This is a genomic window from Streptomyces sp. NPDC048479 (assembly GCF_040651435.1).
In the GTDB taxonomy this organism is placed as follows: domain Bacteria; phylum Actinomycetota; class Actinomycetes; order Streptomycetales; family Streptomycetaceae; genus Streptomyces.
The window spans coordinates 1-56,293 of sequence record NZ_JBEZKA010000033.1; the positions used below are offsets into that span (position 1 = coordinate 1).

Genomic DNA, 56,293 nt, shown 5'->3' on the forward strand with positions numbered 1-56,293 from the left:
CTCCGTGCGGTGAAGAATTCGACACCTCCACCACACACGGAGGCCTTCGCCATGATCAAGACCCGTGCGTGTCAACAACGCTCGTGATCAATACACTTAGGGCGTGCTCTAGGCGTCGGGGGCCGCGACGAGCTTGCCGCCCGCCACCTTGACCGGGACCTCGGGGAGCGGCACGGTCGCCGGGCCGCGGACCGCCTTTCCGGTAGTGACGTCGAAGCGGCTGCCGTGGCAGGGGCAGTTACCCTCGGTGCCCTCGAGCTTTTCGAGGACGCAGCCCGCGTGCGTGCACTGTGCGCTGAAGGCCTTGTACTGGCCCTTGGCCGGGCAGCTGACGACGAGGCGCTGCTCGCGGTAGAGCTTGGCGCCGCCGACCGGGACGGCGTCGGCCGAGCCGAGGTCGACGGGCGCGGTCGGCGTGGGGTTCTCGGCGTGACCGAGCTTCGATTCGGTGGAGCAGGCGGCGACTCCCAGCCCGGCGGCCCCGGCGAGGGCGGCGCCTTTCAGCACGGTGCGGCGGGCGGTGGGCTGGCCGGACATGGAATCTCCACTGATCAGGGCATTGGACGGACGGGGACGTCGCGATCGGGGTGTCGCGGACGCGTGTCGGTGACAGACCCGACGATACCGGCGGAGAACGGCGGCCCTTCGTGCGGGCCACCTGTTACGTCCTGGGGCGATGGGTTACGTTCTGGGCCGTGATCGTCGTCGCCGGAGAGTCCTTGATCGACCTGGTCCCGCAGGGGGGCGGCGAGCCGTTGCCGATGCTGCTGCCGCGGCTCGGCGGCGGTCCGTACAACACGGCTGTCGCCCTGGGACGGCTCGGCGCACCGGTCACCTTCTGCTCGCGTGTCTCGACGGACGGATTCGGCGAGGCGCTGCTGGCCGGGCTGCATTCGGCGGGTGTCGGCACGTCGCTGGTACAGCGCGGCCCCGAGCCGACGACGCTCGCGGTCGCGGCCATAGGCGCGGACGGCTCCGCCGGGTACGGCTTCTACGCGCAGGGCAGCGCGGACCGGCTCTTCGAGCTGCCGCCGCCGCTGCCGGATTCAGTACGGGCCCTGGCGCTCGGAACCTGCTCGCTGGTGCTGGAGCCGGGCGCGACCGCGTACGAGGCGCTGCTGCGGCGGGAGGCGGGGCGCGGGGTCTTCACCTTGCTCGACCCGAACATCAGGGGCGGTCTGATCCCTGACGCGGACGCCTATCGGGCGCGGTTCGCCGGGTGGCTGCCGTATGTGTCGCTGCTGAAACTCTCGGAGGATGACGCGGAGTGGCTCGGCGGCGTGCCCGAGGGGCCTGCGGCGGTGGTGCTGACGCGGGGTGCGGCGGGGATGACGGTACGGACGCGGGGCGGGTTGGAGGTCTCGGTTCCGGCCACGCCGGTGTCGGTCGCCGACACGATCGGAGCGGGCGACACGGTGAACGCGGCGCTGCTGCACAGCCTCGCGGCCCGGGACGCCCTGTCGGCGGATGCGTCAGCCGTGCTGGACGCGCTGGACGCGGACGGCTGGCGTGACGTGCTGCGCTTCGCGGCACGGGCGGCGGCGGTGACATGCTCCCGCACGGGTGCGGAGCCGCCGTACGCGTCGGAGCTGGACGACTGACGGCGGCGGGAGAAGCCGGGGCCGTCCGGGAGCCACAGCCGGTTCGTCCTCAAGCGCGGGACGGACTGGAAAATCCAGCCCGTCCCGCGCTTGAGGACGACGGTGACCGGCGTCAGGCCTTGCGGGCCCGGCTGGTCCGCGCCGTCGCCGTCTTCTTCGCCGGAGCCGCCTTCGCGGCGACCGCGTTCTTCGCCGCAGCGGTCTTCTTGGCCGCCGTCTTGTTCACCGCTGTCTTGTTCACCGCTGTCTTGTTCACCGCTGTCTTGTTCACCGACGTCTTGTTTACGGACGTCTCGTTCACCGACGCCTTCTTCGTCGGCGCCTTCTTCGTGGCCCTGCGGGGCGCGGGCACCACCGCGTCGCTGATCCGGTCGGCGTCCAGGATGTCCCGCAGGAACTTGCCGGTGTGGCTGGTCGGGACTCCTGCGACCTGTTCCGGACTGCCTTCGGCGATGACCAGGCCGCCGCCGTTGCCGCCTTCCGGGCCCATGTCGACGACCCAGTCGGCGGTCTTGATGACATCCAGATTGTGCTCGATGACGATGACCGTGTTGCCCTTGTCGACCAGCCCGGACAGCACGTGGATCAGCTTGCTGATGTCCTCGAAGTGGAGACCGGTCGTCGGCTCGTCCAAGACGTAGACCGTACTGCCGGTGGAGCGCTTCTGGAGCTCCGACGCCAGCTTCACCCGCTGCGCCTCACCGCCCGAGAGCGTCGGCGCCGACTGGCCCAGCCGGACATAGCCGAGGCCCACCTCGTTGAGCGTCCGCAGATGGCGGGAGATCGTCGGCACGGCCTCGAAGAACTCCAGCGCCTCCTCGATCGGCATGTCCAGCACCTCGGCGATGGACTTGCCCTTGTAGTGGACCTCCAGGGTCTCCCGGTTGTAGCGCGCTCCGTGGCAGACCTCGCACGGGACATACACATCCGGCAGGAAGTTCATCTCGATCTTGATGGTGCCGTCGCCGGAGCAGTTCTCACAGCGGCCGCCCTTGACGTTGAAGGAGAACCGGCCGGGGAGGTAGCCCCGGACCTTGGCCTCCATCGTCTCCGCGAAGAGCTTGCGGACATGGTCGAAGACACCGGTGTACGTCGCCGGGTTGGACCGGGGCGTACGGCCGATGGGCGACTGGTCGACGTGCACCACCTTGTCGACGAGGTCGTCGCCGTCGACACGGGTGTGGCGTCCCGGCACCGACTTGGCGCCGTTCAGCTCGCGGGCCAGGTGGGTGTAGAGGATGTCGTTGACCAGCGTCGACTTGCCGGATCCTGAGACGCCGGTGACGGCCGTCAGCACCCCGAGCGGGAAGGAGACGTCGATGTCGCGCAGATTGTTCTCACGGGCGCCGTGGACGGTGAGCCGGCGTCCCGGGTCCACCGGCCGGCGGATGTCCGGCGTCGGGATGGACCGCTTCCCGGACAGATACTGACCGGTGATCGAACCCTTGTTGGTCAGCAGCTCCTTCAGCGAGCCGGAGTGCACGACCTTGCCGCCGTGCTCACCGGCGCCCGGTCCGATGTCGACGACCCAGTCGGCCACCTTGATGGTGTCCTCGTCGTGCTCGACGACGATGAGCGTATTGCCCATGTCGCGCAGCCTGACCAGGGTCTCGATGAGCCGGTGGTTGTCGCGCTGGTGCAGGCCGATGGACGGCTCGTCCAGGACGTAGAGCACGCCGACCAGGCCGGAGCCGATCTGGGTGGCGAGCCGGATGCGCTGTGCCTCGCCGCCGGAGAGGGTGCCGGCCGCGCGGTTCAGCGAGAGGTAGTCGAGGCCGACGTCGACCAGGAACTTCAGCCGTTCGTTGACCTCCTTGAGCACCCGCTCGGCGATCTTCTTGTCGCGGGCGTTCAGCTTCAGCTCGCCGAGGAAGTCCGCGCACTCGCTGATCGACATCGCGGCGATGTCGGCGATGGACTTCTCCATCACCGTGACCGCGAGGACGATCGGCTTCAGCCGGGTGCCCTGACAGGTCGGGCAGGGCACCTCGCGCATATAGCCCTCGAAGCGCTCCCTGCTGGAGTCGCTCTCGGCTTCGCTGTGCCGCCGCTTGACGAACTGCACGGCCCCTTCGAAGGCGGGGGTGGTGTAGGCGCGCTCTCGTCCGTATCTGTTGCGGTAGCGGACCTCGACCTGGGTCTTGTGCCCGTACAGCAGGGCCTTCTTGGCGCGCTGCGGCAGTCCGGCCCAGGGCATGTCGGTGGAGAAGCCGAGTGCCTGGGCGAGGCCGCCGATCAGCCGCCCGAAGTACTCCTTGGTGTGGCCGTGCGACCAGGGGTGGATCGCCCCTTCGTCGAGGGACCTCTCCTCGTCCGGGACGATCAGCTCGGGGTCGACCTCCATGCGGGTGCCGATGCCGGTGCAGTCGGGGCAGGCGCCGAAGGGCGAGTTGAAGGAGAAGGAGCGGGGCTCCAGCTCCTCGAAGGAGAGATCGTCGTACGGGCAGTAGAGGTGCTCGGAGTACATCCGCTCACGCTCGGGGTCGTCCTCGGCGAGGTCGACGAAGTCGAGCACGACCATGCCGCCGGAGAGGCCGAGCGCGGTCTCGACCGAGTCGGTCAGTCGGCGCTTGGCGCTGTCCTTGACAGTGAGGCGGTCGACGACCACCTCAATGGTGTGCTTCTCCTGCTTCTTCAATGTGGGCGGCTCGGAGAGCTGAATGGTCTGCCCGTCGACCCGCGCCCGGCTGTACCCCTTGGTCTGCAGATCGGCGAAGAGGTCGACGAACTCTCCCTTGCGCTCGCGCACCAGCGGCGAGAGCACCTGGAAGCGGCTGCCCTCGGGCAGCTCGAGGACCCTGTCCACGATGGCCTGCGGCGACTGGCGCGTGATGGGCCGGCCGCACTCAGGGCAGTGCGGCTTGCCGATACGGGCGAACAACAGCCGGAGGTAGTCGTAGACCTCGGTGATGGTGCCGACCGTCGAGCGCGGGTTGCGCGAGGTCGACTTCTGGTCGATGGAGACGGCCGGGGAGAGGCCCTCGATGAAGTCGACGTCCGGCTTGTCCATCTGTCCGAGGAACTGCCGGGCGTATGAGGAGAGCGACTCTACGTACCGGCGCTGCCCCTCGGCGAAGATCGTGTCGAACGCGAGGGACGACTTGCCCGACCCCGAGAGCCCGGTGAAGACGATGAGAGAGTCACGCGGGAGGTCAAGCGAGACGTTCTTGAGATTGTGCTCGCGAGCGCCACGAACGATGAGACGGTCGGCCACGCCGGTGCGCACCTTTCTTGAGATAAGCGGGGGCACAGCCCCCGTCCCAGACTAGGGGGGCCGCCGGATCGATTGAATCCAAGCTGTGAATCGGCTGCTGTCATCCAGGATGCCGGATACCTCTGACGAGCCTATAGCACGCGCATTCGAATTACGGCTGCGCTCTGCCACCTTCACCCGATCGTGTGGCGCGACTATCGTCAGCCCCATGATCGATCCACTGCGCGACCTGGCCTCTGTACGTGAAGCGACCGACCGGCTCCTCAGCGCAGCCGCCGGACTGGACGACGTCGGCACCGCGGAACCGTCGCAGCTTCCGGGCTGGAGCCGCGGTCATGTCCTGGCCCATCTCTCCCGTAACGCCGACGCACTCGTAAATGTTCTCGAGGGCCGCCCGATGTATGTGAGCGCCGAGGCGCGCGAGGCCGACATCGAGCGGGACGCCCCCCGCACCCTGGCAGCCCAGCTCGCAGATGTGCGTGACACCGCCGCCCGCTTCCAGGCCGTGGGCGCCGACCCCGCCGACTGGACCCGCACCGTCGAGCTCCGCAACGGTGTGACGGATGTCGCGGCCCGCGTCCCGTTCCGCCGTCTCATCGAGGTCGAGCTGCACCATGTGGATCTGGGCATCGGCTACGCGCTGGATGACCTGCCGGAGGAGTTCACCGCGCGGGAGATCGCCTTCCTCGCGCAGCGTTTCTCCGGCCGCGCGGACGTCCCGCCGACCCGGATCGTCGCGGACACCGGCGAGTGGCAGACCGGCGGTGAGGACGGCGCCCCGGTCACGGTCTCCGGGGCCGCCCCCACGCTGCTCGGCTGGCTCGCCGGCCGTCGCGACGGAGCGGACCTGGACACCGCGGGAGCCCCGCTTCCCGCACTGCCCCCGCTATAGGCTTGGCCCATGACGTACAGCGGAGTGGTGAAGGTCGGCGGCCGAGCTGATGTGCACGAGTTGACGGACCTGATGATCTCCAAGGTCGCGGTCGGCCCGATGGACAACAACTCCTATCTGCTGCGCTGCCGGACCACCGGCGAACAGCTGCTGATCGACGCGGCCAACGAGCCCGAGACCCTGCTCCATCTGATCGGTGACGACTCCATTGCGTCCGTGGTCACCACCCACCGCCACGGCGACCACTGGCAGGCACTGGCCGAGGTCGTCAGGGCAACCGGCGCACGCACCTTCGCCGGCCGTTACGACGCCGAGGGCATTCCTGTCCCGACCGACGTACCGGTCGAGGACGGAGACACGATCCGCGTCGGCCGCGTCGAGCTGACCGCCCGCCATCTCGTGGGCCACACCCCGGGCTCCATCGCCCTGGTCTACGACGACCCGCACGGCCCGCCGCACGTCTTCACCGGCGACTGCCTCTTCCCCGGTGGGGTCGGCAACACCTGGAAGGACCCCGAGGCCTTCGCGAGCCTGATCAACGGCGTCGAGACGAAGCTCTTCGACCAACTCCCGGACGAGACCTGGGTCTACCCGGGCCACGGCAAGGACACGACGCTCGGCGACGAGCGGCCGCATCTGCCGGAGTGGCGCAAGCGCGGCTGGTAGCCGGGCAGATCACGTCCGCAGCGGGCTGCCTTCGGGTATCTCCACCCAACGGCGCGGCGGTCCGTCACCCATAGCCCCGCCATAGCCCCGCCATGTCGGCGGCGTACGCGAGCGTATGGGCGTCCCACATCTCCGTGGACTTGTCCCAGTCCCAGAAGCGGTACAGCCAGTGGGAGTCGGGAGACTCCTCGTACGCGTCAGGACCCCACCTCCTCGTGGTGCACCTCGACGCCATCGCGGGAGAGCGTGCCGAAGGTGCCGCCCTTCTTCGGCTACAGCGACAACACCAATCTGCCGGCCCGGCTGTGGAACACCGGGGTCGTCGGCTACCACGGCGCGAGCGTGATGTGCGAGCTGGGACGGCCGGGAGCGATGGCTCCGCAACCGGAGGAGTCGCTGCGCGCCGCGCTGTTCACCACGGGCCCCTACGAGCTGCCGCCTGCCGAGCGGTTCCGTGACGTGGACCGCGACTGGGCCGATCCGGCAACGTTCGCGGCGGAGCCGGAAACCCGGCCGGGCGGCGGCTGGAGCTGGTACGGGCCGCAGCGGGCGGTGGAGGGCTGGAGCTGGGCGGGAATCTGGAAGTTCTCTCCTGGCTGCTGATGGCGGATCGCGAGATCCGGGCCGGTTCTCTCCGCGTACGACGGCTGTGTGGTGTTCCTCGAGACGTCCCAGGAACTGCCGTGTGCCACGGAGGTGTTCCGCATAATGCGGAACATGGGCGAGCGCGGACTGCTGCGGCGTTTCCCCGCGCTCCTGATGGGACGCCCCAAGACATGGTCGACCGGACAGCCCAACGACCAGGCCTCGGCGGCACGTTACGCCAGTGAGCAGCGGGAGGCCGTCCAGCGCGCGCTGGCGACGTACGCCCCGGAGACCATGGCGATCTTCGACGTCGGCCTCGGGCACACCCGACCCTCAGCTGGTCATCCCGTACGGCGGATCGGTCCGCGTCGACGGTCCGGCCCGCCGGATCACCGTGACAGCGCGCTTTCACGTAGGCCCGTCAGGCCTCGACGCTGTCCTTCCGAGTCTCCTCCTCGGCCGCTTCCCGCTCGGCCTTCTTCCTGGAGGCGACCAGGCTGGTGATCGTGGTGATGACCAGCACGCCGCAGATGACCGTGAGCGAGAGGGGGATCGAGATCTCCGGGACATGCACGCCGCTCTCATGCAGGGCGTGGAGGACCAGCTTGACGCCGATGAAGCCGAGGATGACCGACAGGCCGTAGCTGAGATGGACCAGCTTCCTGAGCAGTCCGCCGATGAGGAAGTACAGCTGCCGCAGCCCCATGAGGGCGAAGGCGTTGGCGGTGAAGACGATGTACGGGTCCTGGGTCAGGCCGAAGATCGCGGGGATGGAGTCCAGCGCGAAGAGCACATCGGTGGTGCCGATGGCGAGCATGACCACCATCAGCGGGGTCATGACGCGCTTGCCGTTGTTCCGGATGAAGAGCTTGGTGCCGTGGTACCTGTCGGCAACGCCGAAGCGGTTTTCGATGGACTTGAGGAGCCGGTTCTCCTCGAACTCGTCCTCCTCCTCGTCGGAGCGCGCCTCCTGGATGAGCTTCCAGGCGGTGTAGATCAGGAACGCGCCGAAGATGTAGAAGACCCAGGAGAAGCTGGCGATCATCGCGGCGCCGGCGGCGATGAATATCGCGCGCAGGACGAGAGCGATCAGCACGCCTACGAGCAGCACCCGCTGTTGGAGGTGGGACGGCACCGAGAACTTCGCCATGATCAGGACGAAGACGAAGAGGTTGTCGACACTGAGCGACTTCTCGGTGATGAAGCCTGCAAAGAACTCGCCCGACGCCTGGCTTTCGCCGAATACCAGCAGGCCGAGCCCGAAGAGCGCGGCGAGGACGATCCAGACGACGGTCCAGATTCCGGCTTCCTTGATCGACACGTCATGGGGCTTGCGCCCGATGAAGAAGTCGATGGCGATCAGAGCGCTCAGACCAAGAATGGTGAGCACCCAAAGGGTCCATGAAACGTCCACTGCGCCTCCGGCGTCGTACGGCTACTGATCAGCGTCGTCGCTGCCGGAGGTCTCCTCCACCCGAGCGGACCGCTGCCGCACCACGGGCCGACGCCCCGGGACCGATGCCGGTCCGTACTGACGGGAACGCCGCGAGTCGGGAGTACTCCCCTCCGCGCAAAGAAGAGTACAGGAAAAACCAAAGGTAGGTAAAGGAGTTGGTAAAGCGGACGTCAAGTGCGCAGGTCAGCGACGCCAGGAGCGACGGGCTTCGGTCACCTGATCCAGTACCTGCCGCAGCACCCCGCTGCCCGGCGGCACCATCAGCGGCTGGTAGGTCCAGGCGTGCCCGACCCAGGGATCGGCCAGATGGTCGTCGGGGACCGGCGTGATGCGCAGCAGCGAGCGCCAGAGCGGATCGAGCACCGGGCCGTACGCGCTCGCGTCCTCGCGGTCCGCGACCATCAGCAGATGGACGCCGACTGCCGGGCCCTCGTCGGCGAGGTAGCGCAGCTGGGTGACCGCGCGGTCGTCGAAGCCGTGCGGGAAGTCATTGACGATCAGCAGCTGCTCCGCGGTGTCCAGATCGGGCGGGAGCGAGTCGGCCGCGCCGCCGCGCACCGCCATCGTCACCAGGTCCACGCGCTGGGTGAGCTTGGCGAGTACGGCACTCACGCCCTGGGCGCCGGCCGCCGGCGGCCCGGCGAGGGCTCCGGAGTCGACCAGCGGGGCGAGCGAGGCAGCCGCCGTGCCCGCCGGGTCGATGACATGGACCGTGAACTCGCCCGGCGGATAGACCGCGAGCAGACGGGCTGCGTGCGCTACCGCGGAGTCCAGGGCGAGCTTGCGCAGCTGCGCCTCGTCCAGCACCATCGCGGCCTCAGAGCCGGAGCGACCGCTGTCCACCCACAGCCCGCGCTCCAGCGGCAGCCGTACCAGGAACGGAATGCGCAGGTCCGGGCTCTCGGGCAGATGGAGATCGCCGACACGCAGCGCCATCGGGATCTCCATGGGGACGCGGTACGCGTGCCAGGTGGGGTTGTCCCAGCGCGCGAAGGCGGGCGGCAGGGCCGGCTCGACGACGTCGGACTCGGCGGCGAGCTGGGCCAGGTCCCGGTCGAGGACCTGGCGGGCCTGGTCTGTCAGCTGCTCGCACTTGGCGCGAGCCGCCTCGCGGGCGGCGTCACCCGCGCCGCCGATCCGGCTGCGCGGGTCGGACAGGACGGTGTCGAGCTCCTTGTCCATCCGGGACTCGGCGAAGTCGACGGCGCTGCGGTACGCGGCTGCGCTGCGGGCCAGATCCTCGAACATGCCCCAGATCTGGTTGTAGAGCCGCTCTTCCATGGACCAGCCGGTGGCGTCGCCCGCGACGGGCTGAACCGACTGACCCGGCTGGGCGGGCGGTGCGGCCGGGGGCGGCGGAGGTGCGGCGGACTGCCGACGCGGGTGCGCATAGTCGATGGGCCCGCCGGGGCCCGGCGCGGCGTCGGGCGTGGGCGTCTGCTGGGGGCCCGTGGGCCCGCCCGGTGCGCCGGGCTGCCGACCGGGACCGGAGGGGCCGTCGGGAACCGTCGCGTCCGGGCCGGGCGCGGGGCCCGGGTTCGGCCGCGGCATCGACGGCGTGGACGGCGTGGTGAACGCGCCGTCCACGCCGCGTGTACGCAGCTGCGCCGGTTCGGCCCGGGGTGTGCGTGGAGCCGCCGTCTGCTGGATGACTGTGGCTGTCTCGCGGGCCGTCGGCAACCCCTGGTCGGCCAGCAGCTCGGCGAGCCCGCCCGCGTATCCCTGGCCAACGGCCCGCACCTTCCAGGCGCCTTGGCGGCGGTACAGCTCAACCGCGACGAGCGCGGTCTCGGCGTCGAGGCCGGTGATGGTGAAGCTGGCCAGCTCGGCGCCGTCCCGGCCGGCGATCGCCACGAAGGGAGCCGCGGTGGCGCCGAAGTGGGCCGGGCCGCCGCTGCCTTCGGGGAGCGCGAGCAGCACGTTCACCTGATGCACCGCCTCTGGCACTGCCTCCAGGTCGATGGTGAACCGGGGTGCCTCGGTGGCCTGCGGGGACACCTCGACCCCGGGCAGTGTGGGCGCTCCGGGGTGCGCGATCCACTTGTCGCGTACCGTCCCCCGCTCGTCGGCGCAGGTGGTGCAGGCCACGACCGGATGGCCGGCGGACACCCGTATCTCCAGGCGGGCGTGGGGCAAGGGGTGGTTCTGCCCCCGGACCAGCTCGGCCGTCATCGCCTCTGTCCCCTCAGTGCTGTGCGGTGTTCGGTGGTGGTAATGGGTGCAGCTCCCGGCGGCCTGGTGCCTCCGGGAGCTGCGTCGTCCGTACGAGCCGTGCCTACAGGTGCGGCAGGATCGACGGCATGAGGTCCTGGAAGGTCCGGCCGTTGGCCGGGTTGCCGAGAGCCGTCATCTGCCAGCCGCCGCCCGCCCGGTGCACCTTCGCCATGATCTGCGCGGTGTACTGGCCGCCGCCGTCGAGCGTGTAGCGGGCGAGCTCCTGGCCGTTGGTCTCGTCGACGATACGGCAGAAGGCGTTCTGCACTTCCTGGAACGTCTGGCCGGTGAACGAGTTCACCGTGAAGACGATCTGGTCGATGTGGACCGGCACCCGCTGCAGGTCGACGAGGATCGCCTCGTCGTCGCCGCCCGAGCCCGCTCCGCCGACCAGGTTGTCGCCGGTGTGCTTGACCGAGCCGTCGTCGCTGACGAGGTGGCGGAAGAAGACCACGTCCACCGGCTGCTTGTCGGCGAACAGCACCGCCGAGGCGTCCAGGTCGATCTCCCGGGTGCGCGAGCCGAACAGACCGCGGCGCGGCGCCGCCTGCCAGCCGAGCCCCATCCTCACCGCAGTGAGGGTTCCCCCGTCGCTCTTCTGCAGGCTGATGGCCTGACCCTTGGTCATGTTGACCGTCACGCGCTGTCCCCTTCTCCGAATGACTGCCGCCCATATGTGCGGTTGTCCTGCACCCTACGCAGTGGCGCCGAACACACAGCACACTTGGCTCGTTTTTGTGTCGGTCTTGCAACACACAGGTGTGCGGGGCTCAGGCGAGTCCCGCCTCCTTCATCTGCCGCAGTTCCTTCTTCAACTCGCTCACCTCGTCACGCAACCGCGCGGCGACCTCGAACTGCAGGTCGGCTGCCGCGGCCCGCATCCGGTCGGTCATCTCCTCGATGATCCCTGCCAGTTCGGCCGCGGGACGGTCGGTGAGCACCTCGCCCTTCTTGCCGGCCTTGTTGCCGAGGGCCGGGACCGGGGCCTTTGCTCCCTTGCCGGGCTTGTCGGCCTTCGCCTGCCGGTAGCCGGTGCCGAGCAGCTCCTCGGTGTCGACCTCCTCGCGCGCGATGGTCGCGACGATGTCGTTGATCTTCTTCCGGAGCGGTTGCGGGTCGATACCGCGCTCGGTGTTGTACGCGATCTGCTTCTCCCGGCGGCGATTGGTCTCCTCGATGGCCTTCTCCATCGCCGCGGTGATCTTGTCCGCGTACATATGGACCTCACCGGAGACATTGCGCGCCGCGCGGCCGATGGTCTGGATCAGCGAGGTGCCGGAGCGCAGGAAGCCCTCCTTGTCGGCGTCGAGGATCGCCACCAGCGACACCTCGGGCAGGTCGAGCCCCTCACGCAGGAGGTTGATGCCGACCAGAACGTCGTACTCACCGGCGCGCAGTTCGCGCAGCAGCTCGACCCGGCGCAGGGTGTCGACATCGCTGTGCAGATACCGGACCTGGATGCCCAGTTCGAGGAAGTAGTCGGTGAGGTCCTCCGCCATCTTCTTGGTGAGCGTGGTGACCAGCACACGCTCGTCCTTCTCGGTGCGCTCGCGGATCTCGTGCACCAGGTCGTCGATCTGGCCCTCGGTGGGCTTGACGACGACCTGCGGGTCGACGAGGCCGGTGGGACGGATGATCTGCTCCACGAAGCCGTCGCCGCGCGAGAGCTCGTACTTGCCGGGAGTGGCGGAGAGGTAGACGGTCTGACCGACCCGCTTCTGGAACTCCTCCCACTTCAGCGGACGGTTGTCGAGCGCGGACGGCAGCCGGAAGCCGTGATCGACCAGGGTCCGCTTGCGGGAGGCGTCACCTTCGTACATCGCGCCGATCTGCGGAACGGTCACATGCGACTCGTCGATGACGAGCAGGAAGTCCTCGGGGAAGTAGTCGATGAGGGTGTTGGGCGCGGTGCCGGGGTCGCGGTCGTCGAAGTGCATCGAGTAGTTCTCGATGCCCGAGCAGGAGCCGATCTGGCGCAGCATCTCGATGTCGTAGGTGGTGCGCATCCGCAGCCGCTGGGACTCCAGCAGCTTGCCCTGCTTGTCCAGTTCGGCCAGGCGCTCCTCGAGCTCCTTCTCGATGCCGTTGATGGCCTTCTCCATGCGCTCAGGTCCCGCCACATAGTGGCTGGCCGGGAAGACGTACAGCGACTGGTCGTCGCTGATGATCTCGCCGGTGAGCGGGTGGAGGGTGGACAGCGCCTCGATCTCGTCGCCGAACATCTCGATGCGGACGGCGAGCTCCTCGTAGACCGGGAAGATCTCGATGGTGTCTCCGCGGACCCGGAAGGTGCCGCGCGCGAACGCGACGTCATTGCGCGTGTACTGAATGTCGACGAAGCGGCGCAGCAGCTGGTCGCGGTCGATCTCGTCGCCGACCTCGAGGGACACCATCCGGTCGACGTACTCCTGCGGGGTGCCGAGGCCGTAGATGCAGGAGACGGAGGCGACCACGATCACATCGCGCCGGGTGAGCAGGGAGTTCGTCGCGGAGTGGCGCAGCCGCTCGACCTCCTCGTTGATCGAGGAGTCCTTCTCGATGTAGGTGTCCGACTGCGGGACGTACGCCTCGGGCTGGTAGTAGTCGTAGTACGAGACGAAGTACTCGACGGCGTTGTTCGGCAGGAGCTCGCGGAACTCGTTCGCCAGCTGGGCGGCCAGGGTTTTGTTCGGCGCCATCACCAGCGTGGGGCGCTGAAGTTTCTCGATCATCCAGGCGGTCGTCGCCGACTTTCCGGTGCCGGTCGCGCCAAGCAGGACGACATCCTTCTCACCTGCGCGGATACGCCGCTCCAGGTCGGTGATGGCCGTCGGCTGATCGCCGCTCGGCTGGTAGGAGCTGACGACCTCGAAAGGCGCCACCGTACGTTCGATCTTGGAAACGGGCCGCATGGATCCACCGTACGACGCACCACTGACAGCCGGGGGGTGATGCACAGTGGATCAAACGGTCACCAGTCGGTGGCGCGCGGGGATTCCTGGCGCTGGGCCGCACGGCGCGGGGCCCGGCCGGCAGCCCAGGCGGCGGGCTGTCCGTACGACGGCTTCCGCTGGGAGGGCACGCCGGGACGCACGGCTTGCCCCGCCTCGGGGCGCAGCCGGTGCGGCTCGCCCATCACCAGCAGTGGGTCGAACATCACCACCACTGCGGCGAGCAGCAGGAAGACCGCCGGGCCGATCAGCAGGGGCGCCAGCAGAGTGGCGGGCGACCCGCTCTGGCCTGTGGGGCCGGCCGCCCCGTGCAGATGGACACTGACCGCCGCCATCCCCGTGTAGTGCATACCGCTCACCGCGACACCCATGACCAGGCTGGCGCCCAGGCTCGCCATGAAGCCGTGGATCGATACGGCTGCCCAGAGGGCGGAGGTGGCGGCCACGACGGCGATCACCACGGAGAGGGAGACGGTCAGCGTGTCGTACTCGAGGCGTCCCTGGAGTCGCATGCCGGCCATGCCGAGGTAGTGCATGCTGGCCACTCCGAGGCCGGTGATCGTGCCGCCGGTGACCAGGGCCATCGGGCCCGCACCGCGGTAGCCGACGATAAAGATCCCGATGCCGACCATGACGATCGCGACGGCGAGACTGGCGAAGGTGGTCGGCTTGTCGTAGCCGATCGGCGCCTCGGCGACGGTGAAGCCCATCATCGCGACAAAGTGCATGGTCCAGATGCCCGAGCCGATAGCGGTCGCGCCGAGTGCGAGCCACCCCGGCTTGAAGGAGCGTCGGTTGCGCACCGACCTGGTGGTGCAGCGGAGGCCCAGGGCCCCGCCGAGGCACGCCATGAAGTACGCCGCCACGGGTGTGACGAGGCCGTAACTGAACCCATCCACAGTGCCCTGCATGCCCGTATGCCCTCCGCTCCTTGGGTGATCCCCGTGATCCCTGACGGAACGTCTGGTCCGGGGGCGAGAGTATGGCTGGCGCCAGCGTAAGCAAACATGTGAGCGGAGACTTATCGACACGGAAATTGTCACGTGAAGCGTTCTGGGCGATTCCGTTCACGTTGTGTCCACACTTCGCCTGCTCCTCGTTGGCCGACTGCCGCCCTCCTCGGCCGGCCCGGCCCTGGTGGATGGTTCGGAGTCGACGGCATCATCGGCAGACCCCGATGTCGTACGGGACGCGGTGGGCTGAGCCCGGCCGATCCGGCGTTGTCAGTGCCCGGTCGTACGGTGGTCCGCATGAAGAGCTTCGAGTGGGCCGTCGTGGGCACGGACATCGGACCGCTGCTGCTCGCCACGACCGACGAGGGTCTGGTGAGCGTGGTTTTCCATGCCGAGGCGGCGGTGCGGGACAAGGCGCTCGGGCGGCTGGCCGGGCGGCTCGGCGCCGAGCCGGTGGAGGACGCGGCGGGGTTGCTGGCCGAGCCGATACGTCAGCTGGCGGCGTACTTCGCGGGCGGGCTGCGCGAGTTCGACCTGCCGCTGGACTGGACGCTGTCCGGCGGGTTCAACCGGCAGGTGCTGCGGGAGCTGGCGGACGGGGTGCCGTACGGCACGGTCGTCGGGTACGGCGATCTGGCGGCGCGCGTGGGGCAGCCCGGCGCGGCGCAGGCCGTGGGCGCAGCGATGGGGTCCAATCCACTGCCGGTGGTGGTGCCCTGCCACCGGGTGGTGGAGACGGACGGCGGGCTCGGCGGGTTCGGTGGCGGCCTGGAGACCAAGAGGAAGCTGCTGGCGCTGGAGGGGGTGCTGCCCGAGCCACTGTTCTGAGCGGCTTTCCCTACTGCGGCTCCAGGCTCCCCTCCGGCATCGCTCGCCGGCCCCTGCCCCGACGGCGCCTCCGACGGCTGCCCCAGCAGCCTTGTGCCGACCACCAGAGGGATGCCCCGAGGGCCGGTCCGACTGCTCCGGCAGCTCCTGGGGCCGCGCACCCCGGACACGGTTTCGCACGCGCGTGCGGGCTGGCACACTGCGCCAGTGACTACCAGCCCAGACGCGCCTGACATATCCGTCGCCCCTGACGCGGCGCACGCCGAGCCCGGAAGCTACGTCGCCCGGCTGCCGATCGGCGAGCCGCTGCCGCTCGCCGACGACTCGCTCACCAGCTGGGAGACATTCCCGTTCACGGGTGAGCTGCGGGTCAAGCCGTTGACGGCGCCGGTGCTGCCCGAGCCCCCGCGCAGCGGCGAGGGCGGGCCCGGGGAGTGCCGTGCCTGCGCCTCGCCGGTGGAGGAGTCGCTCTGGGCGGACGATCACTGGCGGCTGGACGCGGTCGGGAACCAGGACCGACTGCCGGTGGTCGTCATGCTGCGGCCGCACAGCCACCACGACGTCACCGACCTGCCGGCGGAGCGAGCGGAGGAGCTGCTGCCTCCGGTGCCCGACGCGGAGCGGCGCGCCGCCCACATCAGGATCGCGGCCTCCCTCGCGGCCGGCAGTGGAACGGCGTACGCGCGGTGACCTCGACCGACAAAGCCGCGGCTCTCGCCCCCGTATCGGCGGACGAACTGCCCGCGCTGCGGCGGCGTATCACCGCCGTACTCATCGCCAGCCAGATCCTCGGCGGGCTCGGCGTCGCGACCGGTATCGCGCTGGCCGCCGTCCTGGCGCAGCAGGTGAGCGGGACCGAGGCGCTGTCCGGGCTCGCCCCGACCGCCACCGTGGCCGGGACCGCGCTGCTCTCCATGCCGCTGGCCTCGCTGATGACAGCCCGCGGACGGCGGCCCGGGCTCGTCCTCGCCTATGTGATCGGGGCGTTGGGCGCGGGCGTGGTCGTGCTGGGCGCGGTCATCGAGAACTTTCCACTGCTGCTCGTCGGCATGGCCGCGTTCGGCGCCGGTTCGTCGGCGAATCTGCAGGCGCGTTTCGCGGCCGCCGATCTGGCCGAGCCCGAGCGGCGCGGCCGTGCCATCTCCAATGTCGTCTGGGCGACCACGATCGGTGCGGTGCTCGGCCCCAATATCGCGGCCCCCGCGGGCCGCAGCGTCTCCGGGATCGGCATACCGGCCGCCGCGGGCCCGTTCGTCTGGGCTGCCGGGGTGTTCCTCGTCTGCGCCGTGCTGGTCCTCGTCCTGCTCCGCCCCGATCCGCTGCTGACCGCCCGCGCTCTGTCCCCGGCCGACCGCTCCCCCGAAGGGCGCTCGCTGCGGGCCGGGATGCGGGCCGTACGCGCGTCTCCGATGGCCCGGCTCGCGCTGGTCACCGTGGCCGTATCGCACACCGCGATGGTGTCGATCATGTCGATGACGCCGGTCGCCCTCAGCCACCACGGGGCGGGGATCCAGCTGATCGGCCTGGTGATCAGCGGCCATATCGCGGGCATGTACGCCCTCTCGCCGCTGATGGGCTGGCTGGCTGACCGTATCGGCAGGCTCGCGGTGATCGGGCTGGCCGTTGGGCTCCTCTCCGCGGCCGCGCTGCTGGCTGGTACGGCGGGAACGAGCCACGGGCAGACCGCAGCCGGTCTCTTTCTGCTCGGCCTCGGCTGGTCGGCGGGCGTGGTGTCCGGATCGACGCTGCTTACCGACTCCGTGCCGCAGCCCGCCCGTGCCGCTGTGCAGGGCCTGTCCGACCTGGCCATGAGCACAACGGCGGGCATCGGAGGCGCGGCCGCCGGCCTGATCGTCGCGCGGGCGAGTTACGGCTGGCTGAATCTGGTGGGCGCCTGCCTGCTGCTGCCGATGGCGGCGCTCGCCGTGCGCAGGGCGCTCAGCCGACCGGTTCGCTCAGCCGACGGGAGCCGGTGAGGAGGCATCGGGCACCCCACAGCCGGGACCGGTGGCTACGGGGCTTGCGGACGCGACCGGCCTGGTGTCCAGTACGGGCTGCCGTCCGCCCCCCGGAAGCCGGGGAGCCGGGGAGCCCCGATACAGGAAGCCCGGATCCAGGAATTCACCGCCCGGAAATCTTTCGCCGACCAGCGTCTTCGCTGGTCGGCGACTCCGTCTTTGGTGCACCCAATGTTGCTCGCCGGGGCGGGTCCTCAGCCCCTGTCCAACATGGCGTGAACGCGCCAAACTCGCGATGCAGCACACCCCCACGCACGGCATTTCCCCGAGTTCCCCCACCTCGGACAGGAGAGACCGATGTCAGCAGTGCGCCCAGGACGTTGCCTCGCTTCAGCCGCCGTCACCAGCCTCGTCACGGCCCTGGCGGCCGCAGGACCCGCCGCCGCGGCCGAACCGCCCGCCCCCGCAGCGCCAGGAGCCTCGTACAAGGCGGCCCACGACACTCTCGGCCCGCAGAAGCTCACCGCCGAACAGCGCAGACTCATCACCAGGAAGCAGGCGGAGGCGGCAAGATCGTACGACGCTGTCTCCACGCGCTCGGCGCAGGCCGGATACGTGCTCTCCGGAGGGCTGCACCAGTCGCAGAAGACCTCGTACTGGTGCGGCCCCGCCACGCTCGTGATCGCCCAGTCCGCCCATGACGAGGTGGCCGGCCGCTCCCAGCAGACCGCCGCGACCCTCCTCAAGACCACAACCAGCGGCACCGCCTGGTACGGCGTCAACATCAACGTCCCGAATCCGACCGGCTATCCGATCGCGGACGCGCTCAACAACCGCCTTCCGGGCGCGGGTTACGTACCGAAGGCGCTGCCGTACACCCCCACCGCCACCGACAAGGCGAACTTCAAGCAGCACATCGTCCACAACACCGGCAACGACTACGCGATCGCGGGCAACGCCTGGGAGGTGCCGGGCGGGCCCCATCTCGTCGGCCACCCCAATATCGAGATCTTCCACTGGGTCGCGATCGACGGATACAACAGCGACACCTCGGCCGGACAGGTCAGCTATCTCGATCCCGTGGGCGGGGTGAGCACCAGCGTCATCTCCTGGGCGGGCAGCGTGCCGAAGTCGGCGCGGATCTCCTCCGACACCATCACCACGATCATGGGTGGCCGTGGGTACGTCTGGTAGATCCCGGCCCCGGCGCCCGGCAGTCGGTGCGGCACTGCTGGCGGGCATCGTTCTCACCGGATGCTCGCCGACCCCCGCCCCCACCCCGGCGCCGAATCCCACCGCACGGCCGGTACCTTCCGCCAGTGGGACCACGCGGACGGCCTGCGAGGTCCCGCTGCCCGCAAGCTGGCGCACCGCCTTCGTCGCCGGCGAGCTCAAGGTCCCGGCAGGCGAGCGGGCCGTCCTCACCGAGGTGGGGCCCGCGGCCCGCTGGACCGTCGTACAGCTCTCGGACGACCGGCGGCGACGCGCGGCCCTCGTCCAGGACGGCAGGTCTCCGCGCACGCTCCTCGACTTCGCCGACCCCGTCGAACACCAGCTGCTCAGCGCCGACGTCGACGGCCGGTGGGCGGCCTTCGCGGTGCTCGAGGGCCGTACACTCGCCAGCCCCTGGACCCTGCGCAGCTGGGACGAGCGCACCGGCCGTACCCGCGTACTGGCCCGCTCCGGCGGCCGGCCCGGCCCACTGCCGCAGCCCGTCGTACGCGGCGGGAGGGTCTTCTGGGCTCAGGGAACGGGCGGCGGCAAGGCCACCGTCTACGTCGCGCCCGCGTCGGGAGGCGTGCCGCGCGCCCTGCACACCGGCGTCCTCGACACGCCCTTCGCCGCGGGCGGGCTGCTCGCCTGGCGCGAGGCCGACGCGTCCGGCACGGCCACCCGTCTGTCGGCGGTGTCGTTCGCGACGATGCGCACCGCGCCGCTGCCCGCGCCGCTCGCGAAGCTGCGCGACTTCCGCTCGGCAGCCTCGGACGGCTCGAGTACCTGGGACGGATCGGACCGCTCAGACGGATCGGACCGCTCGGACGGATCGGACCGTTCGGACGGATCGGATCGCTCGGACCGCTCCACCTGGGCGTGGATCGCCGGCGAGCAGGAGCCGAAGCTGATGGTGTGGCGTCCGGGGCAGCCCGCGCCGGTCGCGGAACTGACCGGTTCGCCCGCGGCGGAGGGCATCGACCAGGTGGGCATCAGCGGCGAGTTGGTCACCTGGCGTACGCCGGAGGCCGCGTACGCCCTCGACCTCCGCTCGGCGGCGTACTCCCGTATCACCCCGCAGTACGGCTATGCCCAGGCCAGAGGCGGTGCGCTGGCCATCGCTCACAGCGAGGGGGATGCGAAGGCGGCAGGCTCGCGCTCGGTGATCCAGGTGGTACGGGCGGACCGGCTGCCGAAACTGCCGGAGTGCGGCTGACGTTTGCGCAACCCGCCGCTGTGTCAGAGATGGTGACATGCCATCACACGAGCTTGCGCTGTCCGAGGAAGTGGGGGAGGCGCTCGCCGCGCGCCGCCCCGTCGTCGCCCTGGAGTCGACGATCATCGCGCACGGACTGCCGCGTCCGCGCAATCTGGCCGTCGCCGAGGAGCTGGAGGAGCTGGTACGGCTCGGGGGCGCCGTTCCGGCCACCGTCGCCGTACTGGACGGCCGGGCCCATATCGGGCTGGACAAGGGTCAGTTGGAGCGGATCGCACGGGATGACGACGTACGAAAGTTCGGCCATCGGGATCTCGCGCCCGCGCTGGCGGCCGGGGCCAGCGGGGCGACAACCGTGTCGGCGACGGCATTCCTGGCGGCGCGGGCCGGTATCCGGGTCTTCGCGACCGGCGGGCTCGGCGGTGTACATCGCGAGTGGACCGAGACGCAGGACGAGTCGGCGGACCTGCGGCTGCTGGCGCAGACGCGGATCGCGGTGGTGTGCGCGGGTGTGAAGTCGATCCTTGATGTGCCGGCGACGCTGCAGCGGCTGGAGACGCTGGGCGTCGGCATCCTCGGATACGGCACCGACCGCTTCCCCGGCTTCTATCTGACCTCGTCCGGCGAGCCCGTCGACTGGACGGTCCGCACACCGGAGGAGGCGGCGGAGGTGATCCGGGCGAAGGAGGCTCTCGGCGGCCCCGAGTCGGCGCTGATCGTCGCCAATCCGGTGGCGGAAGGGGAGCAGCTGGATCCGGCGCTGCACGACCGGGTACTCGGCGAGGCGCTGGACGAATGCCGGGAGCGGGGCATCCGCGGCCAGGCCGTGACCCCGTTCCTCCTCGACTATCTGATGCGGCAGACCGAGGGGGCTTCGGTCGAGGCCAACCTGGCGGCGGTGCGCGGCAATGTGCGGCTGGCGGCGCGGATCGCGGCGGCCCTGTGACCGAGGACGCAGCGACCGAGCGCACACCGACCGAGGACGCGATGACCGAGGCCCCGGTGACGGCGGGGGCGCTGCTCGTCATCGGGGATGTCGTCACCGATGTCGTGGCCCGCCACCGCTCCCCGCTCGCCCGGGGGACGGACACGGCGGCCCGGATCCGTGTTCTGCCGGGCGGGGCGGGCGCCAACGCGGCTTGCTGGGCGGTGCATTGGGGCTGCGGAGACGTCCGCTTGCTGGGGAGGGTCGGCGACGGCGAGGCGGGCTGGCACGAGAAGCGGCTGCGGAACGCGGGCGTCCGTCCTCTCCTGATCCCGGACCCGGAGGCCCCGACCGCCACCGTTATCGCCCTCGTCGACGCGACCGCCGAGCGAACGTTCCTCACCGACAGTGGCGCGGTGCTGCGGATATCCCCGGCCGACTGGTCGCCGTCGCTGCTGGACGGCGTCGGCCATCTGCATCTCTCCGGCTATCTGCTCTTCGCCGACACCAGTCGCCAACTGGCCCTGTTCGCCCTTGAGTCGGCGCGGGCCCGCGGCGTCCCGGTGAGTGTGGACCCCGCCTCGGCGGGCTTCATCGCCGAGCTCGGCGTGGACCGCGTGCTGGCAGCGCTCGACGGCGCGGACGTCCTCATCCCCAACGCCGACGAGGCGCGCCTGCTCACCGGCCTGTCCGACCCGGCAGGCGCCGCCGCCGTACTGAGCCGCCAGGTCCCGCTCACCGTCGTCACCCTGGGCGCCGAAGGAGCGCTGGTCGCGGAGTCCGGCAGGGTCACGGCCCGCGTCCCGCCGGTCCCCGCCGATGCGGTGGACACCACGGGCGCCGGCGACGCCTTCACCGGCGCCTTCCTCGCCGCGCGGCTGGCAGGGGCGGATGCCCGGGAGGCCGCCGCACAGGGCTGCCGGGCCGGCGCGGAGGCGGTGAGGGTGATCGGCGGCAGGCCGTAGCGCGTCAGCCCAGTCCGCCCCACGCCGGACGGTTCGCGTCGTCGGCCCGTACGAGCACATCGGCCGCCTCTCCCGGGCCCACCTCGTCCTCGTACCGTTCGAACGCGGGCAACGTCCAGCGCTCGCTCTCCTCCGTACGCCGTCGGAGCGCAGCGGACGACAGCCGCAGATGTACGGTGAGATCGAACGGGAACCAGCGCCCGAGAAGGAACGGCCCGTGCAGCAACAGCACGCCGCCGGGCGGCAGTTCAACATGCGGGCTGCGGGTCGCCCGGTCGGTCGCCGGATCCCACAGATCGGGCAGCACACGCCCGCTGCCACCCGCCTCCAGCGGCCCGAAGACCTCCCGCCACAGGGCCCCGGTGTCGAACCAGCCGCTGTAGTACGAGTCCGGATCCTCGCGCCCGTACTCGTACCGCAGCGAGGCGGGCCGCAGGAACCCGCCCGTCCCGACCACGAGCACGCCGCGCCCGCGCAGCCGCAATGCGTCGGCGACCCGCTCCGCGAGCGCACCGGTCGGCGCGGCGGGAGCGCCGTCGACACCGATGCGCAGCCAGGGACTGCCGTCCTCGGCCTCGGTCTCCATGACCCGGCCGACGAGCGCATCGGCCAGCCGCTCCCAGGTGATCGCTTCGAGTCGCACGCGCTCATCATCGCCCGGCCGGGTACCGGCGCGGCACATCGGAGCCGTCCGCCGGCCCGGCCACCCCGCTACTTACCGGCGCAGGGCGGGGCGTCCGCGTCGTCCGACAGCGGGCTGCCCGCGGGCAGCAGATACGTCACGTACAGCACGACCGGCTCGCTGCCGAGGTTGCGTCCGATGTGCCGGTGGTTCTTGCCGGACGGCTCGATGAAGGCCGTGCCGGCCGGGCTCACCTCGACGGAGCAGTCGTCCAGAGTCCGGGTCAGCGTCCCGGACTTGACGACGGCGAGGAGCTGTCCGGCGTGGGTGTGCCAGCCCGTGTACCCGCCCGGCGCCACCGTGATCGTCCGTACGACCACATCGGTGCGGCCCTTGGCCTTCAGCTTCAAGGTCCCCTGGGACACGCCCTGCGCGAGCACCGTCGCCGAGACGCCGCTGCCGGGCGTGGCGTTCGCGGCGGACGGCACGGTCGCGAGCGCCCCCAGACAGCCGACCAGGACCATCGCGGTGCGGGCACGCCCCTGCCGTCTGCTCTGCGGCATCAGCCCTCGGAACCCCATGGAACCCTCCAACTCCTCGGCACGGCCACGGCGTTCCCTGGCGAACACCCGCCCGCACTGTCGCCAAACTGCCCCAAGGTATCCGATGGGCGCCCGGCCGAACGCGTACTCTGACGATCTCGACGCCGCGATCAGCCCTATCGGCCGAATCGGCAGAAACCGGGCCGTCCCTGTCGAATCGGCCGCTTCCTGAGTGGATACCTCCAGTGACCCAGTGCTCCACCTGCTCCGTCCCCGTCCACACCCAGTTCGCCTCCCCGGACCTGATCGAGCAGATCGTGTACGGCGGCCTGGATCCGGCCACCGACCCGGCCTGGGAGTCCTCGGGCGCGGCGACCCGGGAGGAGTACGGGCGCTGGTGCGGCCATCTGTGCGGTGTGACCTGTCTGCGCATGGCCCTCGGTCCAGGGTCCCCCTCGCTCTTCGAACTGCGCGACGGAGCGCTGAAGTACGGCGCCTACACGGAGGACTCGAACGGTGCCATCCACGGCCTGATCTACGCGCCGCTCGCCACGTACGCGCAGGAAGTACACGCGTTGCCGGCCACCGTCCACCGCCGACTGGCTCCGGAGGAGATCCTCGCGCTCCTCGACGAGGGCAGGACGGTGATGGCCTCGGTGCACTACGAGATCCGCAACCCGGACCGCCCGGCGCCCGGCAGAGGCGGCCATCTGGTGCTGCTCACGGGTCGTACGGAGGACCGCGTGCACTTCCACAATCCGTCCGGGACGACGCCGGAGACGCGAGCGGCCGACCTCCCGCTGGCCGGCTTCGCCCGCTTCTTCGCGGGTCGGGGGGTCTCCTTCGCGCCCGGAATGACACCGGAACAGGGACCGGAAACGAGACCGGAAACGGCACCGGCGCCGCGGGCAGGAAACAGCGGTCCGGGAAAAGGCCGGGAAAAAGGGCCGGGAATGGGAGCGGGCCCGGGGGCGTAGCCGGCCCCCGAGCCCTGTGATGCCACCCATGTCGCACGCCGGCACGCTTGAGAACCCGGGTCAGTCGTTATGTCGCCGCGTCCTGCCTTTGGACCACCGCGTATCGAGCTACGCGGGCCGGACTTGAACCGGCATCTCGACGCACCAGGGCCCGGGCCCGGTCGATCCGGCGATCGGCGGCGAATGCTGAGTCTGGAGCAATAGTCTGAGATTGATCGCGGTCTGCCTCTGCCGAATTGGGCTACCGCGGCCCGTACGTACGGAAAATGCCGCGGGGAGGAATCGAACCTCCACTGGAACCGCTCAGTCACGACAAGCTTCAGTTTCAGCTTGCGCTCCTCGCGCACCCCGTCCGCACACAGGCGGACGGGGAGTCATTGAGGCTACCCGAACAGATAGCCAAATACAGCGTCGCCCACCCGCTGGTCGGTGACGTCCGCGCCATTGGCCTCCTCGCGGGCGAACTTCACAGCCTGCTGGAGCTTCTCCACCCGCTCGAGCAGTTCGTTCACCCGCCGGGCCGGCAGCGCACCGGAGAACTTCACGGTCGTCCAGTAACCCACCGGAATGTCCTCGTAGTACACCTCGACCTGCGCCGGGTGCTTTTCGGTCGCCTCGGCCTTCACATGGTTGCGGGGGACCTTCTTCGTACGCAGAGTCCTTACCGACTCGGTCTTCCAGGCGTCGGTCGACGGGTCCTGCGTCCACGACTCCGAAGCATCAAGCACCGGCAGCTTGCGCACAAAGGTATTGATGTCCGTCAACTGCTTCTCGAGGAAGAGGAGATACGCCACCGGAACCTCGCTCACCAGAACGCGTCCGTCCACCGTCACATCGGCGCGCGCGGCGCAGTTGGCCCAGTCCTTGGTGGCTGTGACGTCGAACAGCCGGGTCAGCGTCTTCGCGGTCTCGCGCAGCACGTCCTCGGCCTTGACCTGGACCCGTGTGGACTCGGGCGGAAGCTGCTCGCCCTCCTCGTCCTTGGGCTGGTACGTACGTGAGATGCCGGCCAGCAGCGCAGGCTTCTGCAGCCCGTGATGGGCCGCCGTCAGGTCTTGGTGCGCCTTGGACTTGACGCCTTTCTCGACTGCGATGATCTGATTGAGTTTCGCCACGTCGATCAAGCTAGCAAGACCTGTCACCCACGCTCGAACGATTATTCAGATCCCTCGGGAGTACGCACCATGGAGACAGCCGTCATCGCGGTCATAGGCACTCTGCTGGGCTCGGTCGCCACTCACTACTTCCAGCGCCAGACCGCCGAGCGCGCCGCTGCTCTCACCCGTGCCGAACAGCTCCGCCAGGAACGGATTGCCGCGTACAGCGCCTTCGCGGGCGCGCTCGTCGACTACCGGCGCGGTCAGAACGACCGCTGGCACCGGGCGAAGGAGAGACCGGGCAGCGCGCTGGCCGAGGAGGCGCGTATCGACTCGTACCGGCTGCGTTCCTCCGCCCATCAGGCGCTGATCCGCGTCCAGTTGGTCTGCGACGACGCGGCGGCGCTGGAGCTGGCCGCGTCCGCCTTCGAGGTCACGAACTGTATGCATGAGGCGCCGGACGAGGCGGACCGCTCGCAGCGTTCGGAGCAGGCCCGCGAGACGCTGTCCGAGTTCATCGGGACGGCGGCGCCGGGCGTGCGCTGAGAGTGCGCAGGGGGCGGCCTTCGAGATAGCCGGCGATGTCCTCGACGGCTCCCTGGAAATACCCCTCGTAATTGCGCCGGGTGACATAGCCGAGGTGCGGCAGGCCGAGGAAGTTCGGCGCGGAGCGCAGCGGATCGTCGGCCGGCAGCGGCTCGGTCTCGAAGACGTCGGAGCCCGCTCCGGCGATCCAGCCGTCGCGCAGTGCCCGCACCAGCGCCGCCTGATCGACGATCGACGCTCGCGAGGTGTTGACCAGATAGGCCGTGCGCCGCATGCACTTGAGCTCGCTCGCGCCGATCAGCCCGCGCGTGCGGTCGCTGAGTTGCAGATGTACGGAGACGAAGTCCCCGGCCTCGAGCAACTCCCCCAGGGTGTGCGCTCGTACGACGCCGACCTCGGCGGCCCGCTCGTCGGTGAGGTTCTGGCTCCACGCCATGACGTCCATGCCGAAGGCCCGGCCGACGCGGGCGACTTTCGCGCCGATCTTGCCGAGGCCGAGCAGCGCGAGCCGGCGTCCGTGCAGATCGGCGCCGATGGTGCTCTGCCAGGGGCCGTTCCGCTGCAGGGCCGAGCCCTCCTGAACCACGTTCCGCGCCAGTCCCAGGATGAGCGCCCAGGTCAGCTCGGCAGGGGGTTCGGAGCTGCTGGCGGTGCCGCAGACGGTGACACCGTGGCGGGCGGCGGCTTCGAGGTCGATGGAGGCGTTGCGCATACCGGAGGTGATGAGCAGCTTGAGGCGCGGCAGGCGGGCGAAGAGTGCTGCGGGGAAGGGGGTGCGTTCACGCATCGCGACGAGGATCTCGCAGTCGCCGACGGCTTCCGCAACCTCTTGCTCGGACGTGAAATGGCTCTGCAGCGACCGTACTTCGACATCCGGTGCGAGGGCAGACCAGTCCGCCATGGACAACGCGACATCCTGGTAGTCGTCGAGTACGGCACAGCGCAGCGTCATGGGAGCGGAGCGTACCTGGTGAGTAGGCTGCGGACATGGACCTGGTGGTGATCGAACCACTGAAGCGCCGGCACTGCGCGGAGTGCCGTCAGGGCCCTCTTCCGCTGCACCTCCTCGAGTTCAACGCGCCCATCTGTCTGGACTGTGCTGACCTTGCCCATCTGGTGTATCTGCCGCGCGGTTCCGCGGCTCTCACCCGCCGGGCCCGCGAGGCGAGTTCGCTGTGCGCGGCGGTGATCCGCTTCAATCGCCGGCGTAAGCGGTACGAACGCCAGGGTCTGCTGGTCGAGGAAGGGGCGCTGGCCAGGGCGGAGTCGTCGTGCCTGGCGGACGCGGACGCGCGGGCCCGCCGCCGCGAGCGGGACGCGGTCCGCCGCGCGGCCGAGGATGTACGTTTCACCGCCTCGTTCGCCGCGGAGATCCAGCGGCTGTTCCCGGGCTGCCCGCCGGCGCGTGCCCGCGATGTCGCCACGCACGCCTCGGTGCGGGGCAGCGGCCGGGTCGGCCGCACCGCTGCGGGCCGTTCCTTGGAGGAGGGAGCGGTCACGGCCGCGGTGCGGGCTTCCGTACGGCATCTCGACACGGAGTACGACACCCTGCTGATGGCCGGAGTCGCCCGTCATGAAGCGCGGGCCGGGGTGGCGTCGGTGGTCGATGCGGTACTGGAGTCCTGGCGCGCCTAGGCGGAACGCCGGCGGATGACACCGGACCCGGGGCACCCCCTTCGCCCTCCCCCGCGCCGGCCGCGCGAGGTTCGGGGGCCGCTGGACCCGGCGGATCCTGCACACGCGAGTTCACGCAAATCCAACAGATCCGTGGACTCAGTGCTAATGACGTCCCCGTAGGACTCAGGGATCCTGGTGAAACACCGGTCGTTGAGACGGACCTGCCCCTCGTCGGCATCCGCCAGCCAGGAGAGGTTCACGTCCGCTGTGCCCGCCGACGCGGCCGCCGGCGGAATTTCTGGGCGAAGAGAAACACGGAATGAGAGAACGGGGAGAGGCGCATCAAGGGGAAGCTGAGGACGGTAGCTGTAACCGGACCGGCTGCCGCTGGAACGGCGTTCGGTGTTCCCGGCCGCCCCTCCTCCATGTCCCGCGTGTCCTCGAATTCATAGCCCGTCAGTCCTGTACGAGGCGGGCCCCGGGCCCAAGTACGGCGGTAATTGGCAGATGAAGCAGGGAGTTTCTGCGTGACAAAGAACAGAAATCCAAGATTCCTGCGCTCCCTGGTGGCGGCATTCGTCTCGCTGGCCGCGGTCGCGCTTGCACTCACCATCGCACAGCCGGCTGCGGCCCAATCCGACACCATGGCGGGGCCGTTGGCTCCCGTCCCGGCGAGCGAGTACAGCCAATACCGGCTCACCATCGACCGTGCAAAGCAGTACGACGCCTTCGGTGCCGCGATACGCGGCGTCGAGAAGAGCGGCGCCGTCACCACGAACGGGGTGCTCGGCGTGGCCCTGTCGGGCCAGCACGCCGGACGACCCTTGTGCCACACCACCGGGATCAACGGCACATTCCAGTACAACGGCTTCTGCTGGGACAAGGACGACGACACGTCCGCGGGCGGCTGGACCCCGCAGGGCCTCACCGCGTCGCACGACGCCCAGCCCGGCGGGACCGTCGCCGGCCACCACCTGTACGTGGCGTCCTGGCACTACGACAACAATGAGTTCGCGCGAATCTCCATCGTCAACTCCACCAGTAAGGAGTGGACTTACGGCCACGTCCTGCTGGTCGAGCCGACGGGCAACGAGAGCAACGCGAACTTCAAGCCGGTCCCCAAGACCCACGCCGACGGCGCGGTCTGGTACGGCAACAAGCTGTTCATCGCCAACGGCAACCAGCTGCAGGTCTACGACTTCCAGCACCTGTGGAAGATGCAGCAGAGCTCCAAGGCAGTCGGCATCAACAACGGTGTGTCGTCGGCGCGTTACCACCAATGGGCCCTGCCCATGGTGGGCCGCTACACCATCGGGGATACCGGCGCCGAACCGGGAGCCTGCCCTGCGCCCCACCAAGCGGGCCGCGCGTGTCTCGGCTCGCTGAGCCTGGACCGGAGCGGACCGGTGGACCATCTCGTGTCGGGCGAGTACTACCAGGACAAACACGGCCCGGTGGCCCATCTGGCGCGCTGGCCCCTGAACTCGACCACCGCCCTTCCGGCCGCGGACAACGGCGACACCGTGGGCACGAGCACCGCGAGCGGCGGCTTCAAGGCACCGGTCCAGCAGTTGCAGGGCGTCGCCACGGACGGCACCTACTACTACCTGGCCGCCGAGTGCCCCAAGGGGTACATGGGTGACAACGATCCGGCCAACGGCTACTCGTGTATCTACCAGGCGAAGCCCGGAACCGTCGGAACGGTGCTGACCCGATCGCCGAAGTACACGCAGAACCTGTCCTACGCGCCCTCGTCCGGCCGCCTGTGGGGCCTCAACGAGGTCAGCGGCCAACGCTCCGTGTTCTCCCTCAAGCCCAGGGCCGCCGACCACAGCGTCTACCTGAGCAACTCCTACAGCGCCCTGTGCGCGGGCGGCGGCGGCAAGACCGGGAACGGCGCCCCGGTCATCCAATGGGGCTGCAACAACGCCCGGGACGAGCGCTGGGTGTTCGAGAACACCACGGACTCGAACGGCAAGAACGCCTACTTCGTGCGCAACGAGTACTCGGGCAAGTGCATGGGATCCGCCTCACACCTCAATGACGGCATCGGGATGATCCAGTACACCTGCAACGGGGCCGTCGATGAGAAGTGGTGGTACGACAACGGCAGCAAGACGCTGCGGAACGTCTACTCCGGTAAGTGCCTCGCCATTGGTGCCACCGCCACAAAGGGCACGCAGTTGATCCAGTACACGTGCAACGGCAAGCCGGATGAAAGCTGGGAGCAGATTCCCCGCTGAGGTGAACACCCACCCGGGCAGGACGCTCGTCTCGAGACAGCCAACGGCGGCCGAGGAGACCGGGCCGGACCCCACCCTCACAGGGCAATACACCTAGGCCGCGCCGCGGCGCCCGTGGGCAGGCCGGGTACGGCGGTAGAGGACGATGCCGCCGAGCAGCAGCGCGGCGCTCGCGGGCAGGGCGAAGGCAACCTGTCCGGAACCGGTGTGCGCGAGTGCGGCGGAGGACCCGGGCGTCGCTTGGCGCAGCGTCGGCCGGTGCGGCGCTGCGGCCTTCGGCGGAGTGGCGGGCCTCGGCTGTACGGGCGGCTTGCCGGAGGTGTTGGACGAGGAATTGCCGACGGCGGCATTGCCGATGCCGACGATGTTCACAGAGTTCCCGGTGACATTGATCGGCACGTCGATCGGGATCTGTACGTCATTGCCGGAGAGGACACCGGGCGAGTCCTTTTCACTGCTTTCGGTGGTGGCACCGCCGCTGCCTGTCGTGTGGGCCCCCGGCTTCAGCTGCCCTCCGTGCGAGGTGTTGGCGCAGGAGTTGCCTGCTGCCGGGTTGAGCAGTCCAACGACGTTGACGGTGTTGCCGCACACGTTGACCGGGACGTTCACCGGAAGCTGCACCGTGTTGCCGACCAGCAGTCCGGGCGAATGAGCCGCACCGCCGTCCGCGTTCGAGTCGGCGTGCGCGTTCCCCGCCATGGCGAGCGCGCCACCCGTGAGCATCACGGTGGCCAGACCCTTTCGGTGAACCTGCCTCATGGGTTCCCTGCCTTCAGGAGAAGTTCGCGGGCCCTCGCCCGCACCGGAACCAACGCCGATGACGCCATTCAGTTGTGGCAAAATACGTCTTTCACTCCATCGAGTGTGCGTCTTATCGAATTTCTCTCGTGACCGACCTTCTCGACTGACCCGGCTTACCTGCCTCACCCGTCGTAGCCCTGGATGCGGCGCCCCTGCCGCCGTTCGGTCAGTTCCGGGAGCTGCTCGGTGAGTTCGGCGGTGATGCCGGGCACATCGAGGGTCAGCAGCTGCCGGTCCCGCATCAGAATCCGCCCGTCGACGACGGTGGTGCGTACATCGCCGGAGCGCGCGCTGTGGACGAGGGTGGCGGCGATGTCATGCAGAGGCTGGGTGTGCGGACCGGTGAGATCCACCAGGATCAGATCGGCCCGCCGTCCGGGCGCGAGCGCACCGACCTGGTCTCCGAGCCCAACGGCTCGTGCGCTCTGGGTGGTTGCGTGGCCGAGTGCCTGGCGGGCGGTGAGCCAGGCCGGATCGTTCTCCACGGACTTCTGGACGAGTGCGGTGAGCGCCATGCTCTCCCACACGTCCAGAGTGTTGTTGGACGCGGCACCGTCGGTGGCCAGCCCGACGGGAATGCCGGCCGTAGCCAGCGCCCTGATCGGTGTGGTGTCCCAGGCGAACTTGAGGTATCCCCTGGGCGCGCTGGCGACCGCGATCCGGCCCGTGCCCCTCTGCAGTACGGACAGGTCCTTTTCGGTGATCCCGGTGCCGTGCGCGATGAGCAGATCGACGTCCAGCAGCCCGGCCCGCTCCAGCACCTCGATGGGCGTACGCCCGCACCGGGCAAGGCTGTTCTCCGTCTGCGCCTTGTTCTCGGCGGCGTGGATGTGTACGAGGAGCCCGTGCCGGCCCGCGAGTTCGGCGGTGGCTGCCAGGTCGACGTCGTCGACGGTGTACGGGGCGTGCGGAGCGAGCGAGGTGGTGATCCGCCCCTCGGCCGCGCCGCGCATCCGCAGTGCGAAGTCGACTGAGCGCTCGCGCCCTTCGGCCCCCTGACTGGAGAAGTAGGCCGCGCCGAGGTTGGCGCGCAGCCCGCTCTCGGTCACTGCGGCGGCCACCTTGTCCATCGAGAAGTAGTGGTCGGCGAAGGTGGTCACCCCGCCACGGATCATTTCGGCACAGGCGAGCTGCGCGCCGATTTCGACGACGCGGTCGGTGAGGTTGGACTCGATGGGCCAGATCCAGTCGTTGAACCAGTCCTCCACGGGCATGTCCTCGGCGATTCCGCGCAGGGCGACCATCGGTGTGTGGGTGTGGCAGTTGATCAGGCCGGGCATGGCGAGCTGCCCGCGCCCGTCGATGCGCTGGACGGCCGGGAGGCCGGCCACGGCACGCGCGGAGGTGACGGCCTCGATGAGCCGGCCGCGTACGACGACGGCGGCGTCCTGGAGGAAGCCGATCCCCTTCTCTTCGTCGTGCACGAGGGCGATGCACCCGTCAATGATCAGATCCGCGGGCCGCTCGGCGTCCGCAGCAACCATGTGGTCCTCCTCCTGACGTCCTCGGGCTCCCAGTCTGTCGGTCCGGGTCTGTCCGCGGACACATCGAGGGATGCGCCCGTGCGGGTGGTTTCCGGACGAATTCGGCGTCCCGGCGTACTGCTTCGTGGCCCGATTGCCGTAGCCGCAACACACGCCGCCCTGCGGCCCCCGATGGAAGGACCGGCTCCCCGTGCCCACTTTGAAGCAGCGCACTCTCCTCGCCGTCGCCGGTGCCACAGTCGCCGTACTGGCAGTGGGTGCACCCGCCTCCACCGCCGCGCTCGGCAGTGCACGGGCGAAGGCACCCAGGGCCTCGTCCACGGCGGCGCGTGGTGCGCCCTACATCGAGACGCGGCTGTTCTTCGGTACGGAGCGTCCGGACGGCGGCCCCGATGTGACCGACCGGCAGTTCATGGCGTTCATCGACCGGAGTGTCACGCCGAGCTTCCCGTCCGGACTGACAGTCCAGGACGGCCGCGGACAGTGGCGGGACTCCAACGGCACCATCGAGCGGGAGCGTTCGTACGAGCTGATCCTGCTGTACCCCGCCGCGGAGGCACACGTGCACGACCCCCAGATCGAGCGGATCCGCGAGGCCTACGCCGCGGCGTATGCACAGGACGCGGTGGCCCGGCTGGACGAGCCGACGCTCGCCGACTTCTGAGAGCGGCCTTTCTGAGAGCGGCCTTTCTGCGAGCGCCCGGCTCAGTAGCGCACAGGCAGGGAGAGCAGCCCTCGGGCACGCATCGAAGGCCGCCACCGCATTTCGCTGTGCGGAACGTCGAGTTCCAGCCGCGGAAACCGCTCAAGCAGCGCGGCAAGAGCGATCTCGGTCTCCATCCGGGCCAGGGGGGCGCCCAGGCAGTAGTGGATGCCATGGCCGAGGGCGAGGTGGCCGGTGGCGTCGCGGCCGATGTCGAGGCGGTCGGGGTCGGTGAAGCGGTGCGGGTCGCGGTGGGCGGCCGCGAGCGAGAGCAGGACGGTCTCGCCCGCCGGGATCGTGACGCCGCCGATGGTGATGTCCTCGGTGGGGAAGCGTCGGATGGCCAGCGGTGCGGGTCCGTCGTAACGGGCCAACTCCTCGACGGCGCCGCCCAGTCGGCCAGGGTCGGCGCGCAGCGCGGCCAGCTGGTCGGGGTGGCTGAGCAGGGCCAGGGTGGCGTTGCCTATGAGGTGGACGGTGTTCTCGTATCCGGCGAACAGGATGAGGAAGGCCAGGGACATCAGCTCGTCCTCGTTCAGCCGGTCTTCCTCGTCGCGTACCGCGATCAGGGCGGAGAGCAGGTCGTCGGCCGGCTCGGCGCGCTTGCGGGCGATGAGCTGGGTGAAGAACGCCAGCATGCCCCCGACCGCTTCCTTCGCCCGTGACGGCTGCGCAGGGTCCGGGGCAACCAGGGCGTCGGTCCACGCCCGGAAATCACGCCGGTCTTCCGAGGCCACGCCGAGCAGGTCGCAGATGACGTTGATCGGCAGCGGCGCGGCGTACGAGGCGATCAGATCGGCGCGGCCGTGCGGGGCGATGGCGTCCAGCAGCTGGTCGGCTGTCTTCCGGATCGGCTCGCGCAGCTGCGCGATGCGACGGGGGGTGAACGCCCGGGACACCAGACGTCGGATGCGGGTGTGGTCCGGCGGGTCCATGTTGAGCAGATTCGCGTCCAGCGCCGGCGGCAGCGCGAGCCCCCGGTAGCCGCCGGGTGCCGCGTTGCGCTTGTCCAGGGAGAGCCGGGGATCGGCGAGTGCCTGACGTACGTCGTCGTAGCGGGTGACCAGCCAGGCCGGCAGCCCGTCCGTGCCGGCGATCCGGTGCACGGGCCCGGCCTCGCGGAGCCGCGCGTACACGGCGTAGGGGTCGGCCATCAGCTCGCTCGTCGGATCTTGGAGTGCCATGACTCCACCCTAGAGGCGCCGCATTCCGGAGCTGTCGACGACTGTCTGCCGTATTCCGGCCCGGCAGTGGGCAGTTGTCCTTCATGACGGACCGCCCGCTGCTCCTCCTCGACGTCGACGGCCCCCTCAACCCGTACGCGGCGCGTCTGCCGCGCCTGCGCGGCTACGCGACACACCGCCTGCACCCCTCCTACTGGCTCTCCCACCAGCCCCCGGGCTCCCGCCGCCACCGCCGGGGCCTGCGCATCCATCTCAACCCGGCCCACGGCCCACGGCTGACGGGCCTTCCCTTCGAACTGGCCTGGGCGACAACCTGGATGCACGAGGCCAACACCATGATCGCCCCGGGCGTCGGCCTGCCTGCCGACCTCCCGGTGATCGAGTGGCCGGAGCTCTTCGCGAAGGACCCGGACGGGCTTTACTGGAAGACCCGGCCGCTGCTGGAGTGGGCGGCGGGCCGCCCGTTCGCCTGGGTGGACGACATGATCACGGACCTGGACACGGCGCACGTCGCGGCGCATCACGACGCGCCTGCGCTGCTGTTGCGGATCCATCCGCGGCGGGGGCTGCGGGAGGAGGACTTCGCCACGCTGGTCAGGTGGGCGGAGGGCTTGTGACCCTGCCGGGCTCCAGTGACGCTGGGGCCCAGGGCGAGCGAGCAGCAGACGGTCTTCAAGACGGCGTCACTGACGTCGATGCCACAGAAGGCCATGCTCCGGCTTCCAGCGGTCGGCCAGCGGCAGACCGTGAAGTGTCAGCGCGCTTCGCTCAGTTCGAGCAGATGGCCGTCGGGATCGCGGAAAAAGCAGCGGACCTCCGCATCGTGGACCACGGGCGGGGTCAGGAACTGCGCGCCCCGGGCGCGCAGCGTGGCATAGGCCGCGCGGCAGTCAACCACGCGGAAGGTCATCTCATGGCTCACCCGGTCGGCGTCCGCGGGCGGGGTGAACGTCACGGTGGGCTTGTCTTCTGAGGGCCCGCCGCCAGTGACCAGCAGCATCCAGGTCCCGCAGAGGCGCAGGACGGCGCTGGTTCCACCGTACTCGCGGACAATATCGGCGCCCACGACGTCGCGGTAGAAGTCGCGGGACCGGGCGAGGTCGCTGACCACCAGCAGATGAGTCAACTCCGCTCCGCTGGGGAAGTCGGTCGTCATCTCCGGGCCCTTCGGTCGAACATCGGTCACTACTCGGTGCGTTGTGTCACGGGGGCACTCGTACGGTCGCCCAGGAACTCGTACCAGCGCCGCTGCAGGCAGGGGTAGAGAGTGTCCGCTTCGACGAGTTCGAGGAAGGAGTCGACTGTCGCCGTCAGCCGCTCCTGCAGCACGTCGTCGACCAGTTCGCCGTCTTCGGCGAAGGCCTGATGGGCCTGCGCGAGACTGAACATGTCGGGGTAGACGCGGGCGCCGAGGTGTTCCAGCGGGACGCGCAGCGACCACAGCCCCCGGTTGCCGCCCAGCATGGACGGGGAAGCCGAGACGAGCAGCGCCTGTTTGTCCTTGAACGGCTGGGGCCGGAACCGTGACACCCAGTCGATGGCGTTCTTCACCGCGCCCGGTACCGAGGCGTTGTACTCGGGGGAGGCGATGACGAGCGCATGGACCTCCTGGATGCGGTCGCGCAGTGCGGAGGCGCCCTCGGGCAGTCCCTGGGCCGCCTCGACGTCTCCGTCGTACGAGGGCGTGTCGAAGTCACGGAGGTGGGCGAGTTCGGCCGTGGCGCCGTTGCGGTGCACGAGCGTGGCGACCAGCGCCGCCAGCCGGGAGTTCATTGAGCCGGTCCGAAACGAGCCGCACAGCACGAGTACGCGCAGCGCCTCGCGGTCGGCATGGACGGACATGACTCGGTCACCTTCCGGCGCGTGGGGCAAATTCTTCATGATCGTGACTTTCTGGTTGCGGACTCGCGGTCTCGTTCAGGACCCAGGGCGTCGCACTCGTCGGGGCCCCCAGCCAGAGCGAACTCGCACCAAACGCGCTTTCCCTCCGCGAACAGATCCTGTCCCCACTGATCGGCGAGCGCATCCACGAGCAGGAGCCCGCGGCCGTGCTCGTCGTCTCCCCCGAGCCCTCCCTGGCGGGCGGGCTCGGGGGAGACGTCGGCGACCTCCATCCGGAGGACGGCGCAGGGGCTGTCATCCGTTGCCGGCGTGACGAAGAGCGCGAGGCCGACCTGGCCGTCGCCGTGGGCCACAGCGTTGGTGACCAGTTCACTCGCAAGTAGCCGCAGGCTCTCCGCCAGCCCCACGGGGGTGCCCCAATCGGCCAGGACGTTCTCGACGAGCCGACGGGCGGAGCGCGGCGCCGTGGGCGCCGGTGGGAGCTGGAAGAGAGCCTTGCGCTGATCCGCCGTCCGGGTGCACACACGCGTCGCGTTCATGGCCATGCCGATCAGAGATTATGGGACATAACGGTTGATATATCCACTAAATTCACGATAGCACGCGTGGTTGATGTGTCAACCTTTTTGGCAGACCCGCCTCGAGACGGTCAGGGGCGGACGCCGAAGGGCCCGAGAACGCCATAGTCGATCCTCAGCGACTCGAACATCGCGTAGGCGTTGTCGAAGGTGAAGACGTCGGCCGCGCCGAGCCGGCCCTTCCATGCCGGCACAGTCCTGTCGGTGGCCTCCTGAGTGACGGCGTCAAGGTATGCCTTGAACACTGCCCACGGATTGTCCGGGTAGTGGGCGAACATCGGCGTCGGGTCCACCGAGGCGATGGCCGCCCGGGCGTTGCGGTCGAGGTCGTGCATGTACTCACGCTGGACCTCAACGTCCTCACGGGTTCCGAGCCGCGTGAGGTGCGCTGCCTGGACGCGATGGCTGTGTGATGAGCCAGGAGGGTTGTCGTGTCCGATGGGCAGGGGGCGAGCCTGTCGGATCATGGGACACCTGGCTCGAGTGGTGACGGTCGCCCGGCCGCGCAGGGCTGGAACCGGGCGTCCGACCGCAATGCCGCCGCTGCCTCCGTGATCCGTACGGCTCGTACGGCTCGTACGGCTCGTACGGCTACTCGGCTCCGGTACGACTACCCAAGCGGTGGACCACGGTTTCCGAGATGTCGGCAAGGGCTTCCAGCTGATCGCGGGAGAGCGCATCGACGAAAATACGGCGGACGTTGTCCGCATGCAGGGGGGCCGCCTCGCGAATGGCCCGCAGCCCCTCGGGAGTCAGCTCGGCGATGGCGCCGCGGGCGTCAGTGGGGCACTCTTCGCGGCGTACCAGTCCTCGATTTTCCATCCGGCGCACCTGGTGCGACAGCCTGCTCTTCTCCCACCGTGCCTGAGCTGCGAGCTCCTGCATCCGCAGCCGCTGGCCCTTGGCCTCGGACAGCGGGGCGAGAACCCGGTAGTCGGCCATGGACAGCCCGCCGGCCCGGCGCAGTCCCTGGGTGACCTGCTCTTCAAGCAGCTGGCTCATGGCGATGAAGCCCTGCCAAGCGCGTCTTTCCACGTCGTCGAGCCATTGAGGTTCAGTCACTGATCGAGGTTAGCGCCGCATTGATTGACACATCAACTCGTGTTGGCCAGGTCGACCGTGCACTGGCGCATTGCGGCACTGTGGCCGAGGTGCCGGCGACACATCCGTGGTCCTGAGCAGGCAGCCCGGTCGCTGAGTCCGTCATCTGCCGAGCAGCGCGGCGAGCGCGCCGACCGGGTCGGTGTCCGGAGTGCCGCGGGGCCACCAGTCCTCGCGGTCCGCGTCCGATTCATAGCCGTACCAGAGGCCGTTGCGGCCGAAGCGGAGCTGCAGCGTGCGGGTGGAGAGGTGGTTGCGCCAAGGCCGGAAGTGCGGGAAGTCGGCGGCGATCAGGGCCGGGCGGGCGCGGTCGAAGGGGCCGGCGGGCGGGTCCCAGGGTTCTTCGAGTACGGCGAGGGCTTCGAGCCCTCCCTGGCGCCAGGCCGCCACCGCGCGGGCCAGGTCGGTGGGAGTGTGATCGGTGGCTGCTGCCAGATCGCGGTAGAGGGCGCGGGTGGAGGCGGTCAGGCCCGAGCCGGGGTGGGCGGCGGCCAGGCGGACCGCGTCCTGCCATTCCGTCAGCTCCACGGTGGGGTCCGTGCCGGTGGTGAGGAGGGTGTGGGCGCGGGCGGCCGCCTCGGTGGCGAGGAGATCCAGGGCGAGCGGGTCGGGCGCGCCGGGCGAGTGGGGGTAGGACGGTGGACGGCCCGGATGGGCCGGAGCCGGGAACGGGGGCGGAAGGGCCGGCAGCGAGCGAGGGGCGAGAGCCTCGCGGGCCGGGACCGTCGGAACGGCAGTGGCGGCGGCCGCGGTGGTGCGCTCGGCGGCCGAGCGGGCCGCGTTGCGATGAGCGAGTGAGGCGAGGATTTCGCGTTCGCCCATGCCGCGCATCAGGAACAGCACGAACGGGTCCTCGTCCAGCAGCCGGGCCGTCTGGTAGCAGAGCGCCGCCGCGTGCTTGCAGGGGTAACCGTCGTCCGGGCAGGAGCAGTCGGGGATCAGATCGCCCGGCGTGGGCAGGAGGTCCGCCACGGTCGCCAGCGCGTGCGGCACGTCCTTGTCGAGCAGGGCCGCGATGTGGTCGGGTCTGGCCGCCGCGGCGGCCAGGAAGTCGTCCCAGTCGCCGTCGGAGAGGGTACGCAGGCGGATCTCCGTTCGGTACGGGCGCGGTCTGCTGCCGTGGACGTACGCCACGACCCGGCCCGGCGTGACCGTGATCGCGTCGACATGGCCGCGGCCCGCGTACGCACGGCCCCGGACGAGGCGGGCCCGGTCCAGGGCCGATTCCTCCAGCGCCTCCACCCAGGTGTTGCCCCACCAGCTGGACGCGAACTCCTCGCCGGTGAGGGGCTCCAGGGCGGGGAACGTCCGGCGGCGGTCGTCGTGGAGGGGGCGGGCGGGTTGGGAGCGCGGGGTCATGAGGGCCTCCGCAGGGAGACGAGGTCGGCCAGCTCACGGTCGGTCAGTTCGGTCAGGGCCGCCTCTCCGGAGCCGAGGACCGCGTCCGCCAACGCCCGCTTGGACGCCAGCATTTCGGCGATGCGGTCCTCCACCGTGCCCTCCGCGATCAGTCGGTGGACCTGCACCGGCTGTGTCTGGCCGATGCGGTACGCCCGGTCCGTCGCCTGCTCCTCCACGGCAGGGTTCCACCAGCGGTCGAAGTGGATGACATGGCCGGCCCGGGTCAGATTCAGACCGGTGCCGGCGGCCTTGAGGGAGAGGATGAAGACCGGGATCTCGCCCGACTGGAAGCGGTCCACCATGCGCTCGCGCTCGGCCACGGGGGTGCCGCCGTGCAGGAGCTGGGACGGGATCGCCAGGGACGTGAGGTGCGCCGCGAGGATGCGGGCCATGGAGACGTACTGGGTGAAGATCAGGACCGAGCCGTCCTCGGAGAGGATCGTCTCCACCAGTTCGTCGAGGAGAGCCAGTTTGCCGGAGCGGCCCGCCAGCCGGACGGTGCCGACGCCTGTCGCAGCGCCGCGCTCCTTCAGGCTGTGCTCTTTCAAAAACTGCGCGGGATGGTTGCAGATCTGCTTCAGCCCGGTGAGCAGCTTCATCACCAGACCACGGCGCGCGATGCCCTCCGCGCCCTCGATCGCCGCCATCGTCTCCCGTACGACGGCTTCGTAGAGGGACGCCTGCTCGCGAGTGAGCGCGACGGGATGGTCGGACTCCGTCTTCGGCGGCAGTTCGGGCACGATGCCCGGATCGGACTTCTTGCGGCGCAGGAGGAAGGGGCGGACGAGCCGGGACAGCCGCTCGACCGCGTCGTCGTCCTCACCGTTCTCGACGAGGCGCGCGTGCCGGGAGCGGAAGGCCTTCAGCGGGCCGAGCAGTCCGGGAGTCGTCCAGTCCAGCAGCGCCCACAGCTCGGAGAGGTTGTTCTCGACGGGGGTGCCGGTCAGAGCGACGCGGGCCGGGGCCGGGATGGTGCGCAGGGCTTTGGCCGTCGCCGAGAACGGGTTCTTGACGTGCTGCGCCTCGTCGGCGACGACCATCCCCCAGGTGTGCGCGGCCAGCCGGTCCGCGCTCGTCCGCATCGTGCCGTACGTGGTGAGGACGAAGCCGCCGTCGAGCTCGGGCAGTGTGCGGTCGGCGCCGTGGAAGCGGCGCACCGGTACGCCGGGTGCGAAGCGGGTGATCTCCCGCTGCCAGTTGCCGAGCAGCGAGGCGGGGCAGACGACCAGCGTCGGGGCCGTCCGGGCACGGTGGAGGTGGAGGGCGATCAACGTGACCGTCTTGCCGAGGCCCATGTCGTCCGCGAGGCAGCCGCCGAGCCCGAGCGAGGTCATCAGGTCCAGCCAGGCCAGGCCCCGCAGCTGGTAGTCGCGGAGTGCGGCGGCAAGGCCCGCCGGAGGCGCAACGGGTGCGGAGGCCGCGGTGAGCCGGTCGCGCAGTGCCGCCAGCGCGCCCGTCGGCACCGCCTCCACCGTCTCGCCGTCCACCTCCGCTGTGCCGGTCAGCGCCACGGCCAGCGCGTCGACCGGCTCGAGCAGCCCCAACTCCCGTTTGCGCGCCTTCCGTACGAGACCGGGGTCGACGACCACCCACTGGTCCCGCAGCCGCACGATCGGACGGTGCGACTCGGCCAGCGCGTCCATCTCCCGCTCGGTCAGCGGATCGCCGTCCAGCGCCAACTGCCAGTTGAATTTGAGCAGTTCCTCGCTGTCGAAGAACGGTGTGCCGTCCGTCGCCGAGCCGGGCGCGGACCGTACGACCGCGGCGGCCGAGAGCGTACGCGCCAGCTCCTTCGGCCAGTGCACCGCTACCCCGGCCGCGGCCAGGCGTGCCGCGCCCGGTCCCAGCAGCTCGTACAGCTCGTCCTCGGTCAGCGGGAGCACATCGGGCACGTCCCGTTCCAGCAGCCGGGCGAGTGGCGGCCAGACCCGGGCCGCGCGCCGCAGCGCCAGCACCGCGTCAATCCTGGCGCGCGGCCCGAAGTCCTCGTCGCCGTCGCCCGCCCACAGCCGGGTCGCGTCGATGACGAGCGTCGGGTCGGCGAGGCTGTGCACCTGGACGAGGGCCGCGCCGGCATTGCGCTCCGCGCCGTCCTCCTCGGCGATGTCGAAGAGCTCGAACGCGGACAGGTCGAGGCGGAGCGAGACCCGCACTCCCGCGTCCATGCCCGCCGCGGCCTCCGCCGCCCACTCCCGTGCGGCGGGCAGATGCTGCGCGGAAAGGGCGGCGAACGGCGCTCCCGCTGCATACGGCGCGGCAGGCGTACGCGGCAGGGTGTCGGCCACCGCGTCGAAGAACGACCGGACCAGCGCCTCGGGCTCCGGCAGCCGCAACGGCCGCAGCTCACCGACGGGAACGGCATGCGCCTCGTACGGCATGGCGGCTGCGATCGCCCGCAGCTGGGCGATGTCGTCGGCGTCCAGCGGGCCCGCCCGCCATGCGTCATGGTCGGTCGCGGTCAGGCCCGGCAGCAGCCTGCCGCGCGCCACCAGATGGACCGCGTGCAGCGCGGCAGCGCCCCAGCAGGCCGCGGCGGGGTGCGCTGCCGGATTCCGACGGGCCCGGGTCAGCAGCGGTACGGCTTCGGCGACCGGCAGCAGCACGGCGGGGACCGTGCGGCTGCGGACGCCGGTGCCGTGCCGGCGTGCGACCGTGAGCTCGCCGCTCGCGTCCCGGAGCCGGTCACCCTCCGGGTCCCAGAAAGCGACCCGCCCCTCGCGCGGCAGTGCGGCCGGCACAAAGACCGCAGCGCAGGTGTGCAGCAGTTGCCGCATGTCGGACGTCATCGGGTCACCTCCCTCTGCCGATCACGTACCGAAGTACTGGATCTACGACCTTACGGGTGAGGTCTGACAATGGGCTCCGGCAGCCGGCCGGGACGGCTCGACAGGCACCGAAGGCACCGCAGCAGACGCCTCGGCGGACACCCTCAGCGCATCCTGTCCCAGAGCGCCCGCTCCTGTGCCCGCGGGTCCGCCACCGGCCCCGATTCCTCGTCGAAGACCATCGTCGTACCACTCCAGCGCGGCTGTCTGGTCGAGCAGCCCGCGGTTGTCCGGTACGCCGTCCAGATGCAGGAAACCCTCCGCGCCCAGGCGGTAGTTGAGCGTCACGCACACCACACCGTCGCGCGCGAACGCTGCCGTTGTACGCCGAGGCCGACCCGGAGCCGTTCGCGAACGCGCCGCCGTGCAGCCACACTGGCACCGGCAGCCGACTGCCCGGACCCGGCGAGGGCGTCCAGACGTCCAGATTGAGGAAGCTTTGTCGCTCACCGTCCTTGCCGTGCTCGCCGTCGCCTCCGGGGATCGAGTCCTCGGGGATGAGGGCGTCGAAGGGCGGTGTGTACGGGACTTTGGGCGCGGTCGGACCGTACGCCGACGCGTCTCGTACGCCCAGCCAGGGCTCAGGGCCCCACCGGCGGCGCGAAAGGATGCGCTGCGGCGTACGGAATGCCCAGGGAGGCCGACACTCCCGAGCCGGTGAGACGGCCGCGGACCGCGCCTGACGGGTCGTGCACAACGGTTCACCATGCGTCACGAATCAGGCTCCGTCGGCCGAGGCAGGCGTCCGGTCGTGAGGAACGCCGGGACGCTTCCTACCCGGCCGGGACCGCGCTCACCCGGCAGCGCGGCCGAGGCGGCGGAGCTCAGACGCCGGACCTTTCGCGGCAGGGCTTTGCGACAGGGGCCTATGCGGCGGGAGGCACCGCGGGCGGCAACGGCGGCACGGGCTGGACGGGCTGCACCGGCTGAACCGGCGACGACTCCACCGGCCGGCTCTCCTGCGACGGTGACTCGGGCTGCGACTCCGGCTGCGCGGGATGCGACGGCAAGGCCTGCTGCGGCTCGGACGGGGACTGCGCGGGTTGCTGGGCCCGTTCCAGGAAGCGCAGCAGCTCCACCGGGAACGGCAGCACCAGGGTGGAGTTCTTCTCGGCCGCGACGGCGACGACAGTCTGCAGCAGCCTCAACTGAAGGGCAGCCGGCTGCTGGGACATCTCCTTGGCGGCCTCGGCGAGCTTCTTGGAGGCCTGGAGTTCGGCGTCGGCGTTGATGACCCGGGCCCGGCGCTCACGGTCCGCCTCGGCCTGGCGCGCCATCGAGCGCTTCATCGCCTCGGGCAGGGACACGTCCTTGATCTCGACCCGGTCGATCTGCACACCCCAGCCGATCGCCGGACTGTCGATCATCAACTCCAGTCCTTGGTTGAGCTTTTCGCGGTTGGAGAGCAGATCGTCCAGATCGCTCTTGCCGATGATCGACCGCAGTGATGTCTGCGCCATCTGCGAGACCGCGAAGCGGTAGTCCTCGACCTGGACGATGGCATCGGGGGCGTCCACGACCTTGAAATAGATCACGGCGTCGACCCTGACCGTCACGTTGTCCCGCGTGATGCCGTCCTGCGCGGGCACCGGCATCGTCACGATCTGCATATTGACCTTACGCAGCCGCTCGATGAAGGGGACGATCATGGTGAAGCCCGGGGCCCTGACGTCGTCACGCAGCCGACCGAGGCGGAAGACCACGCCCCGCTCGTACTGCTTGACCACCCTCGCGCCCGCCATCGCGTACAGCACACAAGCGGACGCGGCCGCCGCGCCCGCAGCCACCAGCTCCTCGACCATCAGGGCACCCCCTACCGTCCGAGCCGGATGTTAATTACCACGGTATGCCCGGTATACCCCCTCGGTCGAGCTCTCACCCGCCCATACCGCCCCACCTCAGCAGGAAGGCCGCACCTCGGTGCGGGTGCGGCCTACGGGCGGCTTCTAGAGGCGCTTGCGCACGAGGGCGACGAGCTCGGCCGTGTGATTACGCCGCACCCAGGCGATCCCGCCGAAGATGACGAAGAGGATGACGGGCGTGATCGCGTACTGGCCGTCGAACACGGTCATCTGCGTGATGAAGGCGCCGATCATCAGACCCATGAAGGCGAGCGCCGAAAGACCGGAGAGGATCGGGATCACCAGCGCGATCGCACCGGCCAGCTCCAGACCGCCCGTCAGATACATGAACCAGTCGCCGAAGCCGATCTTGTCGAAAGCCTCCGTCGCGGAGGAGTGGGCGACAAGCTTGGGCCCGGCGCTCGGGACCGCCATGAACACCGCGAGCACGATCTGGAGCGTGCGCACCGCGAGGTGCGAGCGGCGGCTCAGCGTCGTTCCGGTAGCGGTGGCAGCGGCGGTGTTCGAGGTGGTGACGGCGGTTTCTGCGGACATTGTGGTCTCCTCCGGTAAGCGCTCCGTAGTGCTTTCAAAGAGGTAGACCGGGAGGGGGCCCAGGACTCATCGCCGCCCCGGGCCCCAACTTCAAAATCTTCAACTGCGCCTGTCCGGCGCCTTGGGCCGCGCCCGGACCCGGCTTCGAGCGCTCATATCGCGAACCAGCCGTGCCCGCCGTACCAGTGGCGGCCTGCTCGCAGATGGTCGCCGACGGCGCGCTCCACGCCCGTTCGGCGCGGCAGGGCGTCCAGCGGCAGCTCGGGATCGCCGAACACGAACGCGACCGGAGCGCCGTCGTCGGCTTCCTTCTCCTCGTACGCGGTCCGGAAGCGGTCGTGGAAGCGGACGATATTGGAGTCCTTCGGCAGATACTCGGCGAGCTGGGGGTCGAGCAGCCAGGAGTGGCAGGTGGCCACGCGGTAGGGCTCTTCGGGGAAGTGGCGGGCGAAGAACTCCAGGGCTCTCGCGAGGGATCGGTCGCACGCCTCAGGCGCGATCGGCCCGAGGAAGTCCGGGATATGCACATTCAGGGCGAGGTCGCCTGGCCCGAACGGCAGCCCGGCCGCCCGCACGGCCTCAACGGTACGGTCGCCGAGCCGGGAACGCTGGAACTGCAGCCGCCCCAACTGGTAGATCTCGCCCCGGAAGTGCAGCCCGATCCAGCCAGGTATCAACAGCCCGCCCGTGCCGCGCCTCCGTCGGTGAACGGCGACATTGCGCCCGAGGTCGGCGAGCGTACGGCGGGAGACGTCTTCCGGGACGGACTGCTCCCGGTGGTACGCCCGTACGTACGGGAGCGCGGCGACGAAGACGTACACCGGGAGCCAGCGGCCGACCGCCCCTGACTTCTCGGGCAGCCGCGGCAGTTCCCCGCCACCGCCGATCTTTCCCATGTCCTGGACCAGCTCCCGCACGCCCGACTCCAGGAGCCGGCGCAGCCCGGGGTCCGACATCATCCGGCCCCGCAGGGCGAGGAGTTCGTTGATGTCCTCGTGCGGTACTGCCAGATCCACCAGTGCCTCGGCCAAGCCGTCCGCGTCCGGCAGCTCCACCAGCACGTTCGGCACCAGTGGCCCCTCCCCGGACTTCCGCGGATCCTGGCCCGGCGGACTGCCGTGCTCTGCCATGGGCTGCTTGTCCACTTCTCAGCTCCTCGACGTCGGACTCGGAGATGGACCGGATGGAAAGGGGACCGGGTACGGACCGAACACTGACCTGATAGTGGTGCATCCTGGAGTAGGAGATGCAAATGTCATGCGCACTGGGAGTGAACCGACAACTGCACGCAGTCCCCTGCGGTTGCGGCTCTGGCTGACTGTATGGGGCCTGATCTGGGCCGCTGCCGGCACAGCGGCCTTCACGCTGGCCGGACGCCCCGGCTGGGCGGCGGCCTGCGGAGCGCTGCTGCTGATCGTCACGGTCGATCTCGCCATGGTTCTGCGCCATATCCACCAGGGTCCGCACTACCAGCCGGGTCGCGACATACCGCCGTACGAACCGGACCACGGCGGCCGCCGGCCCAGACCCGGTCAGTAGATGTGGACGTTGGCCCCGAAGAGCCCAAGCCCAGTGGATGCGGCCTGCCGCCAGGCTCGCAAGGGGCCGTCCAGGACGGGCTCCTCCCCCTCGTGGTAGTCGAGCCAGACCTGGTCCTCGGCCGCGACCCGCTCCTGCGGGGTGAAGGTGAGGGCTTCCTCGACCGCCGGCAGCGTCCGCCGGACCTCGTTCGAGGTCAGCAGGAAGTCCCCGCACCACCCCGGCAGCTGCGCGGCCCGCCGGGGACCTATCGCATGGAACAGCGCGCTGAGGGCGTAGTCCTTGGTGAAGACGGCGATGTACGGAGGCACTGCCTCGGCGAATGCCTCCCATATGTCGTAAAGGTGGAATCCGCAGTCGTCGCAGCAGTGCAGTTCGTTCAGGGGGATCTCCGACGTCAGCCGCAGGAAGGCATTGACGGCCTCGCCCCGCTCGCTCCCCAACGGCAGGTCGCGCCAACTCCGGTGATCGGGCAGCGGATCGGCACACCATGCCTGCCAGGCCCACTGCGCCTGCGGCGACTCCCGGTGCCGCTCGATCAGCGGCTGGACCCGCGGCACCAGACTCGCGATGACGTCGTCCTCGTGCGCGGTGATCGACCACGCCGAAGTGATCCCCATGGCAGTGTCCTTCCCCCGTCTCCACCGTGGATCTACGACGTTACGGGGTGGGTCTGACAACGGAGCGAAACGGCCTTCCCCAGGCCTCCGCCGGGGCTCCATCAGGCTTCCGCCGGGCTTCCTCACGCCTGCGCGTCGAAGCGCGCAGCCTTCAGATACTCCGGCTTCGGGTCCAGCGCCGCCGCCAGGCGGAAGTGACGCTTCGCCTGCTCCGGGCGGCCGGCCCGCTCGAAGGTGCGGGCAAGTGCGAAGTGCGCGAAGGCATTGTCCGGCTCTCGCTCCAGGACCAGCTCGAACTCGAGCTCGGCCGGACGCAGTTGGGCCGCGGCGAAGAAGGCGCGAGCCCTCAGCAGCCGCGCCGCGGTGTTCTCCGGGTGGGCCGCGATCACCGAGTCCAGCAGCTTCACGGCCCCGCGCGGATCCCTCGCGGCCAGCAGTTGCTCGGCCGCGCGGTAGTCGATTACGTGGGTATCCGGGTTGCTCTTGGGCACGGTCGCATCCTTCCCTCAGTTGGACGGTTCCAACACCGGGTCCGGCAGCATATTCCGAACAGAAGACAAACCAACAGCTCAGCCGGGCGGCCGGACAGCCGAATCGAGTGCACGCTGCTGCCCGAAGCCGACAAGACACCCAGCGGCACGAGCGGGCCCCCACGATCGACGGATGCTAACGGGAGCCGGACTCCGCGGCTGCCCGCTGGGTCAGCTCCGCCCAGACCTTCCGCACCTGCGGCTCCAGTTGTTCCAGGGGCCCGTCGTTGTCGATGACCAGATCCGCGATGGCCCGCCGCTGCTCCCGCGTGGCCTGCGCGGCCATCCGCGCACGCGCCTCGGACTCGGCCATGCCTCGCAGCCGTACGAGCCGGTCCAGCCGGGTCTCGGGCGATGCGTCCACCACGATCACCAGGTCGTACAGCGTCGCCAGATTGTTCTCGGTGAGCAGCGGTACGTCATGGATCACGACCGCGTCCGGCCCAGCCGTGCCCTCCAGCTCCATCGAGCGCGCTCCGACCAGCGGATGGACGATCGCGTTGAGCGCCGCCAGGCGGTCGGCGTCGGAGAAGACGATCGAGCCGAGCCTCGGCCGGTCCAGGGTGCCGTCTGCAGCCAGGATCTCGGGGCCGAAGGCTTCGACGACGGCAGCGAGCCCGGGCGTTCCGGGCTCGACGACCTCGCGAGCGATCTTGTCGGCGTCGATCAGCACCGCTCCGTACGAGACGAGCAGACGGGAGACTTCGCTCTTGCCGGCTCCGATTCCGCCGGTCAGGCCCACCTTCAGCATGAGCCGCAGCCTACGCGAGCGCTCTACGCGTCACCCTCCCGCTCCGCGAGGAAGCGTTCGAATTCGAGGCCGATCTCGTCGGCGGACGGCAGGTCCACCGGCTCGGCGACCAGACTGCCCCTGGTCTCGGCACCCGCCACGGCGTCGTACTGGTGCTCAAGTCCCTGCACCAGCGCCACCAACTCCTCGTCGCCCTCGCCGATCTGCCGCTCTATCTCGGTCTGGGTGCGATGCGCCTCGGTACGCAGCGAATGGGCAACGCCCGGCAGGACCAGGCCCGTCGCGGCCGTGATCGCCTCCAGGGCGGTCAGCGCGGCATCCGGGTACGAGGAACGGGCGACATAGTGCGGCACATGCGCGGCAACGCCCAGAACGTCGTGTCCGGACTCCATGAGGCGGTACTCGATCAGCGACTCCGCGCTGCCCGGCACCTGCGCCTCGTCGAAGGGGCTGCGGTGGCCCGGCATGAGGTCCGTGCGGTTGCCGTGCGGGGTGAGCCCGACGGGGCGGGTGTGCGGGACGCCCATCGGGATGCCGTGAAAGTTGACCGAGAGGCGCACTCCGAGCCGCTCGACGATCTGCGCGACGGCGGCGGCGAAGCGCTCCCACTCCACATCCGGCTCGGGTCCCGACAGCAGCAGGAACGGCGCGCCTGTCGCGTCCTGGACGAGCCGGACGTCGAGTGTCGGGGTTTCGTAGCCGCTCCAGCGATCGCGCCGGAAGGTCAGCAGCGGGCGGCGGGCCCGGTAGTCCACGAGCCTGTCGTGGTCGAAGCGGGCCACGATCTGGTGGGGAAGCGTGTCGAGGAGGTTGTCGACGATCTGCTCGCCGGTCTCACCCGCGTCGATGTATCCGTCGAAGTGGTACAGCATGACCAGGCCGCCCGAGTCCTGCGCGAGCGCCATGTCGACGACCGCGAGGCCCTTCGGCTCCCATTCGTACAAATCCTGCGGATCAAGCACGGTTACCGCTCCTCCTCGTGTTCGTAGAGGAGAACGCGTGGTGACGTACGGGCATTCCCGCCTCACACGATGAACACCTCTGAGGGGAAGCCCAGTTCACGGCAGCGGGTTCACACCGAACTGATCCAGACCTTGGCATGGCCATGGCCCGTCCCTACGGTCACGGGCAGTCGGAGTTCACAACTCGCCCGTCGTTCATATATCAGAACAGGAAGGCACCCCACATGCGTACCCGAAAACCACTCCCCGCCTTACTGTCCTCCGCGCTCGCGACCGGCGGCCTGTCCTTGCTGGCCATCCCAGCACAAGCCGCCACAGTCACTGATGTGACCACCGCCGCCCAACTGAAGTCCGCACTGGGCCTGACCAACATCCCGGTCACGCCGTAGCCAGAAATACGGCGGAATGAAGGTAATGAAGGTGCGGAATGACGTAAGGCCCGCTCCCCAGGGGGAGCGGGCCTTACGTTCAGCTAGTCACCAGCTGGGGCAGAGCGTCAGCTCTGGCCGCCGGCCAGCTTCTCGCGCAGGGCAGCCAGGGCCTCGTCCGACGCCAGGGCGCCGGAGTTGTCGTCCGACTCCGAGGAGTACGAACCGCCCGTGGCACCCGCCGGGGCACCGGCAGCCGGGGCGGCAGCGCCCTCGGCAGCAGCGGCCTCGTCGGCCTCGCGGGACTTGATGACCTGGGCCTGGTGCTGCTCGAAGCGCGTCTGCGCCTCGGCGTACTGGCCCTCCCACGCCTCGCGCTGGGTCTCGAAGCCCTCGAGCCAGTCGTTGGTCTCGGGGTCGAAGCCCTCGGGGTAGATGTAGTTCCCCTGGTCGTCGTACGACGCGGCCATGCCGTACAGCGTCGGGTCGAACTCCACCGAGGCCGGGTCGGCACCGAAGGACTCGTTGGCCTGCTTCAGCGAGAGGCTGATGCGGCGGCGCTCGAGGTCGATGTCGATGACCTTGACGAAGATCTCGTCGTTGACCTGGACGACCTGCTCCGGGATCTCCACGTGGCGCTCGGCCAGCTCGGAGATGTGGACCAGACCCTCGATGCCCTCGTCGACGCGCACGAACGCACCGAACGGAACGAGCTTCGTGACCTTACCGGGCACAACCTGCCCGATCTGGTGCGTGCGGGCGAACTGCTGCCACGGGTCTTCCTGCGTCGCCTTCAGCGACAGGGAGACACGCTCGCGGTCCATGTCGACGTCGAGAACCTCGACGGTGACTTCCTGGCCGACCTCGACAACCTCGGACGGGTGGTCGATGTGCTTCCAGGAGAGCTCGGAGACGTGGACGAGACCGTCGACGCCACCCAGGTCCACGAACGCACCGAAGTTGACGATCGAGGAGACGACGCCGGAGCGGACCTGACCCTTCTGCAGGGTCGTGAGGAACGTCTGGCGGACCTCGGACTGGGTCTGCTCGAGCCAGGCACGGCGGGACAGGACCACGTTGTTGCGGTTCTTGTCCAGCTCGATGATCTTGGCCTCGAGCTCCTTGCCCACGTAGGGCTGGAGGTCGCGGACGCGGCGCATCTCAACGAGGGAGGCCGGCAGGAAGCCGCGGAGGCCGATGTCGAGGATGAGACCACCCTTGACGACCTCGATGACGGTACCGGTGACGATGCCGTCCTCTTCCTTGATCTTCTCGATCGTGCCCCAGGCGCGCTCGTACTGAGCGCGCTTCTTGGACAGGATGAGACGGCCTTCCTTGTCCTCCTTCTGGAGAACCAGGGCCTCGATCTCGTCGCCGACCTTGACGACCTCGTTCGGGTCGACGTCGTGCTTGATCGAGAGCTCGCGGCTCGGGATCACGCCTTCGGTCTTGTAACCGATGTCGAGGAGAACCTCGTCCCGGTCTACCTTGACGATGACGCCATCGACGATGTCACCGTCGTTGAAGTACTTGATCGTCTCGTCGATCGCGGCGAGGAATGCTTCCTCGTCACCGATGTCGTTGACCGCAACCTGCGGAGTGGTGGCGGTGGTCTCGGTGCTGCTCGTCATGTGGGTAAGGGCTCCGGTACGGACGGTGAGTCGTAGGTACTGCTACGCCGAGAGCCCGTATCGCAGCTGCAGAAGCCGGACAGCCTGGGAAGCGCCGACCCAAGAAACCTGGGCGGCGCCTCGTGAACCGAGGGGACATGCATACAGATGCGAGCGCGGCCTGCTCTGTCTGAGGCGCGCAGGCCCGCAGCGCAACTTGTAGCATACGGGGGCAGCCGGGCACGGTCAATGCGCGAAGGCGCACACCCGGGGCGGAACGTCCCATACCCGGCACAACTAATGTTTGCCGAGGCCACCATGGCCGCCAGTGGTCGCGCTGAACGCAAACTACAACGACGGTGACGATGTTCCAAGATTTTGAGCCGGAAGCCACCCGCCGTAACACCGGGAACTCGGAGAGCAGCCGCGCCAGCCGCGGCTGGTGGGACCGGAACGCCGACGAGTACCAGACCGAGCACGGCGCGTTCCTCGGGGACGACCGTTTCGTGTGGGGCCCGGAAGGTCTCGACGAGGCGGAGGCCGGTCTGCTGGGGCCCGCCGGGTCGCTGAAGGGACTCTCTGTTCTCGAGATCGGCGCGGGCGCGGCGCAGTGCTCACGCTGGCTGGCCGCACAGGGCGCGCGCCCGGTGGCCCTGGACCTCTCCCACCGGCAGCTCCAGCACGCGCTTCGGATCGGCGACAGTGCCGGCCACGTACCGCTGGTGGAAGCGGACGCGGGGGCACTGCCGTTCCGGGACGGCTCCTTCGACCTGGCGTGCTCGGCCTACGGCGCGGTTCCGTTCGTGGCCGAGCCGGTGAAGGTCTTCCAGGAGGTACGGCGTGTACTGCGGCCGGGCGGGCGGTGGGTCTTCTCGGTGACGCACCCGATCCGCTGGGCCTTCCCCGACGAGCCGGGGCCCGAGGGGCTCTCGGTGGCCGCTTCGTACTTCGACCGCACTCCGTACGTCGAACAGGACGAGCGGGGGCGCGCGGTATACGTCGAGCACCACAGGACGCTCGGCGACCGGGTCCGGGACGTGGTGGCGGGAGGCTTCCGGCTGGTGGACCTGGTCGAGCCGGAGTGGCCGGCCTGGAACAGCCAGGAGTGGGGTGGCTGGTCCCCGCTGCGCGGACATCTGATCCCGGGGACTGCGATCTTCGTCTGCGAGCGCGACTGAGGTCCTCGGCCGAGCCTGTGGAACGAGCTCGGGCAATCAGCTGTGGAACGAGCTCGCGGAATGAGCCTGTGCACCGAGCTTGCGTCAGGGCCTGCGCCTGGACCATCTGAATGAGCTGCCCCGGCATCTTGCGAGACTGGGGCGGTGATCCGTGAAGACGTCCTCGCCGGCCTGCCCGTACAGAGCGCCGTGCCCGCGCTCAGGCATGCGCTCGACACGCACGGCTGCGCGGTGCTGTGCGCGCCGCCCGGGACCGGCAAGACCACGCTCGTACCGCTGGTGCTGTCCGGGCTGGTGGGTGGCGGTCCTGTGCGGCGTGTGGTGGTCGCCGAACCGCGGCGGATCGCGGCGCGGGCCGCAGCGCGGCGGATGGCGTGGCTGCTCGGCGAGCAGGTCGGCGGGAAGGTCGGTTTCACCGTGCGCGGGGAGCGGTTGGTAGGGCGCGGGACGGTGGTGGAGGTCGTGACCACCGGTGTGCTGCTGCAGCGGCTGCAGCGCGACCAGGAACTGGCCGGGGTCGATGCGGTGATCCTCGACGAGTGCCACGAGCGGCATCTGGACGCGGACACGGTGGCCGCGTTCCTGCTGGACGTACGAGCCGCGCTGCGGCCGGAGCTGCGGCTGGTCGCAGCCTCGGCGACCACGGACGCACAGGGCTGGGCGCGGCTGCTCGGCGATGCGCCGGTGGTGGAGGCGGCCGGGGTCGCGCATCCGGTGGAGGTGGTCTGGGCGCCGCCGGCGCGGCCCGTACGGCCGCCGCACGGGATGCGGGTCGATCCGGCGCTGCTGACCCATGTGGCCTCGGTGGTGCGGCGGGCGCTGACCGAGCGCGTGGGCGATGTGCTGTGTTTTCTGCCCGGAGTGGGTGAAATCGGCCGGGTCGCGAGCCAGTTGGCGGATGTGGGCGCGGAGGTGCTCCAGGTCCACGGGCGGGCGCCGGCCGCGGTGCAGGACGCGGTACTCGCGGGCTCTTCAGGGGTACGGAGGGTGGTGCTGGCCACCTCGGTCGCGGAATCGAGCCTGACGGTACCGGGCGTGCGGGTCGTCGTGGACGCGGGTCTGGCGCGCGAGCCGCGTACCGATCACGCGCGGGGCCTGAGCGCGCTGACCACGGTGCGGACCTCGCAGGCGGCGGCGCGGCAGCGGGCGGGGCGGGCCGGCCGGGAGGCGCCGGGCACGGTGTACCGCTGCTGGACCGAGGCGGAGGACGCCCGGCTGACGCGGTTCCCGTCGCCCGAGATCAAGGTCGCCGACCTGGCTGCGTTCGCGCTGCAGGCGGCGTGCTGGGGCGATCCGACGGCCTCCGGCCTGGCGCTGCTCGACCCGCCTCCGGCCGGTGCGCTGGCCGCGGCGCGTTCGGTTCTTGCCGTGATCGGCGCGGTGGACACGGCAGGCCGGGCGACCGAACGGGGCGTACGGATGGCCCGGCTTGGCCTGCATCCCCGACTGGCGCGGGCGCTGCTGGACGGCTCACAAGAGGTGGGCACGCGCCGGGCCGCGGAGGTGGTCGCACTGCTCAGCGAGGAGCCGCCGCGGGAGTACGGCGACGACCTGGCCGCGGCCTGGCGCACGGCGCGCCGTGGCGGCGACGCGTATGCGGGGCGCTGGAGGGCGGAGGCGGGGCGGCTGGAGTCGTCGCTGTCCGTTCGCCACCCCGCGTCGTCCCGCAACCGGGGCTCCGCCCCGCACCCCGCGCCGCAATCGTCGGCGGGACTTGGCCCCGACGACGCCGTCGCCGGGCTCGTCGCGGCGCTCGCGTTTCCCGAGCGGGTGGCCCGGGCCCGGGGCGAAGGGGCGTTTTTGATGGCCTCCGGGACCGGGGGCGAGCTCGTCGCCGGGTCGCGGCTGCGCAGCGCGCCCTGGCTCGCCGTCGCTGTCGCGGACCGGCCCGCACATGCCGCCTCGGCACGGGTGCGGCTCGCCGCCGTCATCGACGAGGACACGGCGCGTACGGCCGCTTCGCATCTGCTCGTCGCAGGCGAGGAGGTCCACTGGGAGAACGGCGATGTCGTCGCCCGCGAGGTGGAGCGGCTCGGGGCCGTCGAGCTCTCCGCGCGCGCACTGAAGGACCCGGACCCCGCTCTCGTACGCGAAGCCCTGCTCGAGGGGCTACGGCGCGAGGGACTCGGGCTGCTGCGCTGGACGCGGGAGGCGGAGGGGCTGCGCGAGCGGGTCGCCTTTCTGCACCGCGAGCTGGACGCGCCCTGGCCGGATGTGTCGGACGCCGCACTGCTGGACCGCACCGATGAGTGGCTGGAGCCGGAGCTGTCCAGGGCCCGGCGGCGGAACGATCTCGGACGTGTCCAGGCCGGCCAGGCGCTGCAGCGACTGCTGCCCTGGGCGAGCGGCGACGCGGCCCGGCTCGACGAGCTGGCGCCGGAGCGGATCGAGGTGCCGAGCGGCTCGCGGATCCGGGTGGAGTACGGCGGGGCCCAGCCGGTCCTGGCCGTGAAGCTCCAGGAGCTTTTCGGGCTGCGCGAGACGCCCACGGTCTCGGGCGTGCCGGTGCTGGTGCATCTGCTCTCCCCCGCCGGGCGGCCGGCGGCGGTCACCGCGGACCTGGCGTCCTTCTGGAAGGACGGATACCGGTCCGTACGGGCGGAGTTGCGCGGTCGCTATCCCAAGCATCCCTGGCCCGAGGACCCGTCGACGGCCGAGCCGACCCGGCGCACCAAGGCGCGGCTCAGCAGGGAAGCGGGAAGCTGACCCGAAGAGCATTCTTGAGCTGATCCGAAGGGCATTCCTGAGCCTCTTCGGATGCCGACGGGTCGGGGGCGCAGTGGGCCGTCAGGCAGGGACCGGCTCCGGCTCGCGCTCCGCGGCCGGGGCCTGCGGCCGGCGCCCGCGGGCCTCGAGGACCAGCGCGAGTGCCAGCAGTCCACCGCCCAGGACCAGGAAGCCCCATGGCAGGTACGAGGTCATCAGCAGCACCAACTGCCGCTGGGACTTGACCAGTTCTACGGTGGAGTCCACATAGTCCGGGCGCATCTTCACATGCCCGGCGAATGCGGTGACCTTGTCCCGGCCGCCCAGCAGCGTGCCGCCGCGCAGCTCCTCCCGGTGGATCTCCTCGCCGTTCACGGGACCGCCGGTGACCGGGTCGACCCAGAACATCCGCTTGGTGGTGTACCAGCGAGTGGTGCCGGTCTGCTTCTCCAGCGTGGTCGCTTCGATGCCGGGGATCGGCATCTTCTTCGGGTACGGCACCTTGGTCCACGGGATGGTCTGCTCGAAGTAGTAGACGTCGAGCCCGCGGAATTTCTGCGTCCCTTTGTAATGAATGGGCGCGGACGTACGCGCCTGGGCGTCGAAATACTGGTAGTCCCGCTTCTCGGCGAGGAACGGCCACTTGAACTCGATGCCCTCGCGCCGCACCGCGTCGCCGTCGACCATTTCGCCGGTGGCGTGCACGGGCTCCTGGCTGTGCGCGTCGAAGATGTAGCGCTCGGGGATCTGGGAGACCATCTTGCCGTCGGGGCCCTGGACGTAGGAGAGCGAGTCCCAGACGACGACGTCACGGCCGGCGCTGCGCTCGATCTTCTCGGACTCCTCCACATTGCCCTTGAGGGTCTGCACGATGGTGACCTTCTCGACCTGCTTCGCCTGCATGGAGCCGTAGTCGAGCAGGGTCGCGGGCTTCGCCTCCAGCACCATCTCCTGGTACTGGCTGGGCGGGATCTTCACCAGCCTCGGGAAGGCGTACCAGCGCAGCAGCGGTGAGAGCGCGGCGAAGAAGACGGCGAAGGCGAGGAGTACGAGGCCGGCTCTGCGGCGCATGGTCCGGCCCTCCTACTTCTTGGCGCCGGGGACGGTGGTCAGCAGCGGTTCGGGCGAGGTCTCGCCGGGAGGTGCGCCGATCGCCGTGATGGTGAGGACGAGGGCGAAGGCGGCGGCCAGCCCGATGGCGGCGGCGACGAGGGCGCGCATGCTCGGCCTCCCGGGGAACTCGGATCCGATTCCGGATCTGATAGAGCGTCAGGGCGGGGGCACCGTAGCAATCCAGCCGCGAGATGAGAACACGTTGCACCACCGACACATGGCACCGCCCCCCTGCCCGGTGGCGGCAGAGGGGCGGTGCGGAAGTACTGAATGGCTGGTCGGACGGCCGGTCGGGCCCTCGGGTCAGGCAGCCGGTGCGGCGACCTTGAGCTCGATGGTCACGGTCGCGCCGCCGGCGGTGGTGAGGCGGAGCAGGAAGGTGCCCGTCGCATCGTCCGCGTAGATCTTCGGGAGCTTCAGGACTCCGTTGGCGTCGGTCTTCAGCTCGGTGAGCGTGCGGACCGTCTTGCCGTCGGCGTCCTTGAAGTACGGACCCTTGTCGTTGACCACCGGCTTGTCCGCCGGGTTGTCCGCCGGGTTGTCCGCGGCGGTGATCATGGTGGCGGTCATGGCCACACCCGAGGCGATGGCGCCCTTGTAGGTGGCCTTGACCTCGACGGCGTCTGCGAACTCGGTGCCGGGGGCTGCGGTGAGAACCTTGTCGTCGGTCCTGGCGATCGCGTCCGCGGCCCGCACAGTGACAGTCGCGGTGAAGTCGACGACGGGCACCCGCGGGCCCACCACCTTGGCCCGGACCGTGAACGTGCCGGTCTTCTCACCCGCCTGGAGGGTCGGCGCCGCGACCGTTCCGTCCGCGCCGGTGTGGAGGACGACGCTCTTCTTCCCGCCGGCGAAAAGGGCATCCGTGTCGCCGACGATCTCGAAGCCCACGGCCTGCAGCGGGACGGTCCGGCCTGCGGCGTTCTTCACCCGCACGGTGGGCCGCGCCGTGAACTCGTGGCCGGCCATGGCGGCCAGCTCGGCGGTGCCCGCGTCCTCGAGACGGGTGACGGGCGACGGGCTCGGCGGCGGCGTCGGCTTCGGCGTGGGGGGCGGGGTCGGGGTCGGGCTGGGCTTTCCGCCCGTGCCGCCACCCGGCTTCGACGGTGAGGGAGCCGGGGTCGGGCGGTGGCTGCCGGGAGCGGACGGGGTCGGCGTGGGAGTGGGGGTCGGCATGGGGCCCGAGCTGTCGGGCGTGTTGCCGACCGGCAGCACACCGGTGCCGTCCGGAACGCCGTGCGTACCGCGCTTGTAGAACTCGAACCAGGACAGGACCGTACTCAGATACTCCTGCGAGTGGTTGTAGCCGAGGATCGCGCGGTCGAGGTCGGCCTTGAGCGCC

53 protein-coding genes and 2 pseudogenes (1 of these 55 cut by a window edge) are annotated in these 56,293 nt (G+C 69.9%); 21 read left to right on the forward strand and 34 right to left on the reverse strand.

Features of this window, described 5'->3' with window-relative positions:
* Positions 1-108: 108 nt before the first annotated feature.
* Complete coding sequence (locus AB0D12_RS34420) at positions 109-537, reverse strand: Rieske (2Fe-2S) protein (protein WP_362691886.1); 429 nt, start codon at positions 535-537, stop codon at positions 109-111.
* A gap of 158 nt (positions 538-695) precedes the next feature.
* On the opposite strand from AB0D12_RS34420, the gene AB0D12_RS34425 reads away from it, so the two are divergent.
* Positions 696-1,601: a carbohydrate kinase gene (locus tag AB0D12_RS34425; RefSeq protein WP_362691889.1), complete on the forward strand. Its 906-nt coding sequence runs from the start codon at positions 696-698 to the stop codon at positions 1,599-1,601.
* A gap of 112 nt (positions 1,602-1,713) precedes the next feature.
* Here the strand turns inward: AB0D12_RS34425 and uvrA are convergent, their stop codons facing one another.
* Positions 1,714-4,815, reverse strand: a complete 3,102-nt coding sequence (gene uvrA / locus AB0D12_RS34430) for an excinuclease ABC subunit UvrA (protein ID WP_362691892.1) — start codon at positions 4,813-4,815, stop codon at positions 1,714-1,716.
* A 208-nt stretch (positions 4,816-5,023) separates the two neighbouring features.
* Here uvrA and AB0D12_RS34435 point away from each other — a divergent pair, with 208 nt between their 5' ends.
* The gene (locus AB0D12_RS34435) at positions 5,024-5,707 is read left to right on the forward strand and encodes a maleylpyruvate isomerase family mycothiol-dependent enzyme (protein WP_362691895.1); all 684 of its coding nucleotides are present in this window, start codon (positions 5,024-5,026) and stop codon (positions 5,705-5,707) included.
* A 9-nt stretch (positions 5,708-5,716) separates the two neighbouring features.
* Positions 5,717-6,373 carry an MBL fold metallo-hydrolase gene (locus AB0D12_RS34440; RefSeq protein ID WP_362691898.1) on the forward strand — a complete coding sequence of 219 codons (657 nt, stop codon included), beginning with the start codon at positions 5,717-5,719 and terminating at the stop codon, positions 6,371-6,373.
* Between the two features lie 64 nt (positions 6,374-6,437).
* Here AB0D12_RS34440 and AB0D12_RS34445 read toward each other — a convergent pair whose 3' ends face one another.
* A complete protein-coding gene (locus AB0D12_RS34445) occupies positions 6,438-6,608 on the reverse strand; it encodes a hypothetical protein (RefSeq protein ID WP_362691901.1) in 171 nt (56 codons plus the stop codon).
* A gap of 23 nt (positions 6,609-6,631) precedes the next feature.
* Here AB0D12_RS34445 and AB0D12_RS34450 point away from each other — a divergent pair.
* Positions 6,632-7,358, forward strand: a pseudogene (locus AB0D12_RS34450) (LD-carboxypeptidase); the annotation flags it as partial.
* Positions 7,359-7,379: 21 nt separating this feature from the next.
* Here AB0D12_RS34450 and AB0D12_RS34455 read toward each other — a convergent pair.
* From AB0D12_RS34455 to AB0D12_RS34475, 5 genes are all read right to left on the reverse strand, one after another.
* Complete coding sequence (locus AB0D12_RS34455; RefSeq protein ID WP_362691904.1) at positions 7,380-8,372, reverse strand: TerC family protein; 993 nt, start codon at positions 8,370-8,372, stop codon at positions 7,380-7,382.
* Positions 8,373-8,597: 225 nt separating this feature from the next.
* Positions 8,598-10,586, reverse strand: a complete 1,989-nt coding sequence (locus AB0D12_RS34460; RefSeq protein WP_362691907.1) for a TerD family protein — start codon at positions 10,584-10,586, stop codon at positions 8,598-8,600.
* A 103-nt stretch (positions 10,587-10,689) separates the two neighbouring features.
* Positions 10,690-11,268 (reverse strand): TerD family protein, encoded by a 579-nt coding sequence (locus tag AB0D12_RS34465; RefSeq protein ID WP_026237542.1) that lies wholly within the window; start codon positions 11,266-11,268, stop codon positions 10,690-10,692.
* A gap of 130 nt (positions 11,269-11,398) precedes the next feature.
* On the reverse strand, positions 11,399-13,519 hold the full coding sequence (gene uvrB / locus AB0D12_RS34470) for an excinuclease ABC subunit UvrB (RefSeq protein ID WP_362691912.1): 2,121 nt from the start codon (positions 13,517-13,519) through the stop codon (positions 11,399-11,401).
* Between the two features lie 59 nt (positions 13,520-13,578).
* On the reverse strand, positions 13,579-14,469 hold the full coding sequence (locus tag AB0D12_RS34475; RefSeq protein ID WP_362691915.1) for an MHYT domain-containing protein: 891 nt from the start codon (positions 14,467-14,469) through the stop codon (positions 13,579-13,581).
* A 339-nt stretch (positions 14,470-14,808) separates the two neighbouring features.
* On the opposite strand from AB0D12_RS34475, the gene AB0D12_RS34480 reads away from it, so the two are divergent.
* From AB0D12_RS34480 to AB0D12_RS34510, 7 genes are all read left to right on the forward strand, one after another.
* Entirely contained in the window at positions 14,809-15,339 is a 531-nt protein-coding gene (locus AB0D12_RS34480; RefSeq protein ID WP_362691918.1) for a methylated-DNA--[protein]-cysteine S-methyltransferase, read from the forward strand.
* 207 nt (positions 15,340-15,546) lie between these two features.
* Positions 15,547-16,029 carry a hypothetical protein gene (locus tag AB0D12_RS34485; protein WP_362691921.1) on the forward strand — a complete coding sequence of 161 codons (483 nt, stop codon included), beginning with the start codon at positions 15,547-15,549 and terminating at the stop codon, positions 16,027-16,029.
* Complete coding sequence (locus AB0D12_RS34490; protein WP_362691924.1) at positions 16,026-17,315, forward strand: MFS transporter; 1,290 nt, start codon at positions 16,026-16,028, stop codon at positions 17,313-17,315. The genes AB0D12_RS34485 and AB0D12_RS34490 overlap by 4 nt, the downstream gene beginning before the upstream one ends.
* Positions 17,316-17,654: 339 nt before the next feature.
* The gene (locus AB0D12_RS34495) at positions 17,655-18,491 is read left to right on the forward strand and encodes a hypothetical protein (protein ID WP_362691927.1); all 837 of its coding nucleotides are present in this window, start codon (positions 17,655-17,657) and stop codon (positions 18,489-18,491) included.
* On the forward strand, positions 18,475-19,725 hold the full coding sequence (locus AB0D12_RS34500) for a hypothetical protein (RefSeq protein WP_362691930.1): 1,251 nt from the start codon (positions 18,475-18,477) through the stop codon (positions 19,723-19,725). The genes AB0D12_RS34495 and AB0D12_RS34500 overlap by 17 nt, the downstream gene beginning before the upstream one ends.
* 37 nt (positions 19,726-19,762) lie before the next feature.
* Positions 19,763-20,671 (forward strand): pseudouridine-5'-phosphate glycosidase, encoded by a 909-nt coding sequence (locus tag AB0D12_RS34505; RefSeq protein WP_362691933.1) that lies wholly within the window; start codon positions 19,763-19,765, stop codon positions 20,669-20,671.
* A 41-nt stretch (positions 20,672-20,712) separates the two neighbouring features.
* The gene (locus AB0D12_RS34510) at positions 20,713-21,615 is read left to right on the forward strand and encodes a sugar kinase (protein ID WP_362692056.1); all 903 of its coding nucleotides are present in this window, start codon (positions 20,713-20,715) and stop codon (positions 21,613-21,615) included.
* A 4-nt stretch (positions 21,616-21,619) separates the two neighbouring features.
* Here the strand turns inward: AB0D12_RS34510 and AB0D12_RS34515 are convergent, their stop codons facing one another.
* Together AB0D12_RS34515 and AB0D12_RS34520 are read right to left on the reverse strand one after the other, a co-directional pair.
* On the reverse strand, positions 21,620-22,258 hold the full coding sequence (locus tag AB0D12_RS34515) for a uridine kinase (protein WP_362691936.1): 639 nt from the start codon (positions 22,256-22,258) through the stop codon (positions 21,620-21,622).
* Positions 22,259-22,326: 68 nt separating this feature from the next.
* Positions 22,327-22,818 carry a cupin domain-containing protein gene (locus tag AB0D12_RS34520; protein WP_362691939.1) on the reverse strand — a complete coding sequence of 164 codons (492 nt, stop codon included), beginning with the start codon at positions 22,816-22,818 and terminating at the stop codon, positions 22,327-22,329.
* A 206-nt stretch (positions 22,819-23,024) separates the two neighbouring features.
* Between AB0D12_RS34520 and AB0D12_RS34525 the strand changes: the two genes are divergently transcribed.
* Positions 23,025-23,756 carry a peptidase gene (locus AB0D12_RS34525; protein ID WP_362691942.1) on the forward strand — a complete coding sequence of 244 codons (732 nt, stop codon included), beginning with the start codon at positions 23,025-23,027 and terminating at the stop codon, positions 23,754-23,756.
* 383 nt (positions 23,757-24,139) lie between these two features.
* On the opposite strand, the gene AB0D12_RS34530 is transcribed toward AB0D12_RS34525, so the two are convergent.
* On the reverse strand, positions 24,140-24,871 hold the full coding sequence (locus AB0D12_RS34530; RefSeq protein WP_326649212.1) for a hypothetical protein: 732 nt from the start codon (positions 24,869-24,871) through the stop codon (positions 24,140-24,142).
* Positions 24,872-24,940: 69 nt separating this feature from the next.
* Between AB0D12_RS34530 and AB0D12_RS34535 the strand changes: the two genes are divergently transcribed.
* Positions 24,941-25,399 (forward strand): hypothetical protein, encoded by a 459-nt coding sequence (locus AB0D12_RS34535; protein WP_362691945.1) that lies wholly within the window; start codon positions 24,941-24,943, stop codon positions 25,397-25,399.
* On the opposite strand, the gene AB0D12_RS34540 is transcribed toward AB0D12_RS34535, so the two are convergent.
* On the reverse strand, positions 25,368-26,351 hold the full coding sequence (locus AB0D12_RS34540; protein ID WP_362691948.1) for a D-2-hydroxyacid dehydrogenase family protein: 984 nt from the start codon (positions 26,349-26,351) through the stop codon (positions 25,368-25,370). The two genes, AB0D12_RS34535 and AB0D12_RS34540, sit on opposite strands and share 32 nt — an antisense overlap.
* A 35-nt stretch (positions 26,352-26,386) precedes the next feature.
* Between AB0D12_RS34540 and AB0D12_RS34545 the strand changes: the two genes are divergently transcribed.
* Together AB0D12_RS34545 and AB0D12_RS34550 are read left to right on the forward strand one after the other, a co-directional pair.
* Positions 26,387-27,034 carry a DUF2293 domain-containing protein gene (locus tag AB0D12_RS34545; RefSeq protein WP_362691951.1) on the forward strand — a complete coding sequence of 216 codons (648 nt, stop codon included), beginning with the start codon at positions 26,387-26,389 and terminating at the stop codon, positions 27,032-27,034.
* Between the two features lie 509 nt (positions 27,035-27,543).
* Positions 27,544-29,259 (forward strand): RICIN domain-containing protein, encoded by a 1,716-nt coding sequence (locus AB0D12_RS34550; protein ID WP_362691953.1) that lies wholly within the window; start codon positions 27,544-27,546, stop codon positions 29,257-29,259.
* Positions 29,260-29,352: 93 nt separating this feature from the next.
* Here the strand turns inward: AB0D12_RS34550 and AB0D12_RS34555 are convergent, their stop codons facing one another.
* On the reverse strand, positions 29,353-30,018 hold the full coding sequence (locus tag AB0D12_RS34555; RefSeq protein WP_362691955.1) for a chaplin: 666 nt from the start codon (positions 30,016-30,018) through the stop codon (positions 29,353-29,355).
* Positions 30,019-30,182: 164 nt separating this feature from the next.
* Entirely contained in the window at positions 30,183-31,544 is a 1,362-nt protein-coding gene (locus tag AB0D12_RS34560; RefSeq protein WP_362691957.1) for an amidohydrolase, read from the reverse strand.
* A 199-nt stretch (positions 31,545-31,743) separates the two neighbouring features.
* Here AB0D12_RS34560 and AB0D12_RS34565 point away from each other — a divergent pair, with 199 nt between their 5' ends.
* Positions 31,744-32,208, forward strand: coding sequence for a DUF3574 domain-containing protein (locus tag AB0D12_RS34565; RefSeq protein ID WP_362692059.1), 465 nt, complete (start codon positions 31,744-31,746; stop codon positions 32,206-32,208).
* 41 nt (positions 32,209-32,249) lie between these two features.
* Here the strand turns inward: AB0D12_RS34565 and AB0D12_RS34570 are convergent, their stop codons facing one another.
* Entirely contained in the window at positions 32,250-33,431 is a 1,182-nt protein-coding gene (locus AB0D12_RS34570; RefSeq protein WP_362691960.1) for a cytochrome P450, read from the reverse strand.
* Positions 33,432-33,514: 83 nt separating this feature from the next.
* On the opposite strand from AB0D12_RS34570, the gene AB0D12_RS34575 reads away from it, so the two are divergent.
* Positions 33,515-34,048 carry a hypothetical protein gene (locus AB0D12_RS34575; protein WP_362691963.1) on the forward strand — a complete coding sequence of 178 codons (534 nt, stop codon included), beginning with the start codon at positions 33,515-33,517 and terminating at the stop codon, positions 34,046-34,048.
* Between the two features lie 137 nt (positions 34,049-34,185).
* Here AB0D12_RS34575 and AB0D12_RS34580 read toward each other — a convergent pair whose 3' ends face one another.
* The 11 genes and pseudogenes from AB0D12_RS34580 to AB0D12_RS34630 form a co-directional block, all read right to left on the reverse strand.
* Positions 34,186-34,587, reverse strand: a complete 402-nt coding sequence (locus AB0D12_RS34580; protein WP_362691966.1) for a VOC family protein — start codon at positions 34,585-34,587, stop codon at positions 34,186-34,188.
* Between the two features lie 29 nt (positions 34,588-34,616).
* The gene (locus AB0D12_RS34585; protein ID WP_362691969.1) at positions 34,617-35,273 is read right to left on the reverse strand and encodes an NAD(P)H-dependent oxidoreductase; all 657 of its coding nucleotides are present in this window, start codon (positions 35,271-35,273) and stop codon (positions 34,617-34,619) included.
* A gap of 35 nt (positions 35,274-35,308) precedes the next feature.
* Positions 35,309-35,812 carry an ATP-binding protein gene (locus tag AB0D12_RS34590; RefSeq protein ID WP_362691972.1) on the reverse strand — a complete coding sequence of 168 codons (504 nt, stop codon included), beginning with the start codon at positions 35,810-35,812 and terminating at the stop codon, positions 35,309-35,311.
* Positions 35,813-35,922: 110 nt separating this feature from the next.
* The gene (locus tag AB0D12_RS34595) at positions 35,923-36,186 is read right to left on the reverse strand and encodes a hypothetical protein (protein WP_362691975.1); all 264 of its coding nucleotides are present in this window, start codon (positions 36,184-36,186) and stop codon (positions 35,923-35,925) included.
* 256 nt (positions 36,187-36,442) lie between these two features.
* Complete coding sequence (locus tag AB0D12_RS34600; protein WP_362691978.1) at positions 36,443-36,913, reverse strand: MarR family winged helix-turn-helix transcriptional regulator; 471 nt, start codon at positions 36,911-36,913, stop codon at positions 36,443-36,445.
* Between the two features lie 141 nt (positions 36,914-37,054).
* Positions 37,055-38,311, reverse strand: coding sequence for an SWIM zinc finger family protein (locus tag AB0D12_RS34605; protein ID WP_362691981.1), 1,257 nt, complete (start codon positions 38,309-38,311; stop codon positions 37,055-37,057).
* Positions 38,308-41,139: a DEAD/DEAH box helicase gene (locus AB0D12_RS34610; protein ID WP_362691984.1), complete on the reverse strand. Its 2,832-nt coding sequence runs from the start codon at positions 41,137-41,139 to the stop codon at positions 38,308-38,310. The genes AB0D12_RS34605 and AB0D12_RS34610 overlap by 4 nt, the downstream gene beginning before the upstream one ends.
* A gap of 42 nt (positions 41,140-41,181) precedes the next feature.
* Positions 41,182-41,893 (reverse strand): annotated as a pseudogene (locus tag AB0D12_RS34615) (carboxylesterase family protein).
* Positions 41,894-42,044: 151 nt separating this feature from the next.
* On the reverse strand, positions 42,045-42,980 hold the full coding sequence (locus tag AB0D12_RS34620; RefSeq protein WP_362691987.1) for a slipin family protein: 936 nt from the start codon (positions 42,978-42,980) through the stop codon (positions 42,045-42,047).
* A gap of 144 nt (positions 42,981-43,124) precedes the next feature.
* Positions 43,125-43,574 carry a DoxX family protein gene (locus tag AB0D12_RS34625; protein WP_362691990.1) on the reverse strand — a complete coding sequence of 150 codons (450 nt, stop codon included), beginning with the start codon at positions 43,572-43,574 and terminating at the stop codon, positions 43,125-43,127.
* A 152-nt stretch (positions 43,575-43,726) separates the two neighbouring features.
* Positions 43,727-44,719: an acyltransferase domain-containing protein gene (locus AB0D12_RS34630; protein ID WP_362691993.1), complete on the reverse strand. Its 993-nt coding sequence runs from the start codon at positions 44,717-44,719 to the stop codon at positions 43,727-43,729.
* Between the two features lie 112 nt (positions 44,720-44,831).
* Here AB0D12_RS34630 and AB0D12_RS34635 point away from each other — a divergent pair, with 112 nt between their 5' ends.
* Entirely contained in the window at positions 44,832-45,113 is a 282-nt protein-coding gene (locus tag AB0D12_RS34635) for a DUF6343 family protein (protein WP_327322915.1), read from the forward strand.
* On the opposite strand, the gene AB0D12_RS34640 is transcribed toward AB0D12_RS34635, so the two are convergent.
* From AB0D12_RS34640 to AB0D12_RS34655, 4 genes are all read right to left on the reverse strand, one after another.
* Positions 45,107-45,733, reverse strand: a complete 627-nt coding sequence (locus tag AB0D12_RS34640) for a hypothetical protein (RefSeq protein WP_362691996.1) — start codon at positions 45,731-45,733, stop codon at positions 45,107-45,109. The genes AB0D12_RS34635 and AB0D12_RS34640 overlap by 7 nt on opposite strands.
* 122 nt (positions 45,734-45,855) lie before the next feature.
* Entirely contained in the window at positions 45,856-46,224 is a 369-nt protein-coding gene (locus tag AB0D12_RS34645; protein WP_362691999.1) for a tetratricopeptide repeat protein, read from the reverse strand.
* Positions 46,225-46,399: 175 nt separating this feature from the next.
* Complete coding sequence (gene coaE, locus AB0D12_RS34650) at positions 46,400-47,014, reverse strand: dephospho-CoA kinase (RefSeq protein ID WP_362692002.1); 615 nt, start codon at positions 47,012-47,014, stop codon at positions 46,400-46,402.
* 23 nt (positions 47,015-47,037) lie between these two features.
* On the reverse strand, positions 47,038-47,976 hold the full coding sequence (locus AB0D12_RS34655; RefSeq protein ID WP_362692005.1) for a PAC2 family protein: 939 nt from the start codon (positions 47,974-47,976) through the stop codon (positions 47,038-47,040).
* Between the two features lie 224 nt (positions 47,977-48,200).
* On the opposite strand from AB0D12_RS34655, the gene AB0D12_RS34660 reads away from it, so the two are divergent.
* Positions 48,201-48,365: a hypothetical protein gene (locus AB0D12_RS34660; RefSeq protein ID WP_362692008.1), complete on the forward strand. Its 165-nt coding sequence runs from the start codon at positions 48,201-48,203 to the stop codon at positions 48,363-48,365.
* 107 nt (positions 48,366-48,472) lie between these two features.
* On the opposite strand, the gene rpsA is transcribed toward AB0D12_RS34660, so the two are convergent.
* Positions 48,473-49,975 carry a 30S ribosomal protein S1 gene (gene rpsA / locus AB0D12_RS34665; RefSeq protein ID WP_362692011.1) on the reverse strand — a complete coding sequence of 501 codons (1,503 nt, stop codon included), beginning with the start codon at positions 49,973-49,975 and terminating at the stop codon, positions 48,473-48,475.
* Positions 49,976-50,319: 344 nt separating this feature from the next.
* Between rpsA and AB0D12_RS34670 the strand changes: the two genes are divergently transcribed.
* Together AB0D12_RS34670 and hrpB are read left to right on the forward strand one after the other, a co-directional pair.
* Positions 50,320-51,132 (forward strand): class I SAM-dependent methyltransferase, encoded by an 813-nt coding sequence (locus tag AB0D12_RS34670; protein ID WP_362692014.1) that lies wholly within the window; start codon positions 50,320-50,322, stop codon positions 51,130-51,132.
* Positions 51,133-51,276: 144 nt separating this feature from the next.
* Positions 51,277-53,838, forward strand: coding sequence for an ATP-dependent helicase HrpB (gene hrpB / locus AB0D12_RS34675; protein WP_362692017.1), 2,562 nt, complete (start codon positions 51,277-51,279; stop codon positions 53,836-53,838).
* 81 nt (positions 53,839-53,919) lie between these two features.
* Here the strand turns inward: hrpB and AB0D12_RS34680 are convergent, their stop codons facing one another.
* The 3 genes from AB0D12_RS34680 to AB0D12_RS34690 form a co-directional block, all read right to left on the reverse strand.
* Positions 53,920-54,909, reverse strand: coding sequence for a DUF3068 domain-containing protein (locus tag AB0D12_RS34680; protein WP_362692020.1), 990 nt, complete (start codon positions 54,907-54,909; stop codon positions 53,920-53,922).
* 12 nt (positions 54,910-54,921) lie between these two features.
* Positions 54,922-55,059 carry an SPW_0924 family protein gene (locus AB0D12_RS34685; RefSeq protein ID WP_362692023.1) on the reverse strand — a complete coding sequence of 46 codons (138 nt, stop codon included), beginning with the start codon at positions 55,057-55,059 and terminating at the stop codon, positions 54,922-54,924.
* 195 nt (positions 55,060-55,254) lie between these two features.
* A protein-coding gene (locus AB0D12_RS34690) for a lytic transglycosylase domain-containing protein (protein ID WP_362692026.1) crosses the window boundary here: on the reverse strand, positions 55,255-56,293 show its 3' portion. It continues 668 nt past the right edge of the window; the window shows 1,039 of its 1,707 coding nt (coding positions 669-1,707); the start codon falls outside the window, past its right edge — the gene reads right to left on this strand; it ends in the stop codon at positions 55,255-55,257.

Coding starts and splice junctions, on each gene's coding strand:
- AB0D12_RS34625 (WP_362691990.1), bottom strand. CDS start 43,574: ATGTCCGCAGAAACCGCCGTCACCACCTCGAACACCGCCGCTGCCACC.
- AB0D12_RS34555 (WP_362691955.1), bottom strand. CDS start 30,018: ATGAGGCAGGTTCACCGAAAGGGTCTGGCCACCGTGATGCTCACGGGT.
- AB0D12_RS34505 (WP_362691933.1), top strand. CDS start 19,763: ATGCCATCACACGAGCTTGCGCTGTCCGAGGAAGTGGGGGAGGCGCTC.
- coaE (WP_362692002.1), bottom strand. CDS start 47,014: ATGCTGAAGGTGGGCCTGACCGGCGGAATCGGAGCCGGCAAGAGCGAA.
- AB0D12_RS34575 (WP_362691963.1), top strand. CDS start 33,515: ATGACGGACCGCCCGCTGCTCCTCCTCGACGTCGACGGCCCCCTCAAC.
- AB0D12_RS34605 (WP_362691981.1), bottom strand. CDS start 38,311: ATGACCCCGCGCTCCCAACCCGCCCGCCCCCTCCACGACGACCGCCGC.
- AB0D12_RS34420 (WP_362691886.1), bottom strand. CDS start 537: ATGTCCGGCCAGCCCACCGCCCGCCGCACCGTGCTGAAAGGCGCCGCC.
- AB0D12_RS34475 (WP_362691915.1), bottom strand. CDS start 14,469: ATGCAGGGCACTGTGGATGGGTTCAGTTACGGCCTCGTCACACCCGTG.
- rpsA (WP_362692011.1), bottom strand. CDS start 49,975: ATGACGAGCAGCACCGAGACCACCGCCACCACTCCGCAGGTTGCGGTC.
- AB0D12_RS34640 (WP_362691996.1), bottom strand. CDS start 45,733: ATGGGGATCACTTCGGCGTGGTCGATCACCGCGCACGAGGACGACGTC.
- AB0D12_RS34635 (WP_327322915.1), top strand. CDS start 44,832: ATGCGCACTGGGAGTGAACCGACAACTGCACGCAGTCCCCTGCGGTTG.
- AB0D12_RS34535 (WP_362691945.1), top strand. CDS start 24,941: ATGGAGACAGCCGTCATCGCGGTCATAGGCACTCTGCTGGGCTCGGTC.
- AB0D12_RS34660 (WP_362692008.1), top strand. CDS start 48,201: ATGCGTACCCGAAAACCACTCCCCGCCTTACTGTCCTCCGCGCTCGCG.
- AB0D12_RS34540 (WP_362691948.1), bottom strand. CDS start 26,351: ATGACGCTGCGCTGTGCCGTACTCGACGACTACCAGGATGTCGCGTTG.
- AB0D12_RS34680 (WP_362692020.1), bottom strand. CDS start 54,909: ATGCGCCGCAGAGCCGGCCTCGTACTCCTCGCCTTCGCCGTCTTCTTC.
- AB0D12_RS34495 (WP_362691927.1), top strand. CDS start 17,655: ATGTCAGCAGTGCGCCCAGGACGTTGCCTCGCTTCAGCCGCCGTCACC.
- AB0D12_RS34520 (WP_362691939.1), bottom strand. CDS start 22,818: ATGGGGTTCCGAGGGCTGATGCCGCAGAGCAGACGGCAGGGGCGTGCC.
- AB0D12_RS34440 (WP_362691898.1), top strand. CDS start 5,717: ATGACGTACAGCGGAGTGGTGAAGGTCGGCGGCCGAGCTGATGTGCAC.
- AB0D12_RS34435 (WP_362691895.1), top strand. CDS start 5,024: ATGATCGATCCACTGCGCGACCTGGCCTCTGTACGTGAAGCGACCGAC.
- AB0D12_RS34620 (WP_362691987.1), bottom strand. CDS start 42,980: ATGGTCGAGGAGCTGGTGGCTGCGGGCGCGGCGGCCGCGTCCGCTTGT.
- AB0D12_RS34445 (WP_362691901.1), bottom strand. CDS start 6,608: ATGGCGTCGAGGTGCACCACGAGGAGGTGGGGTCCTGACGCGTACGAG.
- AB0D12_RS34560 (WP_362691957.1), bottom strand. CDS start 31,544: ATGGTTGCTGCGGACGCCGAGCGGCCCGCGGATCTGATCATTGACGGG.
- AB0D12_RS34595 (WP_362691975.1), bottom strand. CDS start 36,186: ATGCACGACCTCGACCGCAACGCCCGGGCGGCCATCGCCTCGGTGGAC.
- AB0D12_RS34610 (WP_362691984.1), bottom strand. CDS start 41,139: ATGACGTCCGACATGCGGCAACTGCTGCACACCTGCGCTGCGGTCTTT.
- AB0D12_RS34570 (WP_362691960.1), bottom strand. CDS start 33,431: ATGGCACTCCAAGATCCGACGAGCGAGCTGATGGCCGACCCCTACGCC.
- AB0D12_RS34480 (WP_362691918.1), top strand. CDS start 14,809: ATGAAGAGCTTCGAGTGGGCCGTCGTGGGCACGGACATCGGACCGCTG.
- AB0D12_RS34670 (WP_362692014.1), top strand. CDS start 50,320: ATGTTCCAAGATTTTGAGCCGGAAGCCACCCGCCGTAACACCGGGAAC.
- AB0D12_RS34585 (WP_362691969.1), bottom strand. CDS start 35,273: ATGTCCGTCCATGCCGACCGCGAGGCGCTGCGCGTACTCGTGCTGTGC.
- AB0D12_RS34685 (WP_362692023.1), bottom strand. CDS start 55,059: ATGCGCGCCCTCGTCGCCGCCGCCATCGGGCTGGCCGCCGCCTTCGCC.
- AB0D12_RS34510 (WP_362692056.1), top strand. CDS start 20,713: ATGACCGAGGCCCCGGTGACGGCGGGGGCGCTGCTCGTCATCGGGGAT.
- uvrB (WP_362691912.1), bottom strand. CDS start 13,519: ATGCGGCCCGTTTCCAAGATCGAACGTACGGTGGCGCCTTTCGAGGTC.
- AB0D12_RS34545 (WP_362691951.1), top strand. CDS start 26,387: ATGGACCTGGTGGTGATCGAACCACTGAAGCGCCGGCACTGCGCGGAG.
- AB0D12_RS34590 (WP_362691972.1), bottom strand. CDS start 35,812: ATGAACGCGACGCGTGTGTGCACCCGGACGGCGGATCAGCGCAAGGCT.
- AB0D12_RS34580 (WP_362691966.1), bottom strand. CDS start 34,587: ATGACGACCGACTTCCCCAGCGGAGCGGAGTTGACTCATCTGCTGGTG.
- AB0D12_RS34460 (WP_362691907.1), bottom strand. CDS start 10,586: ATGACGGCCGAGCTGGTCCGGGGGCAGAACCACCCCTTGCCCCACGCC.